54 protein-coding genes (1 of these 54 cut by a window edge) are annotated in these 55,972 nt (G+C 64.1%); 38 read left to right on the forward strand and 16 right to left on the reverse strand.

Annotation, left to right across the window (positions count from 1 at the left end):
- The 6 genes from Q7V20_RS01040 to coq7 all read left to right on the forward strand — a co-directional run.
- Positions 1–484, forward strand: a 484-nt coding sequence (locus Q7V20_RS01040; RefSeq protein ID WP_304786258.1) for a rod shape-determining protein, incomplete at its 5' end; no start/stop codon positions are given.
- Between the two features lie 61 nt (positions 485–545).
- Entirely contained in the window at positions 546–1,556 is a 1,011-nt protein-coding gene (mreC, locus tag Q7V20_RS01045; RefSeq protein WP_304786259.1) for a rod shape-determining protein MreC, read from the forward strand.
- Positions 1,553–2,068 (forward strand): rod shape-determining protein MreD, encoded by a 516-nt coding sequence (mreD, locus tag Q7V20_RS01050; protein ID WP_304786261.1) that lies wholly within the window; start codon positions 1,553–1,555, stop codon positions 2,066–2,068. The genes mreC and mreD overlap by 4 nt, the downstream gene beginning before the upstream one ends.
- Positions 2,069–2,086: 18 nt before the next feature.
- Positions 2,087–4,120, forward strand: coding sequence for a penicillin-binding protein 2 (gene mrdA / locus Q7V20_RS01055; RefSeq protein WP_304786263.1), 2,034 nt, complete (start codon positions 2,087–2,089; stop codon positions 4,118–4,120).
- On the forward strand, positions 4,117–5,277 hold the full coding sequence (rodA, locus tag Q7V20_RS01060; RefSeq protein WP_304786265.1) for a rod shape-determining protein RodA: 1,161 nt from the start codon (positions 4,117–4,119) through the stop codon (positions 5,275–5,277). Before mrdA ends, rodA begins: the two co-directional genes overlap by 4 nt.
- Before the next feature lie 10 nt (positions 5,278–5,287).
- Positions 5,288–5,959 carry a 2-polyprenyl-3-methyl-6-methoxy-1,4-benzoquinone monooxygenase gene (gene coq7, locus Q7V20_RS01065; RefSeq protein WP_304786736.1) on the forward strand — a complete coding sequence of 224 codons (672 nt, stop codon included), beginning with the start codon at positions 5,288–5,290 and terminating at the stop codon, positions 5,957–5,959.
- A gap of 18 nt (positions 5,960–5,977) precedes the next feature.
- Here coq7 and Q7V20_RS01070 read toward each other — a convergent pair whose 3' ends face one another.
- Both Q7V20_RS01070 and Q7V20_RS01075 read right to left on the reverse strand, forming a co-directional pair.
- On the reverse strand, positions 5,978–6,400 hold the full coding sequence (locus Q7V20_RS01070; RefSeq protein ID WP_304786267.1) for an OsmC family protein: 423 nt from the start codon (positions 6,398–6,400) through the stop codon (positions 5,978–5,980).
- Between the two features lie 232 nt (positions 6,401–6,632).
- Positions 6,633–8,717, reverse strand: coding sequence for an ATP-dependent helicase (locus Q7V20_RS01075; RefSeq protein ID WP_304786269.1), 2,085 nt, complete (start codon positions 8,715–8,717; stop codon positions 6,633–6,635).
- Between the two features lie 306 nt (positions 8,718–9,023).
- Between Q7V20_RS01075 and Q7V20_RS01080 the strand changes: the two genes are divergently transcribed.
- Positions 9,024–9,668: a PEP-CTERM sorting domain-containing protein gene (locus tag Q7V20_RS01080; RefSeq protein ID WP_304786271.1), complete on the forward strand. Its 645-nt coding sequence runs from the start codon at positions 9,024–9,026 to the stop codon at positions 9,666–9,668.
- A 94-nt stretch (positions 9,669–9,762) separates the two neighbouring features.
- Here Q7V20_RS01080 and Q7V20_RS01085 read toward each other — a convergent pair whose 3' ends face one another.
- Positions 9,763–11,022: an alpha/beta fold hydrolase gene (locus tag Q7V20_RS01085; protein WP_304786273.1), complete on the reverse strand. Its 1,260-nt coding sequence runs from the start codon at positions 11,020–11,022 to the stop codon at positions 9,763–9,765.
- 142 nt (positions 11,023–11,164) lie between these two features.
- On the opposite strand from Q7V20_RS01085, the gene Q7V20_RS01090 reads away from it, so the two are divergent.
- Together Q7V20_RS01090 and Q7V20_RS01095 are read left to right on the forward strand one after the other, a co-directional pair.
- Positions 11,165–12,160, forward strand: a complete 996-nt coding sequence (locus Q7V20_RS01090; protein ID WP_304786275.1) for a septal ring lytic transglycosylase RlpA family protein — start codon at positions 11,165–11,167, stop codon at positions 12,158–12,160.
- Positions 12,160–13,029: a DMT family transporter gene (locus Q7V20_RS01095; protein ID WP_304786277.1), complete on the forward strand. Its 870-nt coding sequence runs from the start codon at positions 12,160–12,162 to the stop codon at positions 13,027–13,029. Before Q7V20_RS01090 ends, Q7V20_RS01095 begins: the two co-directional genes overlap by 1 nt.
- Before the next feature lie 7 nt (positions 13,030–13,036).
- Here the strand turns inward: Q7V20_RS01095 and hemE are convergent, their stop codons facing one another.
- Complete coding sequence (gene hemE / locus Q7V20_RS01100; RefSeq protein ID WP_304786279.1) at positions 13,037–14,143, reverse strand: uroporphyrinogen decarboxylase; 1,107 nt, start codon at positions 14,141–14,143, stop codon at positions 13,037–13,039.
- A 117-nt stretch (positions 14,144–14,260) separates the two neighbouring features.
- On the opposite strand from hemE, the gene Q7V20_RS01105 reads away from it, so the two are divergent.
- Both Q7V20_RS01105 and Q7V20_RS01110 read left to right on the forward strand, forming a co-directional pair.
- Positions 14,261–15,712, forward strand: a complete 1,452-nt coding sequence (locus Q7V20_RS01105; protein WP_304786281.1) for a hypothetical protein — start codon at positions 14,261–14,263, stop codon at positions 15,710–15,712.
- A gap of 52 nt (positions 15,713–15,764) precedes the next feature.
- Complete coding sequence (locus Q7V20_RS01110; protein ID WP_304786283.1) at positions 15,765–17,129, forward strand: hypothetical protein; 1,365 nt, start codon at positions 15,765–15,767, stop codon at positions 17,127–17,129.
- Between the two features lie 17 nt (positions 17,130–17,146).
- Here the strand turns inward: Q7V20_RS01110 and Q7V20_RS01115 are convergent, their stop codons facing one another.
- From Q7V20_RS01115 to Q7V20_RS01125, 3 genes are read right to left on the reverse strand one after another with little or no spacing between them, the layout of a single operon-like run.
- Positions 17,147–18,244, reverse strand: a complete 1,098-nt coding sequence (locus Q7V20_RS01115) for a hypothetical protein (RefSeq protein WP_304786285.1) — start codon at positions 18,242–18,244, stop codon at positions 17,147–17,149.
- A 51-nt stretch (positions 18,245–18,295) separates the two neighbouring features.
- The gene (locus tag Q7V20_RS01120) at positions 18,296–19,930 is read right to left on the reverse strand and encodes a GH3 auxin-responsive promoter family protein (RefSeq protein WP_304786287.1); all 1,635 of its coding nucleotides are present in this window, start codon (positions 19,928–19,930) and stop codon (positions 18,296–18,298) included.
- Between the two features lies 1 nt (position 19,931).
- Positions 19,932–20,804: a hypothetical protein gene (locus tag Q7V20_RS01125; RefSeq protein WP_304786289.1), complete on the reverse strand. Its 873-nt coding sequence runs from the start codon at positions 20,802–20,804 to the stop codon at positions 19,932–19,934.
- Positions 20,805–21,011: 207 nt separating this feature from the next.
- Between Q7V20_RS01125 and Q7V20_RS01130 the strand changes: the two genes are divergently transcribed.
- The 10 genes from Q7V20_RS01130 (at position 21,012) to Q7V20_RS01175 (ending at position 28,907) form a co-directional block, all read left to right on the forward strand.
- Positions 21,012–21,527, forward strand: coding sequence for a GNAT family N-acetyltransferase (locus Q7V20_RS01130; RefSeq protein ID WP_304786291.1), 516 nt, complete (start codon positions 21,012–21,014; stop codon positions 21,525–21,527).
- A 115-nt stretch (positions 21,528–21,642) separates the two neighbouring features.
- Entirely contained in the window at positions 21,643–22,176 is a 534-nt protein-coding gene (locus tag Q7V20_RS01135; RefSeq protein ID WP_304786293.1) for an ATP synthase subunit I, read from the forward strand.
- Between the two features lie 12 nt (positions 22,177–22,188).
- Positions 22,189–23,079 (forward strand): F0F1 ATP synthase subunit A, encoded by an 891-nt coding sequence (gene atpB / locus Q7V20_RS01140; RefSeq protein WP_304786295.1) that lies wholly within the window; start codon positions 22,189–22,191, stop codon positions 23,077–23,079.
- Positions 23,080–23,143: 64 nt separating this feature from the next.
- A complete protein-coding gene (gene atpE / locus Q7V20_RS01145) occupies positions 23,144–23,392 on the forward strand; it encodes a F0F1 ATP synthase subunit C (protein ID WP_290661119.1) in 249 nt (82 codons plus the stop codon).
- A 37-nt stretch (positions 23,393–23,429) separates the two neighbouring features.
- On the forward strand, positions 23,430–23,900 hold the full coding sequence (locus Q7V20_RS01150; RefSeq protein ID WP_304786299.1) for a F0F1 ATP synthase subunit B: 471 nt from the start codon (positions 23,430–23,432) through the stop codon (positions 23,898–23,900).
- 2 nt (positions 23,901–23,902) lie between these two features.
- Positions 23,903–24,436, forward strand: a complete 534-nt coding sequence (locus Q7V20_RS01155; protein WP_304786302.1) for a F0F1 ATP synthase subunit delta — start codon at positions 23,903–23,905, stop codon at positions 24,434–24,436.
- Between the two features lie 101 nt (positions 24,437–24,537).
- Positions 24,538–26,091 carry a F0F1 ATP synthase subunit alpha gene (gene atpA, locus Q7V20_RS01160; protein WP_304786304.1) on the forward strand — a complete coding sequence of 518 codons (1,554 nt, stop codon included), beginning with the start codon at positions 24,538–24,540 and terminating at the stop codon, positions 26,089–26,091.
- Between the two features lie 13 nt (positions 26,092–26,104).
- Positions 26,105–26,971 (forward strand): F0F1 ATP synthase subunit gamma, encoded by an 867-nt coding sequence (gene atpG, locus Q7V20_RS01165; RefSeq protein WP_304786306.1) that lies wholly within the window; start codon positions 26,105–26,107, stop codon positions 26,969–26,971.
- Positions 26,972–27,000: 29 nt separating this feature from the next.
- Positions 27,001–28,413: a F0F1 ATP synthase subunit beta gene (gene atpD, locus Q7V20_RS01170; RefSeq protein WP_304786308.1), complete on the forward strand. Its 1,413-nt coding sequence runs from the start codon at positions 27,001–27,003 to the stop codon at positions 28,411–28,413.
- A gap of 74 nt (positions 28,414–28,487) precedes the next feature.
- Positions 28,488–28,907 (forward strand): F0F1 ATP synthase subunit epsilon, encoded by a 420-nt coding sequence (locus tag Q7V20_RS01175; RefSeq protein WP_304786310.1) that lies wholly within the window; start codon positions 28,488–28,490, stop codon positions 28,905–28,907.
- Positions 28,908–28,954: 47 nt separating this feature from the next.
- Here Q7V20_RS01175 and Q7V20_RS01180 read toward each other — a convergent pair whose 3' ends face one another.
- Positions 28,955–30,058: an AraC family transcriptional regulator gene (locus tag Q7V20_RS01180; RefSeq protein WP_304786312.1), complete on the reverse strand. Its 1,104-nt coding sequence runs from the start codon at positions 30,056–30,058 to the stop codon at positions 28,955–28,957.
- Positions 30,059–30,183: 125 nt separating this feature from the next.
- On the opposite strand from Q7V20_RS01180, the gene Q7V20_RS01185 reads away from it, so the two are divergent.
- Together Q7V20_RS01185 and ilvA are read left to right on the forward strand one after the other, a co-directional pair.
- Complete coding sequence (locus Q7V20_RS01185; protein ID WP_304786314.1) at positions 30,184–31,422, forward strand: oxygenase MpaB family protein; 1,239 nt, start codon at positions 30,184–30,186, stop codon at positions 31,420–31,422.
- Positions 31,423–31,445: 23 nt separating this feature from the next.
- The gene (ilvA, locus tag Q7V20_RS01190; protein ID WP_304786316.1) at positions 31,446–33,041 is read left to right on the forward strand and encodes a threonine ammonia-lyase, biosynthetic; all 1,596 of its coding nucleotides are present in this window, start codon (positions 31,446–31,448) and stop codon (positions 33,039–33,041) included.
- Positions 33,042–33,045: 4 nt separating this feature from the next.
- Here the strand turns inward: ilvA and Q7V20_RS01195 are convergent, their stop codons facing one another.
- Positions 33,046–33,645: a hypothetical protein gene (locus Q7V20_RS01195; RefSeq protein ID WP_304786318.1), complete on the reverse strand. Its 600-nt coding sequence runs from the start codon at positions 33,643–33,645 to the stop codon at positions 33,046–33,048.
- 184 nt (positions 33,646–33,829) lie between these two features.
- Here Q7V20_RS01195 and gspG point away from each other — a divergent pair, with 184 nt between their 5' ends.
- The 13 genes from gspG (at position 33,830) to Q7V20_RS01260 (ending at position 46,765) form a co-directional block, all read left to right on the forward strand.
- Positions 33,830–34,291, forward strand: coding sequence for a type II secretion system major pseudopilin GspG (gene gspG, locus Q7V20_RS01200; protein ID WP_370652382.1), 462 nt, complete (start codon positions 33,830–33,832; stop codon positions 34,289–34,291).
- Between the two features lies 1 nt (position 34,292).
- On the forward strand, positions 34,293–34,802 hold the full coding sequence (locus Q7V20_RS01205; RefSeq protein WP_304786320.1) for a Tfp pilus assembly protein FimT/FimU: 510 nt from the start codon (positions 34,293–34,295) through the stop codon (positions 34,800–34,802).
- Positions 34,789–35,169: a type II secretion system minor pseudopilin GspI gene (gene gspI, locus Q7V20_RS01210; RefSeq protein ID WP_304786322.1), complete on the forward strand. Its 381-nt coding sequence runs from the start codon at positions 34,789–34,791 to the stop codon at positions 35,167–35,169. Before Q7V20_RS01205 ends, gspI begins: the two co-directional genes overlap by 14 nt.
- Positions 35,166–35,795, forward strand: a complete 630-nt coding sequence (locus Q7V20_RS01215; RefSeq protein WP_304786324.1) for a prepilin-type N-terminal cleavage/methylation domain-containing protein — start codon at positions 35,166–35,168, stop codon at positions 35,793–35,795. Before gspI ends, Q7V20_RS01215 begins: the two co-directional genes overlap by 4 nt.
- 9 nt (positions 35,796–35,804) lie before the next feature.
- Positions 35,805–36,869, forward strand: a complete 1,065-nt coding sequence (gspK, locus tag Q7V20_RS01220) for a type II secretion system minor pseudopilin GspK (RefSeq protein ID WP_304786326.1) — start codon at positions 35,805–35,807, stop codon at positions 36,867–36,869.
- A gap of 106 nt (positions 36,870–36,975) precedes the next feature.
- The gene (gene gspL, locus Q7V20_RS01225) at positions 36,976–38,241 is read left to right on the forward strand and encodes a type II secretion system protein GspL (protein ID WP_304786328.1); all 1,266 of its coding nucleotides are present in this window, start codon (positions 36,976–36,978) and stop codon (positions 38,239–38,241) included.
- 24 nt (positions 38,242–38,265) lie between these two features.
- Positions 38,266–38,790, forward strand: coding sequence for a type II secretion system protein GspM (gspM, locus tag Q7V20_RS01230; RefSeq protein WP_304786330.1), 525 nt, complete (start codon positions 38,266–38,268; stop codon positions 38,788–38,790).
- A 17-nt stretch (positions 38,791–38,807) separates the two neighbouring features.
- Positions 38,808–39,728 carry a type II secretion system protein N gene (gspN, locus tag Q7V20_RS01235; protein ID WP_304786332.1) on the forward strand — a complete coding sequence of 307 codons (921 nt, stop codon included), beginning with the start codon at positions 38,808–38,810 and terminating at the stop codon, positions 39,726–39,728.
- A gap of 3 nt (positions 39,729–39,731) precedes the next feature.
- The gene (gene gspD, locus Q7V20_RS01240; protein ID WP_304786334.1) at positions 39,732–41,981 is read left to right on the forward strand and encodes a type II secretion system secretin GspD; all 2,250 of its coding nucleotides are present in this window, start codon (positions 39,732–39,734) and stop codon (positions 41,979–41,981) included.
- Positions 41,982–41,984: 3 nt separating this feature from the next.
- The gene (gene gspE, locus Q7V20_RS01245; RefSeq protein WP_230180258.1) at positions 41,985–43,409 is read left to right on the forward strand and encodes a type II secretion system ATPase GspE; all 1,425 of its coding nucleotides are present in this window, start codon (positions 41,985–41,987) and stop codon (positions 43,407–43,409) included.
- Between the two features lie 18 nt (positions 43,410–43,427).
- Positions 43,428–44,645 (forward strand): type II secretion system inner membrane protein GspF, encoded by a 1,218-nt coding sequence (gene gspF, locus Q7V20_RS01250; protein ID WP_304786337.1) that lies wholly within the window; start codon positions 43,428–43,430, stop codon positions 44,643–44,645.
- Between the two features lie 97 nt (positions 44,646–44,742).
- Positions 44,743–45,750 (forward strand): AAA family ATPase, encoded by a 1,008-nt coding sequence (locus tag Q7V20_RS01255; protein WP_304786339.1) that lies wholly within the window; start codon positions 44,743–44,745, stop codon positions 45,748–45,750.
- An 82-nt stretch (positions 45,751–45,832) separates the two neighbouring features.
- The gene (locus Q7V20_RS01260) at positions 45,833–46,765 is read left to right on the forward strand and encodes a 5'-nucleotidase (RefSeq protein WP_304786341.1); all 933 of its coding nucleotides are present in this window, start codon (positions 45,833–45,835) and stop codon (positions 46,763–46,765) included.
- Here Q7V20_RS01260 and Q7V20_RS01265 read toward each other — a convergent pair whose 3' ends face one another.
- The 4 genes from Q7V20_RS01265 to Q7V20_RS01280 are packed head-to-tail and all read right to left on the reverse strand — an operon-like array spanning position 46,766 to position 50,088.
- Positions 46,766–47,371 carry an MOSC domain-containing protein gene (locus Q7V20_RS01265; protein WP_304786343.1) on the reverse strand — a complete coding sequence of 202 codons (606 nt, stop codon included), beginning with the start codon at positions 47,369–47,371 and terminating at the stop codon, positions 46,766–46,768.
- A 53-nt stretch (positions 47,372–47,424) separates the two neighbouring features.
- Positions 47,425–48,582, reverse strand: a complete 1,158-nt coding sequence (locus tag Q7V20_RS01270; RefSeq protein WP_304786345.1) for a molybdenum ABC transporter ATP-binding protein — start codon at positions 48,580–48,582, stop codon at positions 47,425–47,427.
- Positions 48,579–49,304 carry a molybdenum ABC transporter permease gene (locus Q7V20_RS01275; protein ID WP_304786347.1) on the reverse strand — a complete coding sequence of 242 codons (726 nt, stop codon included), beginning with the start codon at positions 49,302–49,304 and terminating at the stop codon, positions 48,579–48,581. Before Q7V20_RS01275 ends, Q7V20_RS01270 begins: the two co-directional genes overlap by 4 nt.
- Positions 49,305–49,308: 4 nt before the next feature.
- Positions 49,309–50,088 carry a substrate-binding domain-containing protein gene (locus Q7V20_RS01280; protein WP_304786349.1) on the reverse strand — a complete coding sequence of 260 codons (780 nt, stop codon included), beginning with the start codon at positions 50,086–50,088 and terminating at the stop codon, positions 49,309–49,311.
- 302 nt (positions 50,089–50,390) lie between these two features.
- On the opposite strand from Q7V20_RS01280, the gene Q7V20_RS01285 reads away from it, so the two are divergent.
- Positions 50,391–52,259, forward strand: coding sequence for a phosphoenolpyruvate carboxykinase (GTP) (locus tag Q7V20_RS01285; protein ID WP_304786351.1), 1,869 nt, complete (start codon positions 50,391–50,393; stop codon positions 52,257–52,259).
- Between the two features lie 224 nt (positions 52,260–52,483).
- A complete protein-coding gene (locus tag Q7V20_RS01290) occupies positions 52,484–52,963 on the forward strand; it encodes an FxDxF family PEP-CTERM protein (protein ID WP_304786353.1) in 480 nt (159 codons plus the stop codon).
- A 65-nt stretch (positions 52,964–53,028) separates the two neighbouring features.
- Here Q7V20_RS01290 and Q7V20_RS01295 read toward each other — a convergent pair whose 3' ends face one another.
- The 3 genes from Q7V20_RS01295 to Q7V20_RS01305 form a co-directional block, all read right to left on the reverse strand.
- Positions 53,029–54,291, reverse strand: a complete 1,263-nt coding sequence (locus tag Q7V20_RS01295) for a pectin acetylesterase-family hydrolase (RefSeq protein ID WP_304786355.1) — start codon at positions 54,289–54,291, stop codon at positions 53,029–53,031.
- 185 nt (positions 54,292–54,476) lie between these two features.
- Complete coding sequence (locus tag Q7V20_RS01300) at positions 54,477–55,388, reverse strand: LysR family transcriptional regulator (protein ID WP_304786357.1); 912 nt, start codon at positions 55,386–55,388, stop codon at positions 54,477–54,479.
- Positions 55,385–55,972 carry the 3' portion of an RNA methyltransferase gene (locus tag Q7V20_RS01305; RefSeq protein WP_304786359.1) on the reverse strand. It continues 462 nt past the right edge of the window, so 588 of the gene's 1,050 nt are visible here — the last part of the coding sequence; the start codon falls outside the window, past its right edge; the stop codon is at positions 55,385–55,387. Before Q7V20_RS01305 ends, Q7V20_RS01300 begins: the two co-directional genes overlap by 4 nt.

The following is a 55,972-nucleotide window of genomic DNA, read 5'->3' on the forward strand; positions in this document are numbered from 1 at the left end:
CGTGCGCGTCGGCGGCGACAAGTTCGACGAGCACATCATCAATTACATCCGCCGCAACTACGGCATGCTGATTGGCGAGCCCACGGCCGAAGCCATCAAGAAGAGCATCGGCAGCGCTTTCCCCGGCTCCGAAGTCAAGGAAATGGAAGTCAAGGGCCGCAACCTGTCGGAAGGCGTGCCCCGCAGCTTCACCATCTCCAGCAACGAAATCCTCGAGGCGCTCACCGATCCGCTCAACCAGATCGTGTCGGCCGTCAAGAACGCGCTGGAGCAGACGCCCCCTGAGTTGGGCGCCGACATCGCCGAGCGCGGCATGATGCTGACCGGTGGTGGCGCACTGTTGCGCGACCTGGACCGCCTGCTGGCCGAAGAAACCGGCCTGCCGGTGCTGGTGGCCGAAGACCCGCTGACCTGCGTGGTGCGCGGTTGCGGCATGGCCCTGGAGCGCATGGACCGCCTGGGCAGCATCTTCACATCGGAATAAGCTGGTGACACGGTGAGCACCGCTGGCTGGCGGTGCCTGCCTTTTTGCGCGGGAACGCTGCATGCCCCTGGTCACACTGGATCGTTCGCCACCGCCCTTCTTCAAGCAAGGGCCGTCGGCTTTCACCCGTCTGATGTTTTTCTCGGCGCTGGCCATCTTTTTGATGGTGGCCGACACGCGCTGGAAGGTGACCCAGCCCCTGCGGGCCGTGGTGGCCACCATGCTGCAGCCCGTGCAAAGCGTGCTGTTGGCACCGCAGGCCTGGTGGGCCGATGCCGGGCACTACATGTCGGGCCTGGAAGCCGCGCGCCTTGACCAGCACCAATCCCAGAAGAAGGCCGCCGCCCAGGCCGAGCGCGTGATGCGCGTCGATCAACTGGAGCGCGAGAACGCCCGCCTGCGCGAGTTGCTGGCCTTGCGCCCCCGTGTCAATGTCCAGTCCCAAGCCGCCGAAGTGTTGTACGACGCGCCCGATCCCTTCACCCGCAAGGTGGTCATCGACCAGGGCAGTCGCCATGGCGTGGTCCTGGGCTCGCCCGTGATCGATGATGCGGGTGTGCTGGGTCAGGTCACGCGCCTCTATCCCCTGACGTCCGAGGTGACGCTGGTGACCGACAAGGATGCCGCCGTGCCGGTGGTCAACAGCCGCACCCGACAACGCGGTGTGGCCTACGGCACGCCGCAGGTCTTGGGCATGGAGCTTCGCTTCATGGCCGGCAATGCCGATGTGCAGGTGGGTGACGAGTTGCAGACCTCTGGCCTGGATGGCGTCTACCCCGCGGGCTTGCCGGTGGCCAAGGTGGCGCGCGTGGACCGCCGCGCCGATTCGGCCTTTGCGCGCATCGTGTTGACACCCAAATCCCAGCCCGACAATTCACGCCACGTGCTTTTGCTGCACCCGGTGGCCGACCAGTTGCCCGATCGACCCTCCGAGGCAGAAGCCATCGCGGCTTCCGGCTCTGCACCGGCCTCTGCTGCCAGCGCACACCACCACGCCAAGGTTGAGTCTGCGGTGCATGCGGCCCGCAAGCCCAGCGCCGCCAATCCAGCCGCTTCGGGAGCCAAGCCATGATGCCGCGCGGCAGTCCGCTGCTGATGCCGGTCAACCCGGTGTTCATCTGGGTGAGCCTGTTGTTGGCGTTCGCTTTCAATCTGGTCCCCATGGGCCGCTCCGGGGCCGTGCCCGACCTGCTGGCCGTGGCGCTGGTGTTCTGGAACGTCCACCAGCCGCGCCGTGTGGGTGTGGGCGTGGCCTTCGCCTTCGGCGTGTTCATGGATGTGCACCAGGGTGCCTTGCTGGGCCAGCACGCCTTGGCCTACACACTGCTGAGCTACTCGGCCATCGCGGTGCACCGGCGACTGCTGTGGTTCACGGTGGGCTCGCAGGCCGTGCAAATCCTGCCCTTGTTCATCGCGGCGCACATGGTGTCGCTGATGGTGCGCTTGATCGCGGGGGCGGGCTTCCCGGGGTGGACCTTGATGGTGGCGCCCTTGCTGGAATCCGCCTTGTGGCCAATGGTGACCTTCCTGCTGCTGGCGCCACAGCGGCGGGCGCCCGACCGCGACAAGAACCGTCCGCTGTGAGCCCGGCCTGACGCTTCCATGACTGAAATCAAGAACCTCGAACAGGAGCTGGGCCGCTTTCGCGTCCGCTTGTGGGCGGCGGTCGGCTTCGTCTTGTTCTGCTTTGGCCTGTTGGCTGCGCGTCTGGTGGTCTTGCAGGTCAATCGCCACGAAGAGCTGTCCACGCGGGCGGAGAGCAACCGCATCGCGGTCGTGCCCATCGTGCCCAATCGGGGCCTGATCGTGGACCGCCATGGCGTGGTGCTGGCCAACAACTACTCGGCCTACACACTGGAGATCACGCCCTCCAAGGTCGACAACGTCGAGGCCACCATCGAGGCCTTGTCCAAGATCGTCGAAGTGGCCCCGCGCGACCGCCGCCGTTTCAAGCGCCTGCGCGAAGAGTCCAAAAGCTTCGAGTCCATCCCCATCCGCACCCGCCTGACCGACACCGAGGTGGCCCGCTTCACCGCGCAGCGCTTTCGCTTTCCCGGCGTGGACATCCAGGCGCGCCTGTTCCGCCACTATCCCTATGGTGAGCTGGCCAGCCACGTGCTGGGCTACATCGGCCGCATCAACCAGAAAGAGAAAGAAGCCATCGAAGAATGGCCTGATGAAGAGCAGGCCAACTACCGTGGCACCGACTACATCGGCAAGCTGGGCATCGAGCAGAACTACGAGCGCGAGCTGCATGGCCTGACGGGCGTTGAAGAGGTCGAGACCAGCGCGGGTGGTCGGGCCGTGCGCCGCCTGCGTTCCAAGCCGCCCACGCCCGGCAACACGGTGCACATGTCCATCGACATCAAGCTGCAGGCCCTGATCGAGCGGCTGTATGGCAGCCGCCGTGGCGCCCTGGTGGCGATTGATCCGCGCAATGGCGAGGTGCTGGCCTTCGTCAGCAAACCCACCTTCGACCCCAATCTGTTCGTGGATGGCATCGACAGCGAGAACTGGAAAGAGCTGAACGAATCACCCGACAAGCCCTTGCTCAACCGGGCCTTGCGCGGCACCTACCCTCCCGGGTCTACCTACAAGCCCTTCATGGCCCTGGCCGCCTTGAACACCGGCAAACGCAGTGCGACCATGAGCATGTATGACAGCGGTGTCTTCATGTTCGGCGGCCACAAGTTCCGCAGCCCGGAGAACGAGCAGACCGGCATGGTGGACATGCGCAGTGCCATTGTCCGCTCCAGCAATGTCTACTTCTATTCGCTGGCCAATGAGTTGGGCGTGGACCTGATCCACAGCCAGATGCAACCCCTGGGGTTTGGCCGGCTGACGGGCATTGACCTCAAGGGTGAGGTGACCGGCCTGCTGCCTTCGACCGACTGGAAGCGTCGCGCCTACAAGAAGCCCGAGCAGCGCCGCTGGTACGCGGGCGAGACCATCTCGTTGGGCATCGGGCAAGGCTACAACAGCTTCACCATGTTGCAGATGGCGACGGCCTTGTCCACCATGGTGTCCGACGGACGGCGCTATGAGCCGCGCCTGGTGCGCGAGATCGAAGACGTGCTCACCCGTGAAAAGCGCGTGGTCTCCAGCCAGGCCCTGGCGCCGCTGCCCTTCAAGCCCGAGCACACCGCCTTCATCCGCGAAGCCATGCACGGCGTGACTCAGGAGGGCACCTCGACGCGCGTGTTCATGGGCGCGACCTATGCCAGCGGTGGCAAGACCGGCACGGCCCAGGCCGTGGGCCTGAAAAAGAACGAAAAATACGTGGCCACCCGCATGGACGAGTACCAGCGTGACCATTCCTTGTACGAGGCCTTTGCGCCGGTGGACCAACCCCGCATCGCCTTGACCGTGATCGTGGAAAACGCCGGCTTCGGCGCTGCGGCGGCCGCGCCCATCGCCCGACGTGTGCTGGACTACCTGCTGCTGGGCCAGTACCCCAGCGAAGAAGACATCGAGGCCGTGCGCCAGGGCAAGGGCGTGGCACCCATTGGCGTGCCGCGCAAGGTGGACGAGGTGTCCTTGCCCCACGGCCAGGATGCCTTTGGCGGCGACGTGCCCCTGCCCACTTCAGCGTCGACCCCGGCGGCTGCCGCTTCTTCACCTGCGAGCGCGCCATGAACGGATCGTTTGGTCAGCCCTCTCTGTGGCAACGCGTCAAACCCATCTTCGTGGGCTTTGACCTGCCCTTGTTGCTGGCGATCCTGTTCCTGTGCGGCCTGGGCTTGTTCACCATGTACTCGGTGGGCTACGACCATGGCACACGCTTCATCGACCAGTCGCGCAACATGGCACTGGCCTTCGTGGTGATGTTCCTGGCCGCGCAAGTGCCGCCACAGCGCCTGATGGCGCTGGCCGTGCCGCTGTACGTGGCGGGCGTCATCCTCCTGCTCATCACCGCCTTGCCGCACGTGGGCATCACCAAGAAGGGCGCCACGCGCTGGCTCAATGTGGGCATGGTCATCCAGCCCAGCGAGATCCTCAAGATCGCGATGCCGCTGATGCTGGCCTGGTGGTTTCAGCGACGTGAGGGCCAATTGCGCGGGCTGGACTTCGCGGTGGCGGGTTTGCTGCTGGCCATCCCCGTGGGCCTGATCATGAAGCAGCCTGACCTGGGCACCTCCTTGCTGGTGCTGTCTGGCGGGATCTACGTGATCTTCTTCGCGGGCTTGAACTGGAAACTGATCCTGCCCGTGGTGGTGTTGGCGGCGGTGGGCATCACCACCCTGGTTTTGTCCGAGGAGAAGATCTGCCAGCCCGAGGTGGATTGGGTGGTGCTGCACGATTACCAGAAGAACCGCGTCTGTACCTTGCTCGATCCCACGGCCGACCCGCTGGGCAAGGGCTTTCACATCATCCAGGGCATGATCGCCATTGGCTCGGGTGGTCTCACCGGCAAGGGCTTCATGAAGGGCACCCAGACCCACCTGGAGTTCATCCCCGAGCGCACCACCGATTTCATCTTCGCCGCCTTCTCGGAGGAGCAGGGCCTGGTCGGTGTCCTGCTGCTGATGGCGGGCTTCCTGGCCCTCATCTTCCGGGGCCTGATGATCGCCGCCCAGGCACCCACGCTGTTCTCGCGCCTGCTGGCAGGCAGCCTGTCGCTCAGCTTCTTCACCTACGCCTTCGTCAACATGGGCATGGTCAGCGGCATCCTGCCCGTGGTGGGCGTGCCCTTGCCTTTCATCAGTTATGGCGGCACGGCCATGGTCACCCTGGGGCTGGCCCTGGGCCTGCTCATGTCCATTGCCAAGAGCCGTGGCTTGATGCAGCGTTAACATGGCCGCCATGACCTCATCTTCCGCTTCGTCGGCCACCGTGGGCCGTGACCACTCTCCGGTCGATCACATCCTGATCGCCCTTGACTCGGCGCTGCGCACGGTGTTTGCCGAGCACAGTGCCTCGCGCCCCTGCCCTCAGCCGCAGGTGATCGACAGCACCCCATTGACCGAGGCCGAGAAGCGCCACGCGGCCGCCCTCATGCGGGTCAACCACGTGGGTGAAGTGTGCGCGCAGGCCCTTTATGCCTCGCAGGCCCTGGGCACCCGGGACCAGGCCTTGAAGGCCCAGTTCGATGCCGCGGCCAGAGAAGAAACCGACCACCTGGCCTGGACGGAGCAGCGCCTGCGCGAACTGGGCGGCCGCACCAGCTTGCTCAACCCCCTTTGGTACGCCGGATCCTTCGGGCTGGGCCTGCTGGCCGCGCGGGCGGGCGACCAAACCAGCCTGGGTTTCGTGGTCGAGACCGAGCGCCAGGTAGAACAGCACCTGGACGGGCACCTGACGTCCCTCCCCGCGGGAGACCACCCATCACGCGCCATCGTGGCGCAGATGCGCGATGACGAGGCCGAGCACGCCCGGGCCGCGCTCAAAGCGGGTGCGGTGGAACTGCCCGCCCCGGTGCGGGGCCTCATGCGCCTGGCCGCCAAGGTCATGACGACCACCGCGCATTACCTCTGAGGCCTGGCCCGGCCTGGTTCAGGCCGCCACGATCTCGAAGCTGGTCGTGATCTCGGCTGTCTTGCCTAGCATGATGCTGGCCGAGCAATACTTTTCGTGCGACATCTGAATCGCCCGCTGCACGGCGGGCTCGGTCAGGTTCACGCCCGTCACCACGAAGTGCATGTGGATCTTGGTGAAAACCTTGGGGTCGGTGTCGGCCCGTTCGCTGGTGAGCTTGAGCTGGCAGCCCCGCACGTCATGTCGGCCCCGCTTGAGGATCAAGACCACGTCATAAGCCGTGCAGCCGCCCGTGCCCGCCAGCACGGTTTCCATGGGGCGCGGCGCCAGGTTGCGCCCGCCGCCATCGGGGGCACCGTCCATCATCAGCACATGGCCGCTGCCGGTTTCTGCCAGAAAAGCCATGCCCGCCGAGGGCTGCCAGTGAATGGTGCATTCCATGTGTTTGCTTCCAGAGGTCTCAAAAGGGTTAAATCTTGCACAAAGAAACAATTTTCCGGGAAACCCCTTGTGTCAGATTTTGGTAAAGAATACAATTTGACGCATGGGTGTGGAACTTTTTACCGGTTCCGTAGTCAGACATCCAGCTTGTTTCATTTGTCTCCTCCACTCCTCCATTTTTTGGCGGATTTCAAAACCCGGAATCTTTCGATTTCGGGTTTTTTTTCGCTTTTCAGGGGGCGAGGGGCTTGGCGCTGGCCGACTTGGCCGCCAGTTCTTCTCGCTGCCGCCGCAGTTTCTCTCGCGGGTTTTCAACGGGGCCGCCTTCGCCCAGCTTCATCTCGGCAATGAAGCGGCTGGGAATCGCCACGATCAGCTCGCGCCCCTTTTTGCGGCGCTTGAGCGTGCTGACCGCCAGGCTCAGCCGGGCGCGGGTGATGCCCACGTACATCAGGCGACGCTCTTCTTCCAGGCGGTCGGGCGTGATCTCATTTTCTTCGTTGTTGAAGGGGAGCGAGCCTTCGTTGACGCCGGCCAGCACCACGTGAGGCCATTCCAGCCCCTTCGAGGCGTGCAGGGTCGACAAGGTGACCACGTTGGGGTCGCCGCCTCGGTCGGCCAGGCTGGTGATCAGCGATATGGTCTGGGCTACCTCAATCACGCTCTTTTTCTCGGTCTCGACCGTCATGCCGCCGTCGTTCTCGATCTCACCGCCGCAGCGCTTGGCGATCCAGTCGATGAAATCCAGGACATTGGCCCAGCGGCTGGCGGCGATCTTCTCGCTTTCGGCCTCGTCGTACAGGTGCTGCTCGTAGCCGATGTCTTTGAGCCACTCCATCAGCAGCACCTTGGCGTCTTCGCTGCCCGAGGTGGTGCGGGCGCGGTGGTCCAGGTCGTTCACGAAACGGCCGAACTCGTGCAGCGAGCCAATCGCCCGCGCATTCAGTGAGGCCGACAGCGATTCGGCGAACAGGGCCTCGTAAAGGCTCACCTTCCACTTGCCCGCGAACTCGCCCAGCGAGCCCAGCGTCTGGTGCCCGATGCCCCGCTTGGGCGTGGTCACGGCGCGCAAGAACGCCGGGTCGTCGTCGTTGTTGACCAGCAGGCGCAACCAGGCGCACAGGTCCTTGATCTCGGCGCGGTCGAAAAAGCTCTGCCCGCCCGACACCTTGTAGGGGATGTTGGCCTTGCGCAGGGCTTTTTCAAACGCCTTGGCCTGGAAGTTGGCGCGGTACAGGATGGCGAAATCGCTCCACGGCGCGGCCACGGTGGAGCCGGTGGCGCCCGCGTGCAGGGCCAAAATGCGCCCCACCGCGCGCTCGGCCTCGTGCTCCTCGTTGTCGCACTCGACCACCTTCACCGGCTCGCCCTCGCCCAGGTCGCTCCAAAGCGTCTTTTGGTAGAGCTTGGGGTTCAGGGCGATGACGTGGTTGGCCGCCCGCAGGATGGCGCTGGTGGAGCGGTAGTTCTGCTCCAGCGGGATCACTTTGAGCTGCGGAAAATCCTGGGGCAGGCGCTTGAGGTTGTCCAGCGTGGCGCCGCGCCAGCCGTAGATGGATTGATCGTCGTCGCCCACGGCGGTGAAGATGCCGCGCTCGCCCACCAGCAGTTTGAGCAAGTCGTACTGGGTGGCGTTGGTGTCCTGGTATTCGTCGACCAGCACGTGGCGCAGGTTGCGTTGCCACTTGGCGCGCACGTGCTCGTGGTCGGCCAGCAGCTTCATCGACAGGCCGATCAGGTCGTCGAAGTCGACGGCCTGGTAGGCCATCAGGCGTTCTTCGTACAGGCGCATGACGCGGGCGCAGACGCGTTCGTCGTCGTTCTCGGCGGCGCCTTCGGCCTGGGCGCTGTTCAGGCCCTGGTTCTTCCAGCTGCTGATCATCCACTGCCAGCTCCGAGCCTGCTTGGGGTCGGTGGTGCCGCCCGCGTCGCGGATGATGCCCAGCACGTCATCGCTGTCCAGGATGGAGAACTTGGGTTTGAGGCCCAGGGCCTCGCCATCCTCGCGCAGCAGGCGCACGCCCAGCGAGTGGAAGGTGCAGACCAGCAGTTTGCTGGCCGCCTTGCCCCCGATCAGCGCCTTGGCGCGCTCGCGCATTTCAAGCGCGGCTTTGTTGGTGAAGGTGATGGCCGCGATCTGCGAAGGCGCCAGGTCGGCACCATGCCCGGGTTGCAGCAGCCGCGCAATCTTTTGCGTGATGACGCGGGTTTTGCCCGAACCGGCCCCGGCCAGAACCAGGCAAGGGCCATCAAGGTGCAGCACGGCGGCCATCTGGGCCGGGTTGAGGGTGGAGGCAGGGCTGGGGGAAGCGGACACAGAAACACTGATTCTCGGGGGACACAGGCCGCACAGCATAGTGCACAGTGGGCTGAGTGTATTGACGAGTGATCTGCAGCCTCCAAGCTCTGATTCAGCCCTTGGTTTCAGCCTTGACTCCCCTTGAACAGGGGGTCGGCAAAACCCTCTTGGTTGTCGGGCGTTGCACAGCTAATATTTACACAGTCGGGGCCTATATCACGAAATGATTCCAGTCACCGCTTCCGACATCTTCCGCGAGGAGAGGAGCCTTTTTTTATGATACAAAATCTGCGAAAAGTAGCAGTGGCGACAGGGCTGGCGGCGATGGCATTTGCTTCGGCTCATGCTGCCGTGACACCACAGTCCAGCTACACCTACGACTTCAAGACGTTTTATGACACGTCTACAGCCTTCAATCCCTTCGACACCAAGACGCTGAGCTATTCAGTGGCCTCGATGACCATCAAGGACATCTCCGGTGGCGTTGAGATCTCGTTGACGCAGAACAGCTCGCTGTTCCCCGCCAAGACGACGGCTGGTACGTACCTGGACGGCCTCTGGCTGAACGGGGACTGGGGCACGGTCGCCACCAAGCCCGGTGTTGTCGGCAACGTGAGCGCCTCTGGCGGCGGCACGTTCCTGGGCCTGCCCACCATCTTCAGGGATGGCGGTTATGTCTACAACGGCAGCATCGGTTTTGCTGGCAACGGCATCGCCGAAGGCAAGACCTCGGTCTTCACGATCAAGGCCAGCGGCGTGTCTGCTTACGACTTTGCCAAGTCGAGCAATGTGCCCATGATCGAACTGACGAATGTCGGTGGCGCCTACAACACCTTCTTGTCGGGTGGCAAGGTGTCCTTCGTGGGCACCATTGCAGCGCAGATCCCTGAGCCAAGCACTTACGCGCTGATGGGTCTGGGTCTGGCTGGTGTGGCCTTTGTCAGCCGCCGCGCTCGTCGCGCTGCCTGATTGATCTGGTCCAGCGGGTTCGCCCGCTCGGCAAAAGCCCCGCTTCGGCGGGGCTTTTTTCATGGGCCTTTCACGCGTTCAAGCGGGCCTTCAGTCAAAGGCTGGCCACGAACTCACCTACCAGATCAGAGAACGCCGAGGGGTTCTCGGCCGCACTGAGGTGCGCGCAACCGCTCAGGGTCACCAATTGCGATCGGGCAATGCCCCGTGCCAGCACCGAGGCCATGTCCAAGGGCGTATTCTCATCGCGCTCGCCTGCAATGACCAGCGTGGGCACGCGAATCTGGTTCAACCTAGAGGTGGTGTCGATCTCGCAGATGGCGACCGCGCACGCGATGTAGCCTTCCGGATCGGTGGCCTCCAGCAGTCGCTGGTGGCGTGCCACGGTGGCGGCGTGCGTCTGCCGGAATGATTCGCTGAAAAAGCGCGCCATCGTGTTGGTGCTGACCGCGCCCACGCCGTGGGACTCCACCGTGGCGATGCGCTGCCCGATGGCCGAGCGCCCGGATTCCGGGTAGGCGCTGGTGGTGTTGGACAGCACCAGTGCTTTGACCTTGTCGGGATGGCGGATGGCCAGTTCCTGGCCAATCATGCCGCCCATCGACAGGCCCACCCAGATCACGGGCTCCTGGGCCACTTCGTCGATCAGGCGGGCGGCATCGGCGGCCAGTTCGGCCAGGGTCAGCGGGTCACTGGGGATTTGCGAGCGGCCATGGCCTCGGGTATCGGGGCAGATGACGCGGCAAGTGGCCGCCAAGTCGTTGGCCACGGCGTCCCACATGCTGCTGTCCTGGCCCAGCGCGTGGCTGAGCACCACGGTGTGTGCTGCTTCATCGCCATTGCGCGCTTCGCGCACGGTGGCGTGCAATTTGGGGCGGGTGCTGGTGAAAACCGACCTGCCCACGCCCGGGTGCCAGGCTTCGGTGGCGGGGTGGGGAGGGGGCTCGATGCCCAGCTCCTTCATGATGCCCAGGGCCCGTGCAAAACCGGTGTTGGCTGCGGGCACGCCCGCGTAGATCGAGATCTGGATCAGGGCCTCGCGCACTTCTTCCACACTCAGGGTGTGGGCGTTGCCGGGGGTCAGCGCACCCCGCAGGTGGATCTCGAACTCATCCCAGCGGCCCAGCGCGCTGGTCACGGCCAGCACGATGATGCGGCGGGTTTTCCAGTCCAGGCCCGGGCGGCCCCACACGCCGTGCCAGGCGTAATCGGTGATGAAGTGCTGGAACTCGGCGTTGAACGTGTTGGCCTTGGCCACCGATTTGTCCACCCAGGCGTCGCCCAGTGCAGCCCTGCGGTTGCGCATGCCCCGCTCAAAAGGATGGTCGAAGGGGTGTTCGAGGGCGGAGGACATGGCGGCACATTTCAAAGTTCGGTGCGTGAATTGTGCCGCGCTTGGGCCAGATTTCGCGCCTGATGAAAACCCCTCTGGTGCATTTGCCGTGCCAGCGCGGTGTGCGAGCCAGTGGTGCGGCAAGTCGTGTATGGTGCGGCCCATGTCTTTTTCTGCCTTGCGCTCATCCTTCGGTCTTTCGGTCAGCCTGGTGATCGCGTCGATCCTGGCTGGGTGCGCTTCCGGGCCTGGGCCAACGACTTCCCGCTCACCCGCGGTGGGCCGGGATGGTCCGCCAGCGGTGACCCCGGCAGACCTGGTCAAGGTGCCCGATGCCGAGCCTCGTGTCGAGCCCATCCGCCAGGGCGGGCCTAACAAGCCTTATTCGGTCATGGGCCAGAGTTACGCACCCATGTCCACGGATGTCCCCTGGAAGCAGCGTGGCCTGACGTCCTGGTATGGCCAGAAATTCCATGGGCGGCGCACGGCCAGTGGCGAGCTCTTCAGCATCTACGGCATGACCGCGGCTCACCGCACCTTGCCCATCCCCAGTTATGCGCGGGTGCGCCACATCGCGTCGGGCAAGGAAGTGATCGTGCGGATCAACGACCGGGGGCCTTTTCACTCGGCCCGCGTGCTGGACCTGAGCTACGCGGCCGCCCTGAAGCTGGGCATCGTGGCCATGGGCAGTGCCGAGGTGGAGCTGGAGCGCCTGACGTTTGACGACATCCGCACCGGCGCTTGGCGGCGCGGCCTGCCAGCCATCGGCCCGGAGCCGGGCCGTGACGATCCCATCGCGACTTTGGCGTCGGCGGGCGATTCACTGGCCGAGGCGCCCACCTTGGCCGTGGTGCCCGCCGCACCTGACAACACCGCGCCCTCGCCCGTGGCCGAAGCCTCTGGTCGTGCCTACACCCCGGCCGCCCGTGGTTTCTGGGTGCAGTTGGCCGCGCTGGGCAGGCGCGAAGGGGTCGACCAATTGCAGCAACGGGTCAGCACCGAATTGTCTTCCCTGACGCCGCTGATGGCGGTGTTCAAGGAGGCGGCCTTGTTCCGCCTGCAGGTGGGCCCTTATGAAAGCCGCGAGCAGGCGCAAGGCGTGGCGCGTTCCGTGCGCGAGGTCCTGGCTTTGAACCCGATGGTGATCGAGCGACGTTGATGCCTTACCTTGCGCTGGTGTGCAACGCGATGATCTGGGGTCTGTCCTGGTGGCCATTGCGGCAACTGCAGGCCATGGGCTTGCACCCGTTGTGGGCCACCTCGATTTTCTTCGTGCTGAGCACCGGTTTGATCATGGCCTGGCGGCCGTCGGCGCTGGCGGTGCTGCTGCGCTCGCCCGCCTTGTGGTGCCTGGCCATCGCGGCTGGCAGCACCAACGCCGCCTTCAATTGGGGCGTGAGCATTGGCGAGGTGGTTCGCGTGGTGCTGCTGTTTTACCTGATGCCGGTGTGGGCGGCGCTGCTGGCCTGGCTGACGCTGGGTGAGCGGCCGACCCCGGCGGCGGCTTGGCGGGTGGCCTTGGCGCTGCTGGGCGCCGTGCTGGTGCTCAAGCCGGCTGACGCGCCCTGGCCGGTGTTTGCGGGGCTGCCCGATGTGCTGGGCCTGGTGGGCGGATTTGGCTTCGCGGCCAACAACGTGATCCTTCGGCAGCAGGTGCACCAGGACACAGCTGCGCGCGCCCTGGCGATGTTCATGGGCGGCATCTTGCTGCCGGGTGGCCTGGCGGTGGTTTTGACCAGCCAGGGCGTCATCCCGCCCTTGCCCGCCTTCGACGCACGCTGGTTGTTCGGTGCCTTGGCCTTGGGCCTGGCCATGTTCTGCGGCAACATGGCCTTGCAATACGGCGCCTCGCGCGTGCCGGTCAACATCAGCTCGGTGGTGATGCTGACCGAAATCGTGTTCGCGGCGGGCTCGGCCGTGTGGTGGGGCGGTGAGGTGCTCACCCCCGTCGTGATGGCCGGTGGCGGGTTGATCCTGCTGGCCGCCGTGCTGGCCGCCCGCGAAGGCTCAAGCGCCCACGCGGCCTGACAGCGCCTCAGCCGCGCTGGCGGCGCGAGTGCTCGTGCACCGTGTCCACCAGCACCGACACGTGCTCGGGCGGCGTGAACTGGCTGATGCCGTGTCCCAGGTTGAAGATGTGGCCGTGGCCAGCACTCGGCACGCCAAAACTGTCCAGCGTTTTGATGACTTCGGCCTGGATTTGCTCAGGCTTGGCGAACAGCACGTTGGGGTCGAGGTTGCCCTGCAAGGCCACCCGGTCGCCCACGCGGGCTCTGGCCTGGGCCAGGTTCACGGTCCAGTCCAGGCCGATGACATCACTGCCTGCGTCGGCGATCTGGTCGATCCACAGGCCGCCGCCTTTGGTGAACACGATGTGCGGGATGCGGAAGCCGTCGTGCTCTTTCTTCAGTTGCGACAGCACGCGCTTGGTGTAGGCCAGGCTGAACTCCTGGAAGGCGCCATCGGCCAGCACGCCGCCCCACGAGTCGAACACCATCACGGCCTGGGCGCCCGCTTCGATCTGGGTGTTGAGGTACAGGGCGACCGCGTCGGCGTTGATGGCCAGGATGCGGTGCATCAGGTCGGGGCGCTGGTACATCAGGGTCTTGACCAGGCGGTAGTCGTCCGAGCCGCCACCTTCGACCATGTAGCAAGCCAGCGTCCAGGGGCTGCCCGAGAAACCGATCAGGGGCACGCGGCCCACACCGTTTTCGTCTGACAGGGCCTTGCGGATGGTGCGCACGGCGTCGAACACGTAGCGCAGCTTGTCCATGTCGGGCACGGCCAGCTTGGCCACGGCGGCTTCGTCGCGCACCACGTTGGCAAACTTGGGGCCTTCGCCGGCGGCAAAGCTCAGGCCCAGGCCCATGGCGTCGGGCACGGTGAGGATGTCGCTGAACAGGATGGCGGCGTCCAGGTCGTAACGGGCCAGGGGTTGCAGCGTGACCTCGCACGCGGCCTCCGGATTGGTGGCCAGGCCCATGAAGCTGCCAGCCTTGTCGCGCGTGGCGCGGTACTCGGGCAAATACCGGCCCGCCTGTCGCATCAGCCACACGGGGGTGGCGTCGGTGGGCTGGCGCAGGCACGCCCGCAGGAAGCGGTCATTGGCCAGGGGAGGGAGCTTGGGCTTGGCGGATGTCATGGCGGCATTGTAGGCAGTGCCTTCGCCGGGCGGATGTCACATACGCGCGTTAAATGGGCGTTGGCCTCAGCATTTGTCATAAGGGCGCTGCGAGCCGCCCTCTGGCACGATCTTGGCATGGTCCAAGCAGTTGACGCGATCACCCATGCCCTGAACCGCACCGAGCACGGCTACGCCGCCATCGATGGTGCGGCCGGGTCCATGGCCCAGCCTTACATGATTCGCCTGAACGCGCCCGTCGCCGAGGCGGATGTGCGCCGTGCGATGCGGTCCCTGGTCAGCCACCATCCCCGCCTGCGGGGTGTGGTGGCGCCGGGGTTGTATTTTTGCCGTTTGCGCATCCTGCCGGATGACGAACTGGTGGACCAGTTGTTCAGCGTTGCCTACCGCGTCGAAGCGCACATCAATGCGCAAGACGCTGCCGCGCTGGAGGCCTACCAGAATCAGATGCTCAACGAGGTCATGCCGCTGGAGCGCGGCCTGAACGTGCGCATGCGTTTCATGCCGCATGCCTCGCAGCCCGTGATCCTTTTCTGCCTTCACCACCTGTTCGGCGATGGGCGCACCTGCATGCAACTGGTGGGCGATCTGCTCAAGCTGCTCAATGGCCAGGCCATCGAGGTGCAGCCGTTGGAAACGCCCTCCATGTTGGGTGCGGTGGCGCCGGCCCATTGGTGGCAATGGCCGCGGCAAATCTGGCGCTCGCGTCAGCACAAGGTGAACGAGGCTAAGCGCCAGGCAGGCTTGCACATCCAGCAATTGCCGATGCGGACCACGACGCACTTCTCCGTCAACGCCATGCGCCAGCACCGGGTCAGCGTGGGCTCTGCGGTTTTGCGCCAGGCCGCGCGCAAGCTGGGGGTGTCGCTCAACACTTTCATGGTGTCGGCCGTGGCCCAGAGTTTCCTGGACCAGGCGCCGGATGATCCTCAGGCCGCCGCCGTGATCCGCATCTCGGTCGATTTGCGCCGCCACTACCCCGAGTCGCGCCAGTTTGGTCCGCTGTGGGGCAACCACGTGGGCGCCTTCCTGGTCACCGAAGACGATCCGCGCAAGTCCCTGCCCGACCGGGTGCGCTCGGTGGGCGCGCACGTCAAGGAGGGGCTGGACCGATTTGCGCGCCGCGAGATGTTCTGGGCCTACCTCTTGGAAGAGGCCATGCCCTTGCTGGGCCGAACCTTGATCGGGCATGTGGCTCACCAGCTCAAGCGCCAGAACAAACTCCCCAAGATCAGTTGCCACTGCACCAGCCTCGGCGATGTCAGCGGCATCAATCCACCGGGCGCGGCCATCAGGGTCATCGAGTTCCAGCCCATCGTGACCAGCGTGGCCCTGTTGATGGTGATGGTGGAGCTCGACGGGGTGTTCTACCTGCCCACCTCGTGGCAGCGTAGCGACAACACGGTGCAAGAGATCGACGCCTGTCTGGCTCGACTGGACCGCACGTTCGAGAGGTTGGTGCGCGAGGCGGGCATCGATCCCGCTGGGCAGGCGGCCAGCGGCGCGGTGCAGCGCGATGATCCATCGCCGAGCAGGCCGTTGGTGACATGTGATTCGTTGAACGCCTGATCACCTGTTCGCGGGGGTGGCATCTGGCCGATGTCGGGCCATGATGCGTTTCATGGTCGCCATCACCCACGACATCGTCCCTTTCAATCGCACCGAGCATGCCTATGCCGCCCTTGAAGGCCTGGCGGGGACCATGATCCAATGCTACCTGTTGAGGTTGAGTGCGCCGGTGGACACCTCACTGGTCAAGCGCGTGCTGCGCCAGCTGGTCACGCTTTACCCCAAGCTGCGCGCCGTCATCGAGCCGGGGCTGCACCGCTACCACTTCCGCATCCTGCCGGATGACCTGGTGGTGGATCAGTTGTTCGAACTGGCCTTCGAAGTGCAAGCGCACATCGAGGTGGATGACCCGGCCGCGCAACTGGCCTGGCATCGCCAATGCCTGCACCACGTGGTGCCGCTGGAAAAAGGCATCGGGCTGCGCATGTGGTTTGTGCCGCACGCCCAGCGTCCCGTGCTGATGTTCGGTGTGCCGCACATCTTTGCCGATGGGATGACGATGATCCACCTGGTCAAGCAGTTCATCCAGGGGATCAACGGCCTGCCGATGGAGGCCATGCCCATCGAGGCGCCCTCCATGGTGGGCGCCATCGCTCCCACGCATTGGTGGCAGTGGCCCGCCAAGGTATGGCGTTCGCGGCAACACAAGGTGGCCGAGCACCGGTTGCTGGCCAGCGTCAATGTGCAGCAACTGCCCCGCCAACCCAGGCCGAACCACGGCACCTCCGGCCTGAGCCAAGGCAGTCTGCCCGTGCCCGCGGCGGATTTGCGCAAAGCAGCTCGCCAATTGGGCGTGACCCTCAACACCTTCCTGACGGCGGCCATTGCCCAGACCTTTCTGGAGCAGTCGCCCGATGACCCCAAGGCCGCGGCGGTGATCCGCACCTCGGTGGACATGCGGCGCTACTACCCCAAGTCGGCAGGACACGGGCCCATGTGGGGCAACCACGTGGGCGCCTTCCTGGTGATCGAGCAGGGGCCGGGCAAGTCCTTGCAAGAGAGGGTCAAGTCCATCGATGCCAGCATCAAGGAAGGTCAGTCACGCTTTGCCCGCCGTGAGATGTGCTGGACCTATCTGGTCGAAGAGCTGATGCCGTTGATGGGCCGCACCCTGATCGGCCACGTGGGCGTGACGTTGCGCCGGGCGGACCGCTTCCCCCAGATCAGTGCCCACGCCACCAGCCTGGGCGATGTCTGTGCCTACTTCAACCCCAAGGATGCGGCGATCCAGGTCGCTCAGTTCTCGGCAGCCGTCAACAGCATCTCGCCGATCATGGGCTTGATCGAGGCCCACAACGAACTGCTCTGCGCCATGATCTGGCAGGAGTCAGAGACGTCGGCCGATGACGTGGCGGCGTTTCGCCAGCGCCTGGGCGCCACGCTGGCGCGGATGGTCCAGGAAGCAGCGGGCGGCTGAGGCGCCGCCCGACGGTCTCAAAGGCGGCCGAGCTCCACGTACAGCGGGCGGTTGTCGATGCCTGGGCGCGGATCCTCGCCATAGCTCAGCCAGAAGTGGCTGGAGAACAGCTTCTGGCGCTTGTAGCCGCGTGGCACGTTTTCCAGCGGGTCGCCGTTGGTGATCGCAATCGCCAGGGCGTCGTACTTCTGGCCCTGGTGGGCCATGATCCAGTCGATCAGGCCCTGCAGCACCGCCGGGTCGTCTTTGGCGACCAGGATGTTGTACAGCGACAGGTAGTTCAGCGCGCCGCCGATGGCGGGCAGCTTGAAGCCACCGGTCAGGCCCACGTACAGGTTGTACAGCGGGCGCAGCACCTTGACGATGGGCTTGAAGCCCACGATGCGCGTCTGCTTGTAGGCCTTCTGGTTCCAGCCGGCCAGGAAGCCGATGATCTCGCCATTGCGCGTGGCCAGGGCAAAGTCGCCGATCGACAGTCCCGCGTAGTAAGGGTCACCAGCGTGCAGCTTGGTGAAGTCGTACACCGGGTAGCCATTGCGGCGCGGCGCTTCGCGGTCGAAGAACACCTGCATGGCGGGCACGTCGGCGGCCGTGGCCGCGCGGATCTGCACGCCAGCGGGGATGCGCGGCGTGATCTTGCGCGTGAAGATGAAGCTGGTCTCGATCGCGTGGCTGATCCAGTAACGGAACAGCACGCCATCGGCCGAGTTGGCGGCGGCGTCCAGCGGGGCCGTGTTCTCTTTCAGCACGATGCCTTGCAGCAGGTCCTCGTTGGATCGGAACTTCTTTTGCTCCACGAACAGGTTCGAAGCAATGCCGCGGCGGCGGTAGAACGGGTCCACGCGGGTGTCGCCCGAGTAGTACACGCGGCGCTTTTGACCACTGATGAACAGCTCGCGGCCCGAGATCACGGTCAGGCCCGCCAACACCTCGGGGCGCTCATCGTCATCGGCCACAGTCAGCACGAACTCGTCACCGATCACCTTGGCGCCAACAAAGAAGTCCGGCGCGCGCTGGAAGCACATCTGCGCCACGCCCGGCATCGTGATCTTGGTGATCAGGTCCTGCATCTTGGCGTTGTCGGCGGGTGTGCCCAGTCTTACGGTGATGGCCATGGTCGGTGAAAGTGGTTGTTCGTGTGGAGGCGATTCTGAAGCAATCGAGGGTCAGGCGGCGACGGCGTCCAGCACATCGCGCAGCACGGCCGGTACTTCCCCACGCCAGTGGCGCAAAGGTTCGATCTTGATGTTGCCCTCGATCATGCCGCGCAGGCGGCACTGGTCCAGGTAGATCTCGCGCATGTGGGGCAGGGCGATGCACGCAGCGGGTTGCAACTGGCCCAGCTCGCGGGCCAGCTTGTAGTGGAAGTTGCCCAACAAGGCCTTCTCCAACTGGGCCGACAGCGCCTGCTGCAAAGTTGTGCGGTTCACCTCGGGGGCGCATTCCACCAGCAGCACATAGCCGGGGGATTGGTGGGTGCTGTGGTCCAGCGCCAGCAAGGTCACGGGCAAGGCGTTGTCCAGCGGCAGGCTGTCCTGCACCTGCTGTGCGGTGGTGGCGCTGATCTTTTCGCCCACCAGGTCCACGCCATCATTGCGGCCCAGGAAGGTGAAGCAAGGCACCTGGCCCAGGTGGCCATCCACGCGGATCACGTCGCTCATCTTGTAGCGCGCAAAGCCGCTGCCGGTGGTCATGATCGGGATCACGTCCTGGCCTTCGCGCAACTGCCAGGGCGCCAACACCCGGCCATCCTGTGCATCCTGGAACTCGTAGAAGTGGCTCAGGTAGGACAGCGGATAACGGCCTTGAAACGGGAAGGTCACCACGCCTTCGGTGGCCCACAAGCCCTTGCCCTGGAAGTTGGCGTGCGGCATCAGCGACTTGAGCTTCTGTGCCCAAGGCGCCGCAGCGGCTGTGTCCCAAGCGCTCAGCACGGCCAGCTGAGGCCACAGCTTGGCGAAGAACTCGGCGTTCATCGCGCCATTCCACTCGCGCAGTAATTGCGCGGCGCGTGGCGATTGAGGGCAGGGCAGCCCGGCCATGTGCGAGGTGCGACTACCCCAGTGGCCGCGCGACAAGGCTTCGGCCAGCTCTTCGCGCCAGCGGCCCATCTGCTCCAGCAGGCCCAGGCCAAACGTGGGGCTCCACACCGAGATGAAGCCCAGCGCCTCGTCGGCCACCAGGTAAGCCAGCGTGGCGAACAGCGAATCGTCCGACGTTTCGGCCAGTGCGATCTCTTGCGGTGCTGCCTGCGTCAGGTACGCCAGCAGGCGCTTGCCCCAGGACAACATCTTCATGTCGTCGTTGATGTCACCGGCGGTCTGGCCGCGCATGTCGGTCGGAATCCACGACAGCGACCAATAGTGCGTGCCATTGGCCTGCCCGGGGAACTGGCGGTACAGATCACCCACCCACGCCGTGATCACCTGGTCCAGCTCGTCCAGGAACATCTTGGTGTACGGGATCCACTTCACCGCCGAGGTCGAGCCACTGGTGGGCTGGTAGCGCATCACCGGCGAATCGATCAGCAGGTTCTGTTTGCGCTCGCGCTGCTGCAGCAGCAACTCCGCGTAGTCGCTGTAGGCAGTGACGGGTTGCTGGCGCGCGAACTCTTCCCACGACCAATCCGCGCGGATGCCTCGGCGTTGTCCTTCGGGGGAATTGGAGGCAGCGGACAACCAACGCGACAACCTGGCGCGCTGGATCGATTCCAGTTCGCCAAGATGCCGTTCAAAACGGCGCCGGCCCGGGGCGACCAGCAGTTTGAGAAGGTGGTGTCCTAGGGTATGACTGGCCCCCATGTCAGGAGGCCTTGGTCCGCTCGATCGCCTCGTCGGCGTCCGCGTCCAGCCATGCCTGCTTGTTGTCCACGCTCGACGTCACTTGACGCTTGGCCAGCTCCAGGCCTTCCGGGCGGTGGGTGCCCAGGATGTGCTTCTTGATCCACTTCCAGGGCACGTCCACGATCGAGCGGAACAGGCTCTCGTAATCGCAGGCGGCCAGGCAAGGCACCTCGGTGCCACGGCGCCAGCTGGGGTTCACCTTCTCGAAGAAGGCAATGTGCGGATTGGCCGCGACCAGCTCGGGTGTGATGGTGGCCACGTCGCCCTTCAGCCGCACGTAGGTTTCGCCGAAGTCCAGCAGCATCTTCTCGCGGTCAAACGCGTCGGGGAACAACTGCTGGCAATACGCCTCGGTGACGCGGCGGTACTGGTCGTCCTTGCCGTTCACGTTGGGGTAGTAGTTGTAGAAGTTGTTGGTCATCAACAGGTACGTCTTGTACCCCTTGGAGATCAGGAACCAGTAGAAGGGCACGAAGGGACGCTTCAGACGCTCGATGATCAAGCGGCGGTAGAAGGTGTTGGCCAGGGCATTGTTGCCCCAGTAAGCCTGCTCGATGATGGTGTCGCCACTGAAGATGCCGCGCACGCGTTTGCCATCAACTTTCAAGTCGAAAAACGTCTGCGTCGAGAAGCCCACGATCTGGTCGTCCACGGCCCGGGTCACCAGGATCACGCCGGACTTTTTCGACAGGTCCGTCAGGAAGACGTCCAGCGAGGTGTTCTCGTAGTACTTCGCGTACAGGTCATACATCTGCTTGATGTTGGTGACCGTCACTGAGCTGATGGGCCTGAAGAAGGTGCTCACCTTCTCTTTTTTGATTGTTGCGGACATAAAAATCACTCCACCGGGGCGCCCAGGGCCAAGACAACAGACCCCCGTTCCCCTCTCACAGGGAACCGCGCGGGCCGGCTGGGAAACAAAATGTTGCAATTACTTGCCTGTTGATCAGGATGCCGCTCTTGTCCAAAATCCAGCATGGGGCTTGCCCGAGGAGACCCCTCAATCAGGGGGTGTGCCGATATACACTGACCATCACACATGAACGCCCACACCCCTTCGATTTCCTTGTGCGCGGCGCAGTGGCCGCAAGATTGGGAGCAGGCCGCGGCCATCCTGGCCGAGTACGGCGAATCGTTGGGGGTGGACCTGTCTTTCCAGTCTTTCGACCGAGAACTGGTCGATCCCGCCGGCGCATATGCGGGGGGCGAAGAAGTCTTCCTGCTGGCGACGGTGGATGACGCGATCGCCGGGTGTTGCGCACTGCGCTCCTTGCTGGATGCCAGCGAGGCGAATGCCTGCGAGATGAAGCGTTTGTATGTGCGCCCCGCCTTCCGAGGCTTTGGCTTGGGGCGCATGCTGGTCGAAACCTTGATGCAGCGTGCCCGTGAATCAGGTTTCGGCACCATGTTCGTGGACACCCTCAGTGACATGGAGGCGGCCCGCGAGCTGTACACCAGCCTGGGCTTCGTGCCCACCGAGCCCTATTACTTCAATCCACTGCCCGGGGCGCACTACTTTCGGGCGGATCTGGACGGCGCCGTCAGTCGCTACTGAGCCTGTGGTGCCTGTGCAGTGGTGACCCGCGCTTGAGGGGTTCTTGTCTTATGTATGACGTAAGACTGGATTCGACATAAGTAAGCACGTATAATCTTTAGGTTTTGTCGACACCATGAAGCCGTCAGCAATGCCCGCAGCCTTGGATGGCACCCGGAAAATCGATCGAGCCCTTGATGACTCGGTTGATGAGCTGGATCCTCCCGTCAGGCTGTGGAGTCGCGACGAAGTCGAGGCCCTGAGGCTTAAGCAGCCTGTGGTGTCCTTGTGGCGCGTGGTGGCCATTCAGGCCCTGGCTGGCATGTTGCTCGCTTTGGTGTCCTGGTTCCTGGGTGGGCACCGCAGCAATGTGGTGTGGTCGGTGCTTTATGGTGCAGCCTGCGTGGTGGTGCCTGGTGCGCTGTTCGCACATGGGATGAGTCGGCAGGTGTTTGCAAGCAATGCCGGTGTGGCCGTTTTCGGCTTCATGCTGTGGGAATTTGTGAAGATTGGAGTGGCAGTCATCATGTTGGTGGCTGCCATCAAAGTGGTGCCGCAATTGAGTTTGCCTGCCTTTCTGGTGGCGCTGGTGGTGTGCATCAAGCTGAATTGGCTGACCTTGTTCATGCAGGGTCGGGTGAAGAAAAACGTCGCGAGCGACAACCGCTAACTGAGATCAACGATGGCAGCTGAAGGACAAGAAGAGCACGCCCTGACCGCCAGTGGTTACATCACGCACCACTTGCAGCATTTGCAGAAGAACTTCGCCTGGGAAAGCACCAAGCAGACGTCGATTGTGGACTTCAGTGTCTTCAACGTCGATTCGCTGTTCTGGTCCTTGATCATTGGGGTGATTGGCTCTTTTGTGCTGTGGTCAGTCGCGCGTCGCGCCACGTCGGGTGTGCCCGGCCGCATGCAGGCCGCCATCGAGCTGATGTACGAAATGGTCGACAACCAGGCCAAGGGCATCATCAAGAATGCCAACAGCCGCAAGGTGGTCGCGCCTTTGGCCCTGACCGTGTTCGTCTGGATCTTCCTGATGAACTTCATGGACATGCTGCCCGTCGATTTCCTGCCCCAAATCTGGCACCACGCCGGTCCTGCGCTGGGCTACGACGAGTACATGCGCGTCGTGCCCACGGCCGACCTGTCCACCACCCTGGGTTTGTCCACCAGCGTGCTGCTGATCTGCCTGTTCTACAACATCAAGATCAAGGGGCTGGGCGGTTGGTCGCATGAGCTCGTGGCCGCGCCTTTCGGTGACCACTTCCTGCTGTACCCCATCAACTTCCTGATGCAGATGATCGAATTCACCGCCAAGACCGTCTCGCACGGCATGCGGTTGTTCGGCAACATGTTCGCCGGTGAGCTGGTGTTCATGCTGATCGCCTTGATGGGTGGCGTGTGGTCCTGGCAGTTCAACCCCACCGAAGGTTATTTCTGGTTGGGCGTCGGCCACATCGCGGCCGGCACCATCTGGACCTTGTTCCACATCCTCGTGATCACGCTGCAAGCCTTCATCTTCATGATGCTGACGCTGATCTACGTGGGTCAGGCACACGATCACCATTGATCAAGCTGTAACTGGTTTTTCTGTTTTCCCTTTCTCTCTTTCATTTTTCTACTTAGGAGTCATCATGGAACATGTTCTCGGTCTCGTGGCACTGGCCTGCGGCATCATCGTTGGTCTGGGCGCTATCGGCGCTTCGATCGGTATCGCTTTGATGGGCGGCAAGTTCCTGGAGGCATCGGCTCGTCAACCTGAGCTGATCAACGAACTGCAAACCAAGATGTTCATTTTGGCTGGTCTGATCGACGCGGCCTTCCTGATCGGCGTGGCCATTGCCCTGCTGTTTGCTTTCGCCAACCCGTTCGTGCTGGCTTGAGTCACCCCGAACCTTTCACGACTGAAAGGCTCGCGCCGTGAATATCAACGCAACACTCTTCCTCCAGGCCATCGTCTTTGCGATCCTGGTGTGGTTTACCACGCGCTACATTTGGCCTCCTCTGACCAAGGCCCTGGATGAGCGTGCTCGCAAGATCGCTGACGGTCTGGCTGCGGCCGACAAGGCCAAGTCCGAATTGGCCGTGACCAACAAGCGCGTCGAAGAGCAGCTCGCCCAGACCCGGGAAGAAAGCACCAAGCGCATTGCTGACGCTGAAAAGCGTGCCCTGGCCATCGTCGAGGACGCCAAAAAGCGTGCCGCCGACGAAGGCGCCAAGATCATCGCTGCTGCCCAGGCTGAGGCCGAGCAGCAAGTGGTCCGGGCCCGCGAGTCGCTGCGTGAGCAAGTGGCCACACTGGCGGTCAAGGGCGCTGAGCAGATCCTGCAAAGAGAAGTCAACGCTGGCGTTCACGCCGAGCTGTTGAACCGTCTCCAGACGGAGCTCTGAGCATGGCTGAGCTGGCAACCATCGCGCGCCCCTATGCCGAAGCCCTCTTCAAGGTCGCCCAACAGGGTGACTTGAAGAGCTGGTCTGGGCAGGTGGAGGCGCTGGCCAACGTCGCGGCTGATCGTCAGCTGCGCGCGTTTGCCGACAACCCCAAGACCCTGCCCGCGCAGGTGTTCGATGTGTTGACGGCCGCTGCCAACCAGCCGCTCGATCCCAACATGCAGAATTTCCTGCGTGTGGTGATCGACAACGGTCGGCTGGCCGCGTTGCCTGAAATCATCGGGCAGTTTCACGCCTTGGTGAACGCCAGTACCGGTGTGTCCGATGCCAAGATCTTCAGCGCTTACCCGCTGGATCAGGCTCAGCTCACCAACGTGGTCAGCGCGCTCGAAAAGCGCTTTGGCCGCAAGCTGGTCGCCACCGTGGAAATCGAGCCCGCCCTGATCGGTGGCATCCGTGTGGTCGTCGGTGACGAAGCCCTGGACACCTCGGTCAAAGCCCGACTGGAACGCATGAAGGCCGCCTTAACAGCCTGATTGACGCTACTTGCGCCGCATCGACACAACTGGATCGACCTTATCCGTCGGGTTGTCTCAGGTGTGCACTTGAGACAGATTGACCCAACTGGGAGCTAAGCATGCAATTGAATCCCGCCGAAATTTCTGAACTGATCAAAAGCCGCATCGAGGGCCTGAGTGCATCTGCGGACCTCCACAACCAAGGCACCGTGCTGTCGGTGACCGACGGCATCGTCCGCGTCCATGGCTTGTCCAATGCGATGCAGGGCGAAATGCTGGAGTTCCCCTCCACCGCCAACGGCACCCCGACCTTCGGTCTGGCCCTGAATCTTGAGCGTGACTCTGTCGGCGCCGTGATCCTGGGCGAGTACGAACACATCTCCGAAGGCGATACCGTGAAGTGCACGGGCCGCATTCTGGAAGTGCCAGTCGGCCCCGAGTTGATTGGCCGTGTGGTCAACGCCCTCGGTCAGCCGATCGACGGCAAGGGCCCGATCAACGCCAAGATCAGCTCGCCCATCGAGAAGATCGCCCCAGGCGTGATCGCCCGCGAATCGGTGTCGCAGCCTCTGCAAACCGGCCTGAAGTCCATCGACTCGATGGTGCCCGTGGGCCGTGGTCAGCGCGAGCTGATCATTGGTGACCGCCAGACCGGCAAGACGGCCGTCGCGATCGACGCCATCATCAGCCAGAAGGGCCAAGGCGTCACTTGTATCTATGTCGCCATCGGCCAGAAGGCCTCGTCGATCAAGAACGTGGTGCGCTCGCTGGAAAACGCTGGCGCGATGGAATACACCATCGTGGTGGCCGCTTCGGCTTCTGAATCGGCCGCCATGCAGTTCGTGTCGCCCTACTCGGGTTGCGCGATGGGCGAGTACTTCCGCGACCGTGGCGAAGACGCCCTGATCGTGTATGACGACCTGTCCAAGCAAGCCGTGGCTTACCGCCAAGTGTCGCTGCTGCTGCGCCGTCCTCCAGGCCGCGAAGCTTTCCCTGGCGACGTGTTCTACATCCACTCGCGCCTGCTGGAGCGTGCAGCCCGCGTGAACGCCGACTACGTCGAAGCCTTCACCAAGGGTGAAGTCAAGGGCAAGACGGGTTCGCTGACGGCACTGCCCATCATCGAAACGCAAGCCGGTGACGTGTCGGCCTTCGTGCCCACCAACGTGATCTCGATCACCGACGGCCAGATCTTCCTGGAAACCAGCCTGTTCAACGCCGGCATCCGCCCCGCCATCAACGCCGGTATCTCGGTGTCGCGCGTCGGTGGTGCTGCCCAGACCAAGCTGATCAAGAACCTGTCCGGCGGTATCCGCACCGACTTGGCCCAGTACCGTGAACTGGCTGCGTTCGCGCAGTTCGCTTCCGACCTGGACGAAGCCACCCGCAAGCAGCTGGACCGTGGTGCCCGCGTGACCGAGCTGCTCAAGCAGGCTCAGTACTCGCCGCTGCCGATCTCGCTGATGGGCGCCACCCTGTTCGCCGTGAACAAGGGTTACATGGACAACGTCGACGTCAAGAAGATCCTGGCCTTTGAATCTGGTTTGCACCAGTTCCTCAAGACCAGCCACGCTGCCCTGTTGGCCAAACTCGAACAGACCAAGGCGCTCGACAAGGACGCTGAAGCCGAGCTTCAGTCGGCCATCGTGGCGTTCAAGAAGTCGTTCGCCTGATCAGGAGCACGTCATGGCGGCAGGCAAGGAAATACGCGGCAAGATCAAGAGCGTAGAGAACACCAAGAAGATCACCAAGGCCATGGAAATGGTCGCGGCTTCGAAGATGCGCAAGGCGCAGGAACGCATGCGCTCCGCCCGCCCTTACGCTGAAAAGGTGCGCAACATCGCGGCTCATCTGTCCAAGGCCAACCCCGAGTACATCCATCCCTTCCAGATCGCCAATCCGGGCGCCAAGAAGGTTGGACTGATCGTGGTGACCACGGACAAAGGCCTGTGCGGTGGTCTCAACACCAACGTGCTGCGTGGTGTGACGACGACGCTGAAAGAACTCGACGCGCAAGGCAAGTCTGCCGAGATCGTGGCGATCGGCAACAAGGGCTTCGGCTTTGCCAACCGCATCGGTGCCAAGGTGGTGGCGCACGTGACCCAATTGGGTGACACGCCTCACCTTGAAAAGCTGATCGGCCCCGTCAAGGTGTTGCTCGACGCGTACGCGGCGGGCGAGCTGGCCTCGGTGCAGATCTGCTACACCCGTTTCATCAACACGATGAAGCAAGAAGCGTTGGTCGAGCAGTTGCTGCCTTTGAAGGCCGAGACACTGGCTTCCGAGCCAGCCCATCAGTGGGACTACATTTACGAGCCCGACGCCAAGTCGGTGATCGATGACCTGCTGGTGCGCTACGTTGAAGCACTGATCTTCCAGGCTGTGGCCGAGAACATGGCGTCCGAGCAATCGGCGCGCATGGTGGCCATGAAGTCCGCAACCGACAACGCTGGTTCTGTGATCGCTGAGCTCAAGCTCATCTACAACAAGACCCGCCAGGCGGCGATCACCAAAGAATTGTCCGAAATCGTGGCCGGTGCGGCTGCGGTCTGACCCAGATTTAATTGATTGAAGGAACCAAAATGGCTGACACTCAAGCTGTAGGTAAGGTCGTTCAGTGCATTGGCGCCGTGGTGGACGTGGAGTTTCCCCGTGACCAGATGCCCAAGGTGTACGACGCCTTGAAGATGGATGGCTCTGCCCTGACGTTGGAAGTCCAGCAACTGCTGGGCGACGGCGTGGTGCGCACCATTGCGCTGGGCTCGTCCGACGGCCTGCGTCGCGGCATCATGGTGTACAACACCAAGGCGGCGATCACCGTGCCAGTGGGCCCCGCCACGCTGGGCCGGATCATGGACGTGCTGGGCGCGCCCATCGACGAACGTGGTCCTGTGGACCATGCTCAAACCGCCTCCATCCACCGCAAGGCCCCTGCGTACGACGAACTGTCGCCATCGCAAGAGCTGCTGGAAACCGGCATCAAGGTGATCGACCTGGTCTGCCCGTTCGCCAAGGGCGGCAAGGTGGGTCTGTTCGGTGGCGCCGGTGTGGGCAAGACCGTGAACATGATGGAACTCATCAACAACATTGCCAAGGCCCACAGCGGTCTGTCGGTGTTCGCTGGTGTGGGTGAGCGTACCCGTGAGGGCAACGACTTCTATCACGAAATGGCTGATTCGGGCGTCGTGAACCTGGAGAACCTGGGCGAGTCCAAGGTCGCCATGGTCTACGGTCAGATGAACGAACCCCCAGGCAACCGTCTGCGCGTGGCGCTGACCGGCCTGACGATCGCCGAGTCGTTCCGTGACGAAGGCAAGGACGTGCTGTTCTTCGTGGACAACATCTACCGCTACACCCTGGCCGGCACCGAAGTGTCCGCACTGCTGGGCCGCATGCCTTCCGCCGTGGGTTACCAACCTACCCTGGCCGAAGAAATGGGCCGCTTGCAAGAGCGCATCACCTCGACCAAGGTCGGTTCGATCACCTCCATCCAGGCCGTTTACGTGCCAGCGGATGACTTGACCGACCCATCGCCTGCCACGACCTTCGCTCACTTGGATTCCACCGTGGTGCTGTCGCGTGACATCGCTTCGCTGGGCATCTACCCCGCCGTGGACCCGCTGGACTCGACCTCGCGTCAGCTGTCCCCGAACGTGGTCGGCGAAGAGCATTACAACGTGGCCCGCGCCGTGCAAGGCACGCTGCAGCGCTACAAGGAACTGCGCGACATCATCGCCATTCTGGGCATGGACGAGCTGGCACCTGAAGACAAGCTGATCGTCTCGCGTGCTCGCAAGATCCAGCGCTTCCTGTCGCAGCCTTTCCACGTCGCTGAAGTGTTCACGGGTTCGCCCGGCAAGTACGTGCCCCTGTCTGAAACCATCCGTGGCTTCAAGGGCATCGTGGCTGGCGAATACGACAGCCTGCCGGAACAAGCGTTCTACATGGTTGGCACCATCGACGAAGCCGTTGAAAAGGCCAAGGGCATGCAATAAGCCGGCGAGGGGGCAACCCCTTGTCCGCTTGTTGATGATCCCCGATCCGATTCACTCCTTCGAGAAAGCCCGTTATGTCCAACACCATTCACGTTGACGTTGTTTCGGCGGAAGAGTCCATCTTCTCCGGCGAAGCCACGTTGGTGTCGCTGCCCGGTGAGTCCGGCGAGCTTGGCATCCTGCCCCGTCACACGCCTTTGATCACCCGCATCAAGGCTGGCGCCGTGCGCATCCAGCGCGCCGACAACAACGAAGAAGAGTTCGTCTTTGTGGCTGGCGGCATCCTGGAAGTGCAGCCTGGCACCGTGACGGTGTTGGCCGACACGGCCATCCGCGGCAAGGACCTCGACGAGTCCAAGGCCAACGAAGCCAAGCGCCTGGCGCAGGAAGCCGTTCAGAACGCCAAGGGCGACCTGGACCTGGCCAAGGCCCAGAGCGAACTGCAGATCATGGTGGCCCAGTTGGCGGCCCTCCAGCGCTTGCGCAAGAAGTGATCTGAACAGCCTCCTTCTTCAAAAGCCCGCCACTGCGCGGGCTTTTTTCATGGTGGCGTGTGTTGGCCACGGGCCTGGCCCGCGCTGGCTTCGCGCACCGCCATGGGCGTCATGCCGGTCCATCGGCGCACGGCACGGTGGAAGGAGCTGGTCTCGGCGTAACCGGCCTCGGCGGCGATCCGTGCCAGTGGCAGGTCGGTCAGGCGCAGTTGCATCAAGGCGCGCTCTTTGCGGGCTTCTTCCACCAGGCCTTTGAAGGTCAGTCCCTGAGCCGCCAGCTGGCGCTGCACATGCCTGGCCGGACCCGGGCTGAGGCCGCTGTCGTGCAACCCTGTGCAGACGAGTTCCAGTGTGGGGCTCTCGCCGCGGTCCAGCGCCAGCAAGATGGCCTGCTGAACCCAGGCCTTCAAGGCGTCCACATCCTGGGTTCGGGCCTGCCACTGCCTTCGCGCCATGGCGCTCATGAGGTCGTGGATGGGCGGGTCGGCGTTCGGGTTGGCCCAGCCCAGCCAGTCGGCGGGCATCAACTCCCGGCATTGGGGTGCGCGGAAGTTCACGGGGCCGCCAATGAAGTCCTGGAAGGGGCGGACGTTCGCGGGGGGCGCGCAGGGCAGTTCAACCAGCGCGGGCACCAGGTCGCGGCCGGACACCCAGCGTGCAAAGCCCAGGCGCGAGGCGGTGAAGAAGGACCAGAAATGGTAGTCGTCGGGCAAGGGCCCCAGGGCCTCGTGGCGAGCTTCCAGGTGGGCTCCAACCACGCTGAAGTGGCCGCGCAACTCGGTGCAGAGCAGGCTTTGCAATTGTTCGAACAAGGCCAGGCCATCACCCCCCACGGTGCAGCTCATGAGGGCGTAGCCCAGTGAGCCGAGGTGGGTGGGGCGCACCAGGCTGGCCACGTGCAGGCCGATGTGCTCATCGCCCAGCCGCTGAGACGCCTTGGCCAGGGCCTGGCTCAAACGCCATGCGGGCACACGCCGCCCCTCGTCCTGGGCTGGCGAGCTGGGCAGGGCCAGGATGTCGAGGATGGCTTGGGCATCGTGGCCTTGCGCCTGCAGGTAGTCGGCCACCACGCGCACAAAGGAGGCACTGAAGCCGGAACCGGTGGAGGCGCCGGGTGGCATCAAGGGGGGTGGGAAAACGGCGGTACTCATGAGTGACAGATGGTAACGGGGTCGTGGTGGCTTGTGCGGTCACTGTGGTGGTGTCTGCTGTCAATGACGGCCTGGCCTTGCCGCATCAACATCCAGAGACCGTTCCATGCCCGAAGGCCCACTCGATGATGATGTCTCCGCAATCCCTGGCCGCCTCGCCCATGCAGCCCCCGCCTCCCAGTCGCCATGGTGCCGACCTGGCGGTCAGCCGCCGCATGGCCGCGCGTTTGAAGATGACCATTTCCGGGCCGTGCGAGCCGAGTGAGGCGGAATGGGCCGCCATGGGCTCGGCCTTGTGGCGCGGCGACCCCTTGGCCGATGACGTGGCCCGGTGGCTGCATGAGGAGGGCATGAACGAGGGGCGCGGCCAGTTGCAGCGCGCCATGGCGCAAGGTGTGGTCGATGGCGACGGCACGCCGCCCGCCTTGCGGCGCCTGATCGAGCATGTTCAGTCCGTGCCGGATTGGGTGGACCCGGTGTTGATGGCGCGGGGCGCGCGGTTCCTGCAAAGCACCGGTTTGCACGGCATGCGTGTTCTGCGCGACGCGGGCCTGATGGCCGGCTACCAGGCCTCGGCCATCAACCAGACCCTGGTGCAGACCGGGGCCTTGAGCCGGGGCGCGCAAAAGCGGGTGTCCGAGACCACGTCGTGGTGGCTCGACTGCACCGCCGATGGCGGGCTGGTGCCCCATGGCCCAGGCTGGAGGGCCACGATGCATGTGCGCGTGATGCACGCGCTGGTGCGCCAGAATGTGCGCCAGCGCCCCACCTGGGATGCCGCGGCTTTGGGCCTGCCCATCAACCAGCTTGACCTGCAGGCCACCTACCTGGCGTTCAGCGTGGTGCAGTTGCTGGCCTTGCGCACCACGGGCTTCGTGGTGACGAAGTCGGACGCGCGTGCCGTCATGCACTTGTGGCGCTACATCGGCTGGCTGATGGGGGTGGACGAGGCATGGCTCTGTGATGACGAAATGCAGGGGCGTGTTCACCTCTACCGCAACCTGATCAGCCAGGCACCTCCCGATGCCAGCAGCGTGGCCTTGGGCCGGGCCTTGATGGACGAGCCACTGCAACGGCACTATGCCTGGGGACATGCCTGGCGGGGGCATTTCGACAAGGCGCGCCACCTCAGCCTGGTCCGTTGGTTCGTGGGCCGCGAGGGCATGGGGCACCTGGGCTTGCCCTCGGCCTTGCCCTGGTACCCGCTGCTGACTTTCCTGCCTTTGTTGATCGCATCGGGCCTGCCGCGCCTGCTGCCTGGATCGCTGGGGGAGCGGGCCGCCCGCATCCGGCGAACGCAGTCGGCCTACTGGCGCCAGGAAATGGGGGGTGGCAAGCCGCGGGAGCATTGCCCTAGACTGTAGGGCTATCCCACGGAGACCCGACGATGTCCACCGCGCGCCCCGCCGCCAAGCCCAGTGTCAAGAAGACCGCCCCGAAGAAGAAAGCTACTGCGCCTTTGAGCGTTCAGGACTACCTTCAAAAAATCCTGACCAGCCGGGTGTACGACGTGGCCATTGAAAGCCCGCTGGACGAGGCGCGAGACCTGTCGCGGCGCCTGGGCCACCACGTGTTCCTCAAGCGCGAAGACAAGCAGCCGGTGTTCAGCTTCAAGCTGCGCGGCGCCTACAACAAGATGGCCAAGCTCAGCCCCAAGGCATTGGCCAAGGGCGTGATCTGTGCCTCGGCCGGGAATCACGCGCAGGGCGTGGCCATGGGCGCCCGGCGCCTGGGTTGCCAGGCGATCATCGTGATGCCTGTGACCACGCCGCAGGTCAAGATCGACGCGGTGGCCCGCTTTGGCGGCGACAACGTCCAGATCGTGCTGCATGGCGAGAGCTACTCCGACGCCGCCCTGCACGCCAAGGCGCTGGAGCAGAAAAAGGGCCTGACCTTCGTCCACCCCTTCGACGACCCGGACGTGATCGCTGGGCAAGGTACGGTGGCCATGGAGATCCTGCGCCAGCATTCCGGCCCCATCGACGCGGTGTTCGTGGCCATTGGCGGTGGCGGTCTGATCAGCGGCGTGGCCGCCTACATCAAGGCCGTGCGCCCGGAGATCAAGGTGATCGGCGTGCAGACCAATGATTCCGACGCGATGGCGCGCTCGGTCAAATCCGGCAAGCGCATCACCCTGGCCGACGTGGGCCTGTTCGCCGATGGCACGGCTGTCAAGCTGGTGGGCGAAGAAACCCTGCGCCTGACCCGCGAGCTGGTCGACGAGTTCGTGGTGGTGACCACCGACGAGGTCTGCGCCGCCATCAAGGACATCTACCAGGACACGCGCTCCATCGTTGAGCCATCAGGTGCGATGGGCGTGGCGGGGCTGAAGCAGTATGCGGCGCGCCATGGCGGCCAGGGCCGCACTTACGTCGCCATCAATTGCGGCGCCAACATGAACTTCGACCGCCTGCGCTTTGTGGCCGAGCGGGCCGAGGTGGGCGAGCAGCGCGAAGCCTTGCTGGCGGTCACCATCCCTGAAGAGCGCGGTTCGTTCAAGCGCTTTTGCGAGCTGATCGGACCGCGCAGCGTCACCGAGTTCAACTACCGCATCTCGGATGAACAAGAGGCGCATGTCTTCCTGGGCGTCAGTGTCAAAGGCAAAGGCGAATCAGGCCGCCTGGCGCAGGAGTTCGAATCGCAAGGGTTTGCCGCGGTGGATTTGACCCAGGACGAGCTGGCCAAGACGCACATTCGCCATATGGTGGGGGGGCGCTCCGGCTTGGCCGAAGGCGAGCGCCTGTTCCGTTTCGAGTTTCCGGAGCGGCCGGGTGCCTTGATGAAGTTCCTGACCAGCTTGCCGCCGGGCTGGAACATCAGCCTGTTCCATTACCGCAACCAGGGCGCCGATTTTGGCCGGATCCTGGTGGGCTTGCAGGTGCCCAAGCAGGACACCAAGGCCATCAAGCCTTTGCTGGATGCGCTGGGTCACGTCTACGTGGACGAGACGCGCAACCCGGTGTACCGCTTGTTCTTGCGCTGAAAAATCAGAGCGGGCGGTTGCCGCCCGGGCCAATCGGCTGAGGCATGCCTTCAGGCGTGCCGGCCATGCCCGAGTTGATGTCAGGCCTGGCGCCGGGCATCTGCTGGGGTGGTGGCGGCTCGGTGCTGAAGCCCGTGGGCGGCGGCAAGGAGCCAGTGGCGGCGGCTGGCAGCAAGGGCAGGTCCAGCCTGACGGCGGCAGGCCCGGCAGCAGGCCCGATCTCGGCGCCCCGCTGGTTGACGCTCAGCAGAACCATGTCGCCATCGACCGAGGCACCAGCACGCACGGCGCGGGCGGGTTTGCCGTCAACCGACAACAAGGCCAATCCGCCCTTGTCGCCTTCGTGGCGCGGGGCCACCACACCCAGCAACTTGATGCGTTCCGCCAACATGGACGCGGCAGTGGGGTCGGGTTGCCCGGGGTCGGCGGCCGCGGCAGGGCCGGTCAGCAATTTGCGCATGTCGCCACGGGCGGCGTTGTCCAGGGACACAGCGGTGGCGTTGGACGGGACGGCCGTGGGTTGTGCCAGCCAGCGAAGGCCCCAATAGGCCAGGCTGGCCGCGACGGCGGCCCAAATGAGGAGGGCGAGGATGCGAGATGCCATATTCCGGCCATTATCATCCTTGTTGATCAGTCCGAGGCGTGAAAACAGGGCCCAAGACCTCGGGTTGATCCCGCATAAGATGCCCCTCAAGCTCGGGCATGCTTGCGACCTCGTCCGCGCTGGGGAACCTCTCCGGCGTTCTGGGCTCTTATCTCTCAGTCAAGTCACCACACGGATTCTGCGCATGAAGATGTTCGCCCGACCCACTCAGCACCACCTCCGGGGCGCGGCCCGGGCCCTGTCGCGGGGCTTCACCCTGATCGAACTGATGGTCGTGCTGGTGATCATCGGCCTGCTGGCCGCCCTGATCGTGCCCAATGTGCTGGAGCGCGCCGACGATGCCCGCGTCACGGCGGCCAAAACCGACGTGAGCAACCTCATGCAGGCCCTCAAGCTGTACCGCCTGGACAACCAGCGCTATCCAACAGGCGAGCAAGGTTTGCAGGCGCTGGTGACCAGGCCCACGGCTTCGCCTGTTCCGGCCAACTGGAAGCCTTACCTCGAAAAGCTGCCCAACGACCCCTGGGGCGCCAACTATCAATATGTCAACCCCGGCGTGAAGGGCACGGTTGACGTTTTCAGTTTTGGCGCCGACGGCCAAAGCGGTGGTGAAGGCAAGGATGCCGACATCGGATCCTGGCAGTAAGTTGCCATCCCAGCCCCAATCGGCGCGCGGCTTCACGCTGCTCGAACTCATGGTCGTGGTCGCGTTGATCGCGATCACCACGGCCGTCGTCTCTTTCGCCGTCCCCGATCCCTCTTCCACCCGCCTGGAGCGCGAGGCTGCCCGCTTGACCGCCATCCTGGAGTCGGCGCGAGTGCAGGCGCGTGCCGGGGCCATGACCATCCGCTGGGTGCCCGAGCCCAATGGCAGGGGCGATGACTACCAGTTCATCGGTTTGCCCGAGGCCTTCATGCCCCCCCTGAAATGGGATGCGCGCGAGATCAAGGCCGAGGTGGTGAACGGCGGCATCGGCATCGGCATGAAGAAAAGCATCGTCCTGGGGCCGGAGCCCGTGATTGGCGCTCAAAGCATCATCTTGCGTCTGGAAGATCGGCAGATCATCATTGGCACCGATGGGCTCAATCCTTTTGACGTGATCACGGGCGCGCCCGGCGAAGCCGACCAGGACGGGGGTGATCGTGCGCCAGCATGATGAGCAGCGGTCCATGGTCGGCATGACGCTGATCGAAGTGCTGGTGGCTCTGGCGATCGTGGCGATCACCCTGTCGGCTGGCATCAAGGCCGCAGGCGGTTTGACCTTGAATGCCCAGCGGGTGGCTGACCTGACCGTGGCGCAGTGGTGTGTTGAAAACCAGTTGTTCGAATTGAAGAGGAACGCCACCTTTCCGGACGTGGGTGACAGCGAATTCAAGTGCCAGCAACTGGGTCGTGCGTTCACCGGCAAGCAGGCGGTGCGGCCCACCGTCAATGCCAACAATTTCAGGCGCATCGAGGTGCAGGTGCTGGACGAGGAGGGGCAGTCGGTGGTCAAGGTGATCACCGTGCTGCCCAGGCCATGAAGCGCCCTCTCTCCAACGTGGGCTTCACGCTCATCGAAGTGCTGGTGGCCTTGGTGATCCTGTCGGTCATGGCGGCCACGGCCTTCAAGGGCATGGACAGCATCAGCCGGGCCCGCGAAGTGGCGGAGGGCAAGCTCAAGCGCACCCTGCGTTTGCAATCGGTGATGACCCAGTGGGACGCCGACATGGCCTCGGTGATCGACATCCCGACCTTGAAAACCGGCGCCATCCAGGGGCAAAGGTCGTTCTTGTTCAATGGCAGTTACCTGCGCTTGACCCGGCAGGCGCCAGGTGGCGTGCAGGTGGTGGCTTGGAGCTTGCGCGATGGGCGTTGGGAGCGTTGGGCTGGCCCGCCCGTCACCACGGTGGGCGAGCTGGAGGCCCAGTGGACGCAGGCCGATCAGTTGAAAGGCACCGAGCCGGGCACCTTGATCATGCTGAAAGGTGCTTTGCAGTGGCAGATGAGCTTTTACATTGGTGTGAGCGGGGGTACTCTCAGTCAGAGTAACCCGCAGTCCACAGGAAACAACCAGCTGCCCGTGGCGGTGCGTTCAATCCTGACCTTGGGGCCTGCCAGCGGCTTCGAGGGCGTGGCCACGCGCGATACTTTTCTGGCCGCTCATTGAGGCGATGACATGAAGCACTCCCAACCTTCCAGGCTGCTGCTGCGACAACGCGGCGCGGCCTTGTTGATGGCCATGGTCATCGTGACCGTGGTGGCCACCATCGCTTCGTCGATGGTGTGGCAGCAATGGCGGGCGGTGCAGGTGGAATCGGCCGAGCGTGGTCGCCAACAATCCGAGTGGTTGCTGGTGGGCGCCCTCGATTTCGCGCGCCTGATATTGAAGGACGACGGGCAACGCATGCAGACGGGGGGGCAGCCGGAGCCGACCCATTTGGCGCAGAACTGGGCCCGGGATATGAAGGAAGTGCGCCTGTCCACCTTCCTGGCGGTGGACAAGGACAACACCGACGATGCGCCTGATGCATTCTTGTCGGTAAAGGCGGTGGACGTGAATGCCCGCTACAACCTGCGCAATTTGTTGCTGATCAGCCCCAACCCTGGTCTGGTGGATGTGGATCCGCAGCAGGTCAAGGTGCTGCGCGACTTGTTCACCAGCATCAATTTGCCGCCCGATTTGGCGCCGCAGATCGCCGAAGCCCTGAGAAAAGCGACCTTGGCCGCCATGGACACGACGCAATCCTTCGCGGCCCTGGGCGGGGAGTCTGGCCGGGCGGCCGCGCCGTTGATGCCCCAGCGGCTGGATCAATTGACCTGGCTGCTGCCCAGGCTGGGCGCCGACACGGTGGAGCGCATGCGCCCCTACGTGGCTTTGTTGCCTTACCCCAACGTGCCGCAGGGGGGCATCACACACATCAATGTCAACACCGCGCCCAAGGAAGTCATCGCGGCGGTGTGGGGCATTGACACGGCCACGGCCGAGAAAATTGTGAGGGCTCGGCAAAGCCACTATTTTGAAGATGATGAGGATGCCAAAAAGCAGGTGCCCGCCACAGTGCCCTTTCCTACGGATGCGATCAAAGTGACCTCGGAGTATTTCGAGGTGACCAGCATACTTAGGCTTGAAGATCAGATCATGAAGAACCGGCATTTGGTCAGGCGACAAGGCCAGAACAAGCAGGTCGACGTGATTGTGATGAATCAGGAGCGCTTTTCGGGCGTTGATCCTGGCAACTGACAAGACAGTATCTATCCTTAAACGTGCCTTATTTCGCGCCTCCTACAATGCCAAGGCATCTACCCTTGATGTGTGGTTCCCTTTTCGACCCCTTTGACTGCTGGGCATGAGCATCCTCATCCTTCAACTACCAGCGCGTTCGCGCCTGAATGCCGACTTGGCCGTGGCGGAGCCGACCTCGTCGGCGGCCCAGGCGACCAAGGAGTACGCGTACGTGCTCAGCGCCGATGGGCAGACCGTGACCCGGCAGGGGCGATGTGCCTTGTCCATGGTGCCGCGCGCCGACACGGTGGTCGCGGTGTTGGCGCCAACCGACATCAGCTGGCACCGCCTGACGGTGCCCAAGGCCCCCGCCGCGCGCCTGCGCGCCGCCCTGGCCAGCATGCTGGAAGAGGCCATGCTGACCGATCCCGAAGACATGCACCTGGCCCTGGCCCCTGCGGCCAAGGCCGGTCAGCCCGCCTGGATCGCCGCCTGCGACCTGACCTGGCTGACCAGCCAGTTGATGCTGCTGGAGAAAGCCAAGCTGCGCGTGGACCGCGTGGCTCCCGCCGTGTGGCCCGATGAGCCCGCCACCGGTTATTTCCATGAAGTCCATGAAGCTGGCAGTGGCGCCGCCCCTGATCGGGGCCTGGAAATCGTCCTGACCTGGTCCACCCTGGACGGCGTGGCCAGCTGGCCCTTGACGGGTGGCTTGTCGCGCGCCCTGGTGCCCGAAGCCTTGCCGCCGCAAACCCGTTTTTTTGCCACGCCGCAAGTGGCCTCTCCGGCCGAACGCTGGCTGGGCCAGGCCGTGACCGTGCAAACGCAGTCCGAGCATTTGCTGCAAGCCAACCGCTCGCTTTGGAACCTGTTGCAATTTGACCTCACCCCCAACAGCAAAGGCTTCAACGCGGTGTCTGACCGCTGGCGCCAGTTCCTGAGCCCGCAATGGCGCCCGGTGCGGGTGGGCATGGCGGCTTTGGTGGTGGCCCAGGTGCTGGGTTTGAACCTGTGGGCCTGGCAGCAGGAGCGCCAGCTCAAGCTCAAGAAGGCCGAGATGACCAGCATCCTGAAGCAGGCCCATCCGCAGGTTCAGGTGATCCTGGATCCGGCCGTGCAGATGCAGCGCGAAACCGAAGCCTTGCGCGCGGTGGCGGGCCAGCCTGGTGACAACGACCTGGAAGGATTGATGTCCCTGGTGGCCAGCGCCTGGCCCAACGACACGCCTTCCGCCAACCTGCAATACGACGGCACGAGCCTGACCCTGGCGCCGCCACCGGCCTGGGGCCCTTCGGACATCGACCAGTTCCGCAGCAAGCTGTCGGCCACGGGCGCCCAGGTGGAGGTGGCCGAAGGCCGCCTGACCGTGCGCCGTGGCTCGCGCAGTTGAGCCGATCGCCATTGACACCGACCTATGAGCACTGAATCAGAAGCCACCTCCTTCAACGTCCTGCGTCAGCAGTGGCTGGCGCGCTGGACCGCGATGGCCCCGCGTGAGCGCCAGATGGCGCAGGTGGCCGCGGCCCTGGTGTTGCTGACCGTGCTGGTGCTGGTCTTCATCCGCCCGGCCTTGAAAAGCATGCAGCAAACGCCCGCGCAATTGCGCGAGATCAGCACCCAGGTGGGTCGCATGCGCGCCATGGCGGACGAGGCTCAAGTTCTGCGGCAGCAACCGCCCGTGCCCCCCGTCCAGGCTGAAGCCGCCCTGAAGGCGGCCACGGAACGGCTGGGCGCGGCAGCCAGGATGAGCATCCAGGGTGACCGGGCCACGGTCGAGTTCACCAAGGTGCTGGGGGCATCGTTGGCCGATTGGCTGGCGGAGGTCCGCGTGGCCGCCCGTGCGCGGCCTCTGGAGGCCAACCTGGCGCAGTCGGAGCCTGGTCATTATTCGGGCACCGTGGTGCTGGGCCTGGCCCCTGGGCAGGCGGCGCCTCGCTGAGCAGGAAACTACCTGGCATGTCGATCCTCTCCAACCTGAAATCCCCCGCCGGCTGGTGGTCTGGCGGCATGGCCGCGACCACCCGCTGGATGGAGTCCACGCTGGAGGTGGCGCGCTGGGAAAACATGCGCAAGGCCGGGCGGCGCTGGGGTTGGTGGGGTGCGGTGTTGGGCGCCTTGCTGGGCTTCATTTTGTACGCCCCGGCCAGTTGGCTGGCCCAAGGGTTGGTGGTCATGAGCGATGGCCGCTTGTTGTTGGCCGAATCTCAAGGTACCGTGTGGAATGGCGATGCCGTGGTGGTGCTGACCGGCGGGCCCGGCAGCCGTGATGCCCGGGCTTTGCCGGGTCGTTTGAACTGGAAGCTGCGCCCGCGCTGGATGGGTTTGAGCCTGACCGTGCAGCAAGACTGTTGCGTGCCCACACCGGTGGTGATCCAGGTGCAGCCAGGTTTTGGGCGGGTGCGGGTGGCCGTGTTCAGCCAATCCAGCCCCTCGGGGCCCTTGGCGTCTGCGGGGCCGATCGGTCATTGGCCCGCGGCCTGGTTGACCGGCTTGGGCACCCCCTGGAACACTTTGCAACTGGGCGGTGTGGTTCGCATGAGCAGCAACGCGCTGGTGGTCGAATGGGTTCAGGGGCGCATGCGTTTCGAGGGCCAGGCGCAGGTCGATTTCACCGACGTTTCTTCCAGCGTCACCACCCTGGATCGGCTGGGGTCTTACAGGGTTGATTTGCTGGGCGACCCGCAAGGCAGTGTGAATTTGTCGCTCGTGACTTTGGACGGTGCCTTGCAGTTGTCCGGGCAGGGGCAAATGGGTTTGAATGGTTTGCGCTTCCGGGGTGAAGCGCGGGCCAATGAAAGCGAGCGCGGCGCGCTCGACAGTTTCTTGAACATCATCGGTCGTCGCATGGGCGACCGTTCCGTAATTTCGATCGGATAAGTCATGACGACCCATCCTCTGTTGTCTCGTCCCCGCGCGGTTGCGCTGGCCACGGCTTTGGCCTTCACCTTTGGCCCGGCTTGCTTGATGCCATCGGCGCTGGCAGGTGCGGCCCACGCAGCGCCGGTCAAAAAGGGCGGGCCCACCGTCACGCTCAACTTCGTCAACGCCGAGATTGAAGGCGTGGCGCGGGCCATGGCGGCCATCGTGGACCAGCAGATCCTGGTTGATCCGCGCGTCAAGGGCACCATCACGCTTTACAGCGAGCAACCGCTGACACCGCGCGAGGCCTACCTGAACTTCCTGGCGGCCTTGCGCGGCCAGGGCTTTGCGATGGTGGAAGTGGCCGGTCTGCTCAAGGTGGTGCCGGAAGCCGACGCCAAGCTGCAAACGGGCACGGTCGAAGTGGGCAGTGTCAAACGCTCGGGTGACCAGATCCTGACGCAGATCTTTCGCCTGCAGTACGAGAACGTGAACAGCATGGTGACCGTGCTGCGGCCACTGATCAGCCCCAACAACACGATCAATGCCAACCCGGGCACCAACACCCTGGTGATCACCGATTACGCGGACAACCTCAAGCGCATTGGCCAGATGATCGCGGCGATGGACGTGCCGTCCTCGACGGACATGGAAGCCATGCCTTTGCAGTACGCCATCGCGGCCGACCTGGCGCCGATGGTCCAGCGCATGGCCGATGGCGGTGGCGGCCCCACCATCCCCGGCGTGGTGGGCGGGCAGTCCACCATGGTCATGGCCGACCCGCGCACCAACACTTTGATGGTCCGTGCCCCCAACGCCGCGCGACTGGCCCTGGTGCGCAACCTGATCCAGCGCCTGGACCGACCTGGAACGGCCGGGCTGGGCGGCAGTGGCATCCACGTCATCTACCTGAAGAACGCTGATGCCGTGAAGCTGGCGCAGGTGCTGCGGGCCTCCTTCCCGGGGGCTGGCGGTTCGTCGGGCGGTGGCGCCTCGTCCAGCAGTGGCAGCTCGGCCGGTGCATCGCCCACCACGCCTGCGGCCAACAACCAAAGCAGTGCCAGCGGCACGTCCTCCACCCAGTCCACCACGCCAGTGGCCGGGTCGGCCCAGCCCTCCACGGGCGGATTCATCCAGGCTGATCCCAGCACCAATTCGCTGATCATCACGGCGACCGATGCGCTTTACAGGCAGCTTCGCGCTGTCATTGATCAGTTGGATGGGCGCCGTGCTCAGATCTACATTGAATCGATGATCGTCAAGGTCGATGTGGAAAAGGCCGCGCAGATGGGCGTCAATTGGGCAGGCGGGACCAAAGTGGGCGGGGGCGACAACACCCTGCTGGGGGCAGGCACCAGCCTGGGTACTCAGACACTGTCTTCCGTGGTGAGTGGCGCGACCAAAAGCCTGATCTTGCCGTCCGGTTTCACCGTGGGTCTGGCCCGCGCGATCGGCAATGGGCAGTACAGCCTGGGCGCTTTGGCCACATTTTTGGAGACCAATGCCGGGGCCAATATTCTGTCCACGCCCAACATGGTGGCACTGGACAACGAGGAAGCCAAGATCGTGGTGGGCGAGAACGTGCCTTTCGTGACGGGTTCCTATTCGAACGCTCAAACCACCTCCAGCGGCACGGTGAATCCTTTCCAGACGGTTGACCGCAAGGACGTCGGTTTGACTTTGCGCGTGCGGCCCCAAGTGGGCGAAGGTGGCACGGTGCGCATGACGGTGTTCCAGGAAGACTCCAGCGTCAAAGCGGGCGCTGACACCGGCACGGGCCCGACCACCACCAAGAGCTCCATCGAAACCACCGTGGTGATTGACGATGGCCAGGTACTGGTGTTGGGTGGGTTGTTGAAAGATGACTACCAAGACAACAACAGCCAGGTGCCTTTGCTGGGAGACATTCCCTACATTGGCAACTTGTTCAAGAGCCAGTCGCGTACGCGCAAGAAAACCAATCTGATGGTGTTCCTGAGGCCCATCGTGATGCGCACCCAGGATGCTGCCAACGCCTTCACCCTGGACCGCTACGACTACATGCGTAACAAGCAGATCGAGAGCACGCCGCCTCACAGCACCTTGTTGCCCATCAACGAAGTGCCAGTGCTCGACCCGCTCAAGCTGTCCAACAACCTCAGCATGCCTTCGGTGAGGCAGCCGCTGGACGACCCCAATGCGCCTGCACCCACGGTGGTGATGCCCGCCGACTCCGGCTTTGCGCCCAAGCTCACGCCGGTCAAGCCTGCTGCCAGCGGCGTGGAGAACTGAGCCATGGCCGTTCGCCATCCCTTGCCTTATGCCTTCGCCAAGGCGCACAGCCTGCTGCTGGAAAGCGATGGCGATCGGGCCACCTTGTGGGCCAGCGAGCAGGTGTCGCGTTCGGCCTTGTCCGAGGTGATGCGCCTGTTCGTGATCGACACGCTGGAGCGCGAACCGGCTGAATCGCTGGGCCAGCGCATTGCCGCCGCTTACGCGGGTGGCGAGGGCAGTGCCGCCGCCGTGGTGGGCGAGGTGGAAAACGCCGTTGACCTGTCGCGCATGATGCAGGATCTGCCGGCGGTTGAAGACTTGCTGGAAGCCTCGAACGATGCGCCCATCATCCGCATGCTCAACGCCTTGCTGACGCAAGCGGCCAAGGATGGCGCCTCCGACATCCACATTGAACCGTATGAACGCTCATCGGCCGTGCGCTTCCGCGTGGACGGCACGCTGCGCGAAGTGGTGCAGCCCAACAAGGCTCTGCACGCCGCCCTGATCTCGCGCCTGAAGATCATGGCCGAGCTGGACATCTCCGAAAAGCGCATGCCGCAAGACGGTCGCATCTCGCTGCGCATCGGCGGCCGCGCGGTGGACGTGCGGGTCTCGACCTTGCCCTCGGCCCATGGCGAGCGCGCCGTGCTCCGGCTGCTGGACAAGGGCGACGCCAACAAGTTCACGCTGGAATCATTGGGCATGAGCGGCGAGTCGCTGGACCGCTTCAAGCGCCTGCTGCGCCAGCCGCACGGCATCGTGCTGGTCACGGGCCCCACCGGCTCGGGTAAAACGACCACGCTGTACGCAGGCCTGAGCACACTCGATGCCACCACCACCAATGTGTTGACGGTGGAAGACCCGGTTGAATATGAATTGCATGGCATCGGCCAGACGCAGGTCAATGCCCGGATCGATCTGACCTTTGCCAAGGCCCTGCGCGCCATCCTGCGGCAGGATCCTGATGTGATCATGATCGGCGAAATCCGAGATTTTGAGACCGCGCAGATCGCCGTGCAGGCCTCGCTGACCGGTCACTTGGTGTTGGCCACCTTGCACACCAACGACGCCGCCAGTGCCGTCACGCGTTTGACCGACATGGGCATCGAGCCTTTCCTGCTCAGCTCCAGCTTGCTGGGTGTGATGGCGCAGCGCCTGGTGCGCAAGCTGTGCGTGCACTGCAAGCGCGAAGACGAATACCACCGCTGGCACCCCGTGGGGTGCGCCGCCTGCGGCATGACCGGCTACAAGGGCCGCACCGGCGTGTACGAATTGCTGGTGGCCGACGACAACATCCGCGCCTTGATCCATGCCCAGGCCTCCGAGGCTCAGTTGTTCGAGGCTGCGGCCAAGAACGGCATGAAGGTCATGCGCGAAGACGGCGACCGCCTGGTGGCAGAAGGCGTCACCTCGCTGGAAGAAGTGTTGCGCGTCACGCGCGAATAAGGCCGAAGAGACCGCACCATGCCCGCCTTCCGTTTTGAAGCCTTGGAGACAAGTGGCAAGACCGTCACCGGTCTGGTCGACGCAGACAATCCCAAGACCGCGCGCGCGCAATTGCGCTCGCAGCAGTTGGTGCCGCTGAAGATCGAGCCGGTGCAGGTCACCGAGGCGCAAGGCCAGCAGCAAAGCATGTTCACGCGGCGGGCCTTCAACTCGACCACGCTGGCGATCTGGACGCGCCAGTTGTCGGGCCTGGTGTCGGCGGGCTTGCCGCTGGAGCGGGCGCTCACGGCCTTGGCCGATGAGGCCGAAGACCCTACCCAGCGCGAACTGGTGGCGCACCTGCGCTCCGAGGTCAATGCGGGTTCGCCTTTCGCGCGCGCCTTGTCCGGCTCGCCCAAGGAATTTGACGAGGTCTACCGTGGCGTGGTGGCGGCGGGCGAGCAAAGTGGCCAGTTGGGCACCGTGCTTGAAAAGCTGGCCGATGACCTGGAAGAGCAGGGCGCCCTCAAGTCCAAGCTGATTGGTGCCACGCTGTACCCGGCGGTGGTGTCGGTGTTCGCCATCGTGGTGGTGGTGGCCTTGCTGGTGTTCGTGGTGCCTCAGGTGGCGCAGGTGTTCAGCAGCAGCAAGCGGGCCTTGCCCATCCTCACTCGCGTCATGTTGGGCCTGAGTGCCTTCATGCGTGAATGGGGCTGGCTGCTGATCTTGTTGATGATCGGGGGCTTCACGTCCCTGGTGTTCGCCTTGCGCGGTGAGGCCTTCCGCCGCAAGTTCGATGCTTTCACGCTGGGCGTGCCCGTGATCGGGCGCTTGATCCGTGGCTACAACGCCGCGCGCTTTGCCGGCACCTTGGCCATGTTGGCCGGATCAGGTGTGCCCATCCTGAAAGCCTTGCAGGCCGCGGCCGAAACCTTGTCCAACCGCGCGATGCGTGCCGATGCCATGGAAGCCCTGGTGCAGGTGCGTGAAGGTGCGCCGTTGGCCTCGGCCCTGGCCGCCAAGAAGCGATTCCCTGGCTTGCTGTCGATGTTTGCCCGCCTGGGTGAGCAGACCGGTCAGTTGCCGATCATGCTGCAACGCGCGGCCAAGCAGCTCAGCACTGAAGTGCAGCGCAAGGCCCTGGCCATTGCCACGGTGCTCGAGCCCTTGCTGATCGTTTTCATGGGCCTGATGGTGATGCTCATCGTCATGTCCGTGATGATGCCAATCATGCAGATGAACACCTGGGTGAAGTAAGCACGATAAAGGCGGAGTGAATCCCCTTGATCAGGGGCTCGCGACCGGGTGCGTTTGTTGCATGATGTCTCAGCGTCTTCGTTGTCGGAGGTTGAGCATGAACACTGGTTGTGAACTGGTCACGGTGCAAAAAGAGGGCGCCCGCCCACGCATCCCCATCGCGCACATGCGGCACGTCTATCGGCTTGAAGAAGTCGAAAAGAAGCTCGGCAAGCTGCCGCCCCGCGAACACGAATCCTTGCGCGCCACCTACGAGCGCATGCTGGAGATGGGGCCCGACCGCTTTCAGGTCAAGCCCTCCGGCCTGCCCGCCATGGATTACCTCTACGACGATCTGCCCAATTTCCACGAAGCGCTGGATGACCTGCGGCGCCAACTGGCCTTGTGCGCCGACAGCCGCGATGCGCTGGAGATCACGCCCATGCTGCTGTTGGGCCCACCGGGGGTGGGCAAGACCCACTTTGCGCGCGAAGTCTCGCAATTGCTGGGCACCGGCATGGGCTTCGTGTCCATGAGTTCGCTCACCGCCGGTTGGGTGCTGTCGGGCTCGTCCAGCCAGTGGAAGGGCGCGCGGCCTGGCAAGGTGTTTGAAACCCTGGTTGAAGGCCAGTACGCCAACCCCGTCATGGTGATCGACGAGATCGACAAGACCGGCGGCGAACACGCCTACGACCCGCTGGGCTCGCTGTACAGCCTGCTGGAGCACGACACCGCCGGTAACTTCACCGACGAGTTCGCCGAGGTGCCCATCGATGCCAGCCAGGTGATCTGGGTGGCCACCGCCAACGAGGCGCGCGGCATCCCCGATCCCATTCTGAACCGCATGAATGTGTTCGAGATCGAGATGCCCAGCGAGGAAGCTGCGCGCAAGATCGCGTCCAAGCTGTACCGCAGCATCCGCGCCGACCACGATTGGGGTCAGCGTTTTGATCCCGACCTGAATGAGGCGGTGCTGGCCAGCCTGAGCCATCTGGCGCCGCGTGACATGCGCCGGGCCTTGATGACGGCTTTTGGCAATGCCAAGCTGGATGGCCGACACAGCCTTGAAACGCGCGACCTGCCCGATGCCCAAGGTCGCCGCACGCCGATGGGTTTCACGCAATGACGGGGCACTGACGACAAGCTGACGACACGCCGCTCGGCGATACTGGCCCCTTCAATTCCAATGATTGCAAGGGTGCATCCAGATGGCCGTCAGTTTGTCAGGGCAGTTGGTGGTGGCGATTTCATCGCGCGCGTTGTTCGATTTCGAGCAAGAGAACCTGCTGTTCGATCAGGGCGCGGGCGACCGGGCCTACATGAAGCACCAGCTCAAGCGCCTGGACGAGCCCGCCAAGCCGGGCGTGGCCTTCTCGCTGGTGCGCAAGCTGCTGGCTTTCAACTCGCCCGATCAGCAGCGGGTGGAGGTGGTCATCCTGTCGCGCAACGACCCGGTGTCCGGCATGCGCGTGTTCCGCTCGGCGCGGCACTATGGCTTGCCGATCCAGCGTGGTGTGTTCACGCGGGGCGAATCGCCTTACCGCTACTTGCGGCCTTTGAGGGCGCACCTGTTCTTGTCGGCCAACGAGGCCGATGTGCGCTCGGCCCTGTTGGAAGGCGTGCCCGCCGCGCGCGTGTTGCCCCATTCGGCCCACGCTGGCGAGGCCCACCCGCGCGAAGTGCGCATTGCCTTTGACGGCGACGCGGTGTTGTTCTCGGACGAGGCCGAGCAGGTTTATCAAAGCTCGGGCCTGGACGCGTTTCAACTGCACGAGCAGGAGCGCGCCGCCAAGCCTTTGCCAGCCGGGCCCTTCAAGCCACTTTTGCAAGCCTTGCATGATTTGCAGCAACGCGGTCAGGCTTTGGGGGAAGAGGGCGGCATGCGCATCCGCACGGCCTTGGTCACCGCCCGCAGCGCCCCGGCCCACGAGCGCGCCATCCGCACGCTGATGGATTGGGACATCGAGGTGGACGAGGCCATGTTCCTGGGCGGCTTGCCCAAGGGCGAGTTCCTGCGCGAGTTCGAGCCCGATTTCTTCTTTGACGACCAGACCGGTCACGTCGATGGGGCGGCGCCCCATGTGCCGGCCGGGCATGTGATGAGTGGCGTGTCCAACGCCATCATCGAAACGCTGGGGTGATCAGGACTTGCGTCGCATGTCGGACTTGAACAGCTCGGCGATGCTGACCTCGCGCTGGCCGGGGATCAACTCGTAGCTTTCACCCGCCGCGATGGTGCCGGGCACCCGCACCGCCAGGTAAAAGCCGCAGTAGCCCGATTGCGCCATCATCTTGACCGCCTGGTTGAAGCCCATCACGGCAGCGAACTTGAAGCACGGGTGGCGCGGCTCGCTGATGGCCAGCGTGCAGTCCGGGAACTTCAGCAGATCGCCAATGTAGGCATCGCTTTCCAGCAGCCCGGTGATGGTCAGGTTCTCGCCCAGCATGCCGTGCGGCAGGGCCTCGTCCCACGCCTGCGACTTGGCCTGCGAGCGCACGGTTTGCCAGAAAGGGTAGTGCTCGTGGGGGTAGGCATAGACCGCCTTGGACAGGCCGCCGTGCACCGTGGGATCGGCCTGCTCATCCTGCTGCAGCCCCAGCGGCCTGACCTCGATGCGTTCGGGCGATTGCAATGAGCTGACCGATCGCTTGCCAATCGCTGTGAGCACGGGCTTGTGGTCGATGACGAGGGTTTGGGCCAGCGCGGTGTTGACGGACAACACGCGGCGATCAACAACAGCAGACATGGACGGCTCCTGAATGGCGGCAAGGTGGTGGAAGCTGCTGAAGCATATCAACTTCAACGCCAGGAAGAGACCGCCACCGACATGGCCTTGAAGCTGGCCACGCAAGGTTGGCCAGGCGCCAGGTCCATCTGCTGGATGGCGCGCCGGGTGAGCAGGGCCCAGATCTGCACGCCGGCCTGGATGGAGAAATCACCGGTCTCGCGCACGTGGTCCAGCTCGACGCCCACGGCGCCGTAAGAGCCATTCTCGCCCGCCAGCATGACCTGCGTGATGCGGCCGCGCAGCTGGTTGCTGGCGCTGCTGCCCTCCAGCAGGTCGCGGTGCAGGCTGATGTCGCGGGCGCGGATCTTCAGGCGCACCTTGCGGCCGACCGCGTGCAGCACGGCGGGGGCGGTCACGCGTTGGCCGGCCACGTCGACCTCGCTGAGCAGCCATTCGATGTCGTGGCGCTTGACCTCGCCCTCGATCACGCTGCCCGCATTCACCCCCTCCAGGAAGGTGGACAAGGACACGTCCGACAGGATCTGGGTGACGGTGCCGCCACTGGTCATGCGCCCCTCGTGCAGCACGATCACGTCGTCGGCCATGCGGATCACTTCAGTCATGCGCGGGCTGACCAGCACCACCGGCAGCTTGGAGCGCGTGGGGACCTGGGCCAGCAAGTCGAGCAAGGGCGGCTGGTCGTGCTCGGGCACGCCGCTCAAGGGGTCGTCCAGCAAGATGGCCCGGGGGGCGGACAGCAAGGCGCGGCCCAGTGCCACTTTGAAGCGCTGCGATGGCGTCAGGCGCGCAGGCCGGGCTTTGAACAGCGAGCGCAGGTCCAGCCACTGGGTCACGGCATCAAAGGTGGGGCCGTTCACGGGTTTGGGCGCGCGCGCCAGGCCATATTCCAGGTTGCCCTGCACGCTCAGGTGCGGGAACAGGTGCGCGTGGCCGTCCAGCCAGGCCAGTCGGCGAAGGTGAGGCGGCAGGTTCACGCCCGCCGTCGAATCGTAGATGGTCTGGTGGCCCAGGGCGACCCGCCCGCCCAGCGAAGGGTGAAGCCCGGCCGTGGCCTTGAGCAAGGCCGACTTGCCGCCCCCCGCGCGCCCCACAATGGCGCACACGCGCCCCGGCAGCACGCGGAACTGGGCCTGGATGTCCAGCCCGGGTTGCTGCAGGCGCAACTCCACACTCAGGGGCAAAGGCAAGATTTTGGTCGGTTTGTTCATGGGGGCGAACCCCGTTGCCGGAGGGCGGCCCAGCGGCCCTGCCAATGGCGGCGTCCGGCCTCGCTCAGCAACACCGCCACGAAAGCGACGCCCACCGAAACCAGGGCCAGGCGCGTCGCGGCACCCAGGTTGTCTGGCGAGCGCAAGGCCTGCATCAGGGCCAGGGGCACGCTGTGCTCGGGGTGCCCGACGCGGGCGCTGGGCTGCAAGGCGGAGGCGAGCACCAAGGTGGCGCCCGTTTCGCCCCAGGCCGCTGCCAGGCCCAGGGCCATGGCCGACAGCACGGCGGGCAATGCCAGTGGCAAGGTGATGCTCCACCAGGCGCTCCAGGGCGAGGCGCCCAAGGTCTGGGCCAGTGGCGCCATCATCGGGTCGATGGCCTCGAAGGCCGGGCGCAGCACGCGCACCATCAGGGGCACGGTGACCAGGCTGGCGGCCAACACCGCGCCGCTGGGGAAGAAGCTCAAGGTCCAGCCGGTCAGGTTGCCGATCCAGTGGCCGACCAGGCCCTCGTTGCTCAGTCCCATCAGCAAGGCGAAGCCCACCACCGCCGGTGGCAGGGCCATGGGCAGCAGCACCACCGTGTTCAACAACCAGTGGCCATGCCACCGGGCCTTGGCCATCACCGAGGCCAGCCCCACCGCCAGCGGTGTGCTGATCAACAGCGTGAGCAGGGCTATCTGCGCACTCAGCCAGATGGCGTCAAGCTCCCAGGCACTCATGGCCTCAGCCCTGTGGTTTCTGCCACACCGATCCAGAGGCCGTCACGGCCTGTTTCCCCAGCGGGCCTTGCAGCCATTTCACCAACAGCTTGCCAGCGGGGTGGGGGGTTTTGAACGAGCGGGCGACCTGGCAGGTCAGCCACAGGCGGGGATCCTGGTCGACCAGGACTTTGCGGGCTTGGCGTTCAGCGCGGGACATTTTTTGCCAATCTGCCATGGTCAACCATTGATAAGGTGGCAGCGAAGTGCCAGCCGACGCACTGCTGGCGGCCCGGGCGGGCAAATGCTGGGCACCCAGGGTGCTGGTCAAGGTGTCGCTCAGGCCAGCCAAGGCTGAATCCTTGGGTGCTGGCAGCCAGCGGCAGGCACCCGCCGCCTGGCCGGCCAGGATCTGATGCAAGGCGCGGACCACGTCATGCTCACCGCGCACGCCCGCCGGGTCGGACGCAGGCCCCACCAGCAAGACCTGGGTGCGCGCCAGCGTGTGGCGATCGTGGATCAGGCCTTGTTGCTCCAGGCGGTCGGCCAAGGGGTGGCTCAGGAACAGGCCGATGGGCAGCTCGCCCGATTCCAGCTGCCGCAAGATGGTGCCCGAGGGTTCGCGCACCCAATTGGCCGCCAGGCCCAGGTCTCGGCCCATGGCGGCTTTCCAGCGCCCAGCCAGGCCGGTGTCTTGCAGCAGGCCATCGACCCCCAGGCGCACCGGCTCGGCGCTTTGGGCCCACGTTGATCCAGGCAGGCTCAGCCCGCCGACGATCCATCCCATCCAATCCCGTCGATTCATCGTTCCACCTTATCAAGGGCACGGCCTATTGTCGCGTAGTGGAATCCAGGGCTTGCCGACAAGCTGGCGCGGTGTTTGCTGTGTGACAGAGTTGGCACCCTGGCGGGAACCCCTCGGAAAGGGGGGGAACTCAAACGAGAAGGGGTGGACTAAACTACGAGGTTTCGCTGTTTGGCAATTTTGCCCGGCGAGCCCGTTGCCATTTCCTGCCGGGAGTGTCAGCCGGCAGGGTGTCGAGAGCGCGGCCCGCAAGCTGCCGCCGCGCTGTCGAGACCCTGTTTTTTACTTTTGGAGCCATCGTCATGAACCAAACCGTCTCGCAGGGGGTGCCTTTGAACGCCCCCGCTTACGTCAAGAATGCCAAGCTGATCGCCTGGGTGGCCGAGATCGCCGCCCTGACGCAAGCCAAGGACATCTACTGGTGCGATGGCACTGAAGAAGAATACAACCGCTTCTGCAACCAGTTGGTTGCCGCTGGCAGCTTCAAGAAGCTGAACCCCGAACTGCGCCCCAACAGCTACCTGGCCGTGACCGACCCGTCCGACGTGGCCCGCGTGGAAGACCGCACCTTCATTTGCTCCGACCGCAAGGAAGACGCCGGCCCCACCAACAACTGGTGCGAGCCCTTGGAGATGCGTGCCAAGCTGCAAACTGGCGAAGGCGCCTTGTTCAAGGGCTGCATGAAGGGCCGCACCATGTACGTGGTGCCTTTCAGCATGGGCCCCTTGGGTTCGCCCATCGCCCACATCGGTGTCGAGCTGTCTGACAGTGCCTATGTGGCCGTCAACATGAAGCTCATGACCCGCATGGGCAAGGGCGTGATCGACGTGCTGGGCGCCGATGGCGAGTTCGTGCCTTGCGTGCACACCGTGGGCGCCCCGCTGGAAGCCGGTCAAAAAGACAGCGTCTGGCCTTGCAACCCCACCGTCAAGTACATCGTCCACTACCCCGCCACGCGCGAAATCTGGTCCTATGGCTCCGGCTACGGCGGCAATGCCTTGCTGGGCAAGAAGTGCTTCGCCCTGCGCATCGCCTCCACCATGGGCCGCGACCAAGGCTGGCTGGCCGAGCACATGCTGCTCCTGGGCGTGACCGACCCGCAAGGCAAGAAGTCGCACATCGCGGCGGCTTTCCCCAGCGCCTGCGGCAAGACCAACTTCTCGATGCTGATCCCGCCTGAGGGCTACAAGGGCTGGAAAGTCACCACCATCGGCGACGACATCGCCTGGATCAAGCCCGGAGCCGACGGCCGCCTGTACGCCATCAACCCCGAGGCCGGTTACTTCGGCGTGGCGCCTGGCACCAACGACCTGACCAACCACAACTGCATGCAGTCGGTCCTGCGTGACACGATCTTCACCAACGTGGCCCTGACCGACGACGGCGATGTGTGGTGGGAAGGCATGACCGACACGCCCCCAGCGCACCTGATCGACTGGCAAGGCAAGGATTGGACGCCCCAGATTGCCAAGGAAACTGGCGCGAAGGCCGCGCACCCCAACGCCCGCTTCACCGTGGCCGCGACCAACAATCCGGCACTTGACCCTGAGTGGGACAACCCCGCTGGCGTGGCCATCGACGCCTTCATCTTTGGCGGCCGCCGCTCCACCACCGTGCCCCTGGTGACCGAGGCCCGTGACTGGACCGAAGGTGTCTACATGGCTGCGACCATGGGTTCCGAAACCACCGCCGCCGCTTTTGGCGCGCAAGGCGTGGTTCGCCGCGACCCCTTCGCCATGCTGCCCTTCATGGGCTACAACATGAGCGATTACTTCCAGCACTGGCTGGACGTGGGCGCCAAGTTGCAAAACGCTGGTCACAAGACGCCGCCTGTGTATTGCGTGAACTGGTTCCGCAAGGGCGCTGACGGCAAGTTCGTCTGGCCTGGCTATGGCGAGAACATGCGCGTTCTGGAATGGATCCTGGGCCGCATCGCAGGTACCGCCAAGGGCGTGGACAACGCTTTCGGCCTGAGCCCCACCTACGAAGACATCAACTGGACGGGCCTGAACTTCACCAAGGAACAGTTCCAGTCGGTGATCGGCATCGACACGGCGGCCTGGACGCAAGAGCTGAAGCTGCACGACGAATTGTTCCAGCAACTGTCGTATCACCTGCCGGCCGAGATGCCCGCCACCAAGGCCAAAATCGAGCAGCGCCTGGCCGCTTGATTTTTCTTGATGTGCAAGAGGGGCCCGTTGGGGCCCTTTTCTATTTAAAAAATCTGCAATATTTACTTGCCTAACTCATTTGTAACTCAAAACCCTTAGGGTTGTTACTTCTTTTCCCTAGAACAGGGGGTATGACCGCCTGGTGTCGTGGCATATAAAAGAGCAGTCGCGGTCCTGAAGTATTTTGGGTCAGCGATCCGTTTGATAACTATTGGAGGTTGCTTATGAAATTGAAAATGTTGGTAGCTGCTGCTTCCCTCGTGGTGGCCGGTTCGGCAATGGCTGGTGCGCCAGCTTTGCCCGGTGGCGATCTGGGTGCCTTGACACCCACGCCAGCTTTGTTCCTGGCGCAAGGCGCTTCGTTCAATGGCGGCACGATCGCTGATCTGTTCACCTTCACGGTGGGCGGCAACAGCGACGTGATCGGCTCGATCGGTGGCTACGGCGCCACCTTCAGCTCCGTCCTGATCGATGGTGTGGCCACTTCGTTGACGTCGACCACGACGGGCTACGGGTTCAGCTTCACCGGTCTGTCGGCTGGTTCGCACACCCTGAAGGTTGAAGGCGCTTACACGGGCCTGTACACCTACATCGGCAGTGCTTACGCCACGCCTTCGGCCGTGCCTGAGCCAGAGTCCCTGGCCCTGATCTTCGCAGGTCTGGGTGTGGTGGGTCTGGTGGCTCGTCGCCGTCAAGCAGTCTGATTTTTGTCAGACCAAGAAAAAGCGCCCCTTGGGGCGCTTTTTTGATGGCCTCTGGCCAAAGTTGATCAGGGGATCAAAGGCGCCAGCCAGTCGGCGAACATGTCGCTCAGCAAGACGCGCTGGGTGGTCGGCTTGGTTTCATAGGCGCGCATGACCGGGCCCTTGCCATCCAGCAGGTTGTCCACGAACACGCCCACCGAGTTCAGCTTCTTCTCGACAATGCTGGTGCCACCGAAGGTGACGATGGTGGTGCAGTGCGAACCATTGATGTCACGCTTGTTGGGGATGTAGTAACCCACGTTGGTCGGTGTCATCTGGGCGATCCAGGGTTCGATTTCCTGGCGCCACTTCACGTTCAGCATTTTCAGGCGGTCGGCGTCGGTGGCGGCGTTGGCGATCTCGGGGTAGAACTTCTGGTACGAGAAGGCCGAGAAGTTGGTGTCCTCCTGGAACATCGTGTAGCCGATGCGGTCATTGGGGAAGATCTTGCCCAGGCCGGCGGTGATCGAGCCCATGTTGTTCGCATCGCCCGCGCCAGGGTATTTGGTGATCAGCTGGGTGACCAGGCCGTCAGCGCCGTCCAGGCCCCAGACTTCGCGGATCTTGTTGTGCAGCAGCACGGACGGGGCCTGCTCGGGCGTGGCAGTGCGGGGCACGTTGAACAGCGGGCCGGAGTCAGCCGCCAGGGCCATCTTCTTGGGCTTGAGCGTGGTGCGGAAGGCCGCGTAGTTGGCCGTGGAGCCCACGCCACCGGCCGAGAAGCCAGTCAGCAGCAGGTGGTCGGGCTGGGGCATGTTCTTGGCCATCCAGTTCGCCACGGCTTGCGCGTTGATGGCGCCGCGGTGGAAATACGTCATGGGGTTGGCCGGGTCGGTGTTGTTGTACACGTTGACCTTGTTGCCGGTGTGCACGTCGCCGGTGCAATACGTCAGGTAGACGATGTTCCAGCTTTGGGTCTGCACGGCTTGCAGCGGGTGGATGCGGGCGGTGAAGGGGGTCACCAGGCCGAGGTGGGCCTGGCGGTTCCAGTCACTCATGTAGTTCTCAGGGATGCCATCGGGGTTGACGGCGTTGAGCAGCGAGCCGCCCTTGCACGCGGCCTGGTCCCAGCAGGCGCCGCCGCCTTCGAACATCACGACGGCTTTGCTGTTGAAAGGTGTGCGGTTGACGAAGAAGCGATAGGGCGTGCCATTGCCGCAAGTGGCGCCGCTGGAGGCGGGCAACTCGACCATCTCCCATTTGAAGTAGGCGGCGTGGGCGGCCAGGCTGGTCAGCAGGGTGACGCCAACGGCCTTTGCCGTGGCCACCATCAGTGATTTCAAATTCATGTCAACGCTCCATGGGTGAAAGGTGTCTTCCAATGACATGGAGTTTGAAACACGGTGTTTTTTCAAGGCCCTGGGCATTCCCCTGAGAGTTTGGCTTCCCCCTGAAATCAGGGGGCGCCAACTGTCAATCGCCTGACGGTTGCGCCGTTTAACGCTGCGGGTTGACCCTTGAGCGCTTCATTCCGTCAGGCCAGCCATTCGATGCCGGGCAGCTTGGCACACTGCTGGCGCATGATCAGGGCCATGTCCTGCATGTAGGGCTGGGTGGCGAGGGCTTTGGGGCAGATGGCGTGCAGTTCGCTCCACAGGCCTTTGGGGCCGATGGGCACGGCTTTGACGTAGTCGTGCTCCAGGTAGCTTTGCAGGCCCCAGCTGGGCAGGGCGGCGATGCCTCGGCGGCTGGCCACCAGTTGCACGATGGCCACCGTGAGTTCGGCGGTGCGGCGCGCGGGTTCGATGCCCGCGGGCTTGAGGACTTCGCGGATCAGGTCGATGCGCTGCTCGGGCACGGGGTAGGTGATGAGGGTTTCGCCCTCGAAATCCTGGGCCACGAGGTGGCGTTTGTTCCGCAGGCGGTGCTCGTTGGCGACCACGGCCAGGATCTCGAAGCGGAACAGCGGTTCAACCGACCAGGGGCGCTGGGCTTTGGGTTTGGAGCCGATGACCAGGTCGGCGCGGCCTTCTTTGAGCAAGGCCAGCGGGTCGGCGTGGAAGCCGGCCACCAGGTCAACTTCGACCTCGGGCCAGCGCTGGCGGAACTCGTGCATCACGGGCATCAGCCAGTCGAAGCAGGTGTGGCATTCAAGCACGATGCGCAGCTCGCCACCGGCACCGCCTTTGAGGCGCTGCAGATCGCGCTCAGCGGCGCCGATGTCGGCCAACACGGTGCGGGCCAGGGCGAGCAGGCGTTCGCCTGCGGGGGTGAAGCGCAGGCCTTGGCGGGTGCGCTCGAACAGGGCCTGGCCGTGGTGGTTTTCCAGCGCGCGGATCTGGTGCGACAGGGCCGATTGACTGAGGTGCACCCGCTCGGCGGCGGTGGCCAGTTTGCCGGTGTCGGCGATGGCAACCAGGGACTTGAGGTGGCGGACTTCGATCATCGGATCGCGTCAGGCCGCACGATGCGCACGGGCTGGGGTTTGATCACCACGGCGGCATCGCGGGCGCGCAACTGGCCACAACCGGCGTCCACATCTTGCCCGGCCGATTGGCGCAGCTTGGTCAGGATGCCGCGCCGGTGCAGGTTGCGCGCGATCTCGGCGGCGCGCTCCCACGATGGGCGCTTGAAGTCGAGTTCATCGACCGTGTTGTACGGGATCATGTTCATCAGCGCGTATTTGCCCTTGAGCAGGCGCACGATGCCGTCCATCTCTTCCTCGTTGTCGTTGAGGCCGTCGATCAGGGTCCACTGGTACTGGATGGGGTAGCCGGTGGCGCGGGCATAGCGCTCGCCTTGCTCGACCAGATCAGCTGGATCGATGCGGGGCGCGCGGGGCAGCAGTTGCGCGCGCAACTCGGGCTTGGTGGAGTGCAGCGACAAGGCCAGGGCGGGTTTGACTGTGCCCAGAGGCAGGCGCTCGAAGGCGCGCGGGTCGCCCACGGTCGAGAACACCAGATTCTTGTGGCCGATGCCGCCGCAGGTGCCCAGCAGTTCGATGGCTTCGAGCACGTTGTCGAGGTTGTG

The organism is Aquabacterium sp. (assembly GCF_030652515.1).
Taxonomy (GTDB): domain Bacteria; phylum Pseudomonadota; class Gammaproteobacteria; order Burkholderiales; family Burkholderiaceae_C; genus Aquabacterium.

Coding starts and splice junctions, on each gene's coding strand:
- coq7 (WP_304786736.1), top strand. CDS start 5,288: ATGACCTCATCTTCCGCTTCGTCGGCCACCGTGGGCCGTGACCACTCT.
- mreC (WP_304786259.1), top strand. CDS start 546: ATGCCCCTGGTCACACTGGATCGTTCGCCACCGCCCTTCTTCAAGCAA.
- Q7V20_RS01095 (WP_304786277.1), top strand. CDS start 12,160: ATGCCTTACCTTGCGCTGGTGTGCAACGCGATGATCTGGGGTCTGTCC.
- Q7V20_RS01215 (WP_304786324.1), top strand. CDS start 35,166: ATGAAGCGCCCTCTCTCCAACGTGGGCTTCACGCTCATCGAAGTGCTG.
- Q7V20_RS01090 (WP_304786275.1), top strand. CDS start 11,165: ATGTCTTTTTCTGCCTTGCGCTCATCCTTCGGTCTTTCGGTCAGCCTG.
- gspL (WP_304786328.1), top strand. CDS start 36,976: ATGAGCATCCTCATCCTTCAACTACCAGCGCGTTCGCGCCTGAATGCC.
- Q7V20_RS01105 (WP_304786281.1), top strand. CDS start 14,261: ATGGTCCAAGCAGTTGACGCGATCACCCATGCCCTGAACCGCACCGAG.
- Q7V20_RS01085 (WP_304786273.1), bottom strand. CDS start 11,022: ATGTCCTCCGCCCTCGAACACCCCTTCGACCATCCTTTTGAGCGGGGC.
- gspN (WP_304786332.1), top strand. CDS start 38,808: ATGTCGATCCTCTCCAACCTGAAATCCCCCGCCGGCTGGTGGTCTGGC.
- Q7V20_RS01280 (WP_304786349.1), bottom strand. CDS start 50,088: ATGAATCGACGGGATTGGATGGGATGGATCGTCGGCGGGCTGAGCCTG.
- gspF (WP_304786337.1), top strand. CDS start 43,428: ATGCCCGCCTTCCGTTTTGAAGCCTTGGAGACAAGTGGCAAGACCGTC.
- atpD (WP_304786308.1), top strand. CDS start 27,001: ATGGCTGACACTCAAGCTGTAGGTAAGGTCGTTCAGTGCATTGGCGCC.
- Q7V20_RS01115 (WP_304786285.1), bottom strand. CDS start 18,244: ATGGCCATCACCGTAAGACTGGGCACACCCGCCGACAACGCCAAGATG.
- gspE (WP_230180258.1), top strand. CDS start 41,985: ATGGCCGTTCGCCATCCCTTGCCTTATGCCTTCGCCAAGGCGCACAGC.
- mrdA (WP_304786263.1), top strand. CDS start 2,087: ATGACTGAAATCAAGAACCTCGAACAGGAGCTGGGCCGCTTTCGCGTC.
- hemE (WP_304786279.1), bottom strand. CDS start 14,143: ATGACATCCGCCAAGCCCAAGCTCCCTCCCCTGGCCAATGACCGCTTC.
- Q7V20_RS01130 (WP_304786291.1), top strand. CDS start 21,012: ATGAACGCCCACACCCCTTCGATTTCCTTGTGCGCGGCGCAGTGGCCG.
- Q7V20_RS01295 (WP_304786355.1), bottom strand. CDS start 54,291: ATGAATTTGAAATCACTGATGGTGGCCACGGCAAAGGCCGTTGGCGTC.
- mreD (WP_304786261.1), top strand. CDS start 1,553: ATGATGCCGCGCGGCAGTCCGCTGCTGATGCCGGTCAACCCGGTGTTC.
- Q7V20_RS01155 (WP_304786302.1), top strand. CDS start 23,903: ATGGCTGAGCTGGCAACCATCGCGCGCCCCTATGCCGAAGCCCTCTTC.
- Q7V20_RS01175 (WP_304786310.1), top strand. CDS start 28,488: ATGTCCAACACCATTCACGTTGACGTTGTTTCGGCGGAAGAGTCCATC.
- Q7V20_RS01255 (WP_304786339.1), top strand. CDS start 44,743: ATGAACACTGGTTGTGAACTGGTCACGGTGCAAAAAGAGGGCGCCCGC.
- atpE (WP_290661119.1), top strand. CDS start 23,144: ATGGAACATGTTCTCGGTCTCGTGGCACTGGCCTGCGGCATCATCGTT.
- Q7V20_RS01265 (WP_304786343.1), bottom strand. CDS start 47,371: ATGTCTGCTGTTGTTGATCGCCGCGTGTTGTCCGTCAACACCGCGCTG.
- atpA (WP_304786304.1), top strand. CDS start 24,538: ATGCAATTGAATCCCGCCGAAATTTCTGAACTGATCAAAAGCCGCATC.
- gspK (WP_304786326.1), top strand. CDS start 35,805: ATGAAGCACTCCCAACCTTCCAGGCTGCTGCTGCGACAACGCGGCGCG.
- gspM (WP_304786330.1), top strand. CDS start 38,266: ATGAGCACTGAATCAGAAGCCACCTCCTTCAACGTCCTGCGTCAGCAG.
- Q7V20_RS01070 (WP_304786267.1), bottom strand. CDS start 6,400: ATGGAATGCACCATTCACTGGCAGCCCTCGGCGGGCATGGCTTTTCTG.
- gspG (WP_370652382.1), top strand. CDS start 33,830: ATGAAGATGTTCGCCCGACCCACTCAGCACCACCTCCGGGGCGCGGCC.
- atpG (WP_304786306.1), top strand. CDS start 26,105: ATGGCGGCAGGCAAGGAAATACGCGGCAAGATCAAGAGCGTAGAGAAC.
- Q7V20_RS01290 (WP_304786353.1), top strand. CDS start 52,484: ATGAAATTGAAAATGTTGGTAGCTGCTGCTTCCCTCGTGGTGGCCGGT.
- atpB (WP_304786295.1), top strand. CDS start 22,189: ATGGCAGCTGAAGGACAAGAAGAGCACGCCCTGACCGCCAGTGGTTAC.
- Q7V20_RS01110 (WP_304786283.1), top strand. CDS start 15,765: ATGGTCGCCATCACCCACGACATCGTCCCTTTCAATCGCACCGAGCAT.
- Q7V20_RS01120 (WP_304786287.1), bottom strand. CDS start 19,930: ATGGGGGCCAGTCATACCCTAGGACACCACCTTCTCAAACTGCTGGTC.
- Q7V20_RS01275 (WP_304786347.1), bottom strand. CDS start 49,304: ATGAGTGCCTGGGAGCTTGACGCCATCTGGCTGAGTGCGCAGATAGCC.
- rodA (WP_304786265.1), top strand. CDS start 4,117: ATGAACGGATCGTTTGGTCAGCCCTCTCTGTGGCAACGCGTCAAACCC.
- Q7V20_RS01180 (WP_304786312.1), bottom strand. CDS start 30,058: ATGAGTACCGCCGTTTTCCCACCCCCCTTGATGCCACCCGGCGCCTCC.
- Q7V20_RS01285 (WP_304786351.1), top strand. CDS start 50,391: ATGAACCAAACCGTCTCGCAGGGGGTGCCTTTGAACGCCCCCGCTTAC.
- Q7V20_RS01270 (WP_304786345.1), bottom strand. CDS start 48,582: ATGAACAAACCGACCAAAATCTTGCCTTTGCCCCTGAGTGTGGAGTTG.
- Q7V20_RS01135 (WP_304786293.1), top strand. CDS start 21,643: ATGAAGCCGTCAGCAATGCCCGCAGCCTTGGATGGCACCCGGAAAATC.
- Q7V20_RS01185 (WP_304786314.1), top strand. CDS start 30,184: ATGATGATGTCTCCGCAATCCCTGGCCGCCTCGCCCATGCAGCCCCCG.
- Q7V20_RS01260 (WP_304786341.1), top strand. CDS start 45,833: ATGGCCGTCAGTTTGTCAGGGCAGTTGGTGGTGGCGATTTCATCGCGC.
- gspD (WP_304786334.1), top strand. CDS start 39,732: ATGACGACCCATCCTCTGTTGTCTCGTCCCCGCGCGGTTGCGCTGGCC.
- Q7V20_RS01195 (WP_304786318.1), bottom strand. CDS start 33,645: ATGGCATCTCGCATCCTCGCCCTCCTCATTTGGGCCGCCGTCGCGGCC.
- Q7V20_RS01080 (WP_304786271.1), top strand. CDS start 9,024: ATGGCATTTGCTTCGGCTCATGCTGCCGTGACACCACAGTCCAGCTAC.
- Q7V20_RS01300 (WP_304786357.1), bottom strand. CDS start 55,388: ATGATCGAAGTCCGCCACCTCAAGTCCCTGGTTGCCATCGCCGACACC.
- ilvA (WP_304786316.1), top strand. CDS start 31,446: ATGTCCACCGCGCGCCCCGCCGCCAAGCCCAGTGTCAAGAAGACCGCC.
- Q7V20_RS01125 (WP_304786289.1), bottom strand. CDS start 20,804: ATGTCCGCAACAATCAAAAAAGAGAAGGTGAGCACCTTCTTCAGGCCC.